Annotated in this window: 47 protein-coding genes and 1 tRNA gene (1 of these 48 running past the window's edge); 31 read left to right on the top strand and 17 right to left on the bottom strand. The window is 60.1% G+C overall.

The annotated features are described in order from the left end of the window. From PMW70_RS01575 to PMW70_RS01565, 3 genes are all read left to right on the top strand, one after another. On the top strand, positions 1–865 hold the final stretch of the coding sequence (locus PMW70_RS01575; RefSeq protein WP_271743689.1) for an ABC-F family ATP-binding cassette domain-containing protein. It extends 995 nt beyond the left edge of the window; only the last 865 of its 1860 coding nucleotides appear in the window; its start codon lies off the left edge, out of view; the stop codon is at positions 863–865. 6 nt (positions 866–871) lie between these two features. Then, positions 872–1642 (top strand): Cof-type HAD-IIB family hydrolase, encoded by a 771-nt coding sequence (locus PMW70_RS01570; protein ID WP_089572086.1) that lies wholly within the window; start codon positions 872–874, stop codon positions 1640–1642. Positions 1643–1830: 188 nt separating this feature from the next. Then, on the top strand, positions 1831–2220 hold the full coding sequence (locus PMW70_RS01565; protein ID WP_271743688.1) for a metal-dependent transcriptional regulator: 390 nt from the start codon (positions 1831–1833) through the stop codon (positions 2218–2220). Between the two features lie 281 nt (positions 2221–2501). Here PMW70_RS01565 and PMW70_RS01560 read toward each other — a convergent pair whose 3' ends face one another. The 5 genes from PMW70_RS01560 to PMW70_RS01540 all read right to left on the bottom strand — a co-directional run bounded on the left by PMW70_RS01560 (position 2502) and on the right by PMW70_RS01540 (position 8129). Next, complete coding sequence (locus PMW70_RS01560; protein WP_271743687.1) at positions 2502–4454, bottom strand: heavy metal translocating P-type ATPase; 1953 nt, start codon at positions 4452–4454, stop codon at positions 2502–2504. Between the two features lie 99 nt (positions 4455–4553). Further along, positions 4554–4772, bottom strand: coding sequence for a cation transporter (locus PMW70_RS01555; protein WP_271743686.1), 219 nt, complete (start codon positions 4770–4772; stop codon positions 4554–4556). Between the two features lie 63 nt (positions 4773–4835). Then, entirely contained in the window at positions 4836–5201 is a 366-nt protein-coding gene (locus tag PMW70_RS01550) for an ArsR/SmtB family transcription factor (RefSeq protein WP_055252065.1), read from the bottom strand. A 419-nt stretch (positions 5202–5620) separates the two neighbouring features. Further along, a complete protein-coding gene (locus PMW70_RS01545) occupies positions 5621–6811 on the bottom strand; it encodes a hypothetical protein (protein WP_271743685.1) in 1191 nt (396 codons plus the stop codon). 349 nt (positions 6812–7160) lie between these two features. Continuing rightward, positions 7161–8129 (bottom strand): 3'-5' exonuclease, encoded by a 969-nt coding sequence (locus PMW70_RS01540; RefSeq protein WP_055252061.1) that lies wholly within the window; start codon positions 8127–8129, stop codon positions 7161–7163. A 171-nt stretch (positions 8130–8300) separates the two neighbouring features. Here PMW70_RS01540 and PMW70_RS01535 point away from each other — a divergent pair, with 171 nt between their 5' ends. Next, positions 8301–9389, top strand: a complete 1089-nt coding sequence (locus PMW70_RS01535; protein ID WP_271743684.1) for a putative manganese transporter — start codon at positions 8301–8303, stop codon at positions 9387–9389. Positions 9390–9495: 106 nt separating this feature from the next. On the opposite strand, the gene PMW70_RS01530 is transcribed toward PMW70_RS01535, so the two are convergent. Both PMW70_RS01530 and PMW70_RS01525 read right to left on the bottom strand, forming a co-directional pair. Then, complete coding sequence (locus PMW70_RS01530) at positions 9496–9978, bottom strand: YaiI/YqxD family protein (protein ID WP_271743683.1); 483 nt, start codon at positions 9976–9978, stop codon at positions 9496–9498. Beyond that, complete coding sequence (locus tag PMW70_RS01525; protein WP_271743733.1) at positions 9979–10479, bottom strand: HdeD family acid-resistance protein; 501 nt, start codon at positions 10477–10479, stop codon at positions 9979–9981. A 337-nt stretch (positions 10480–10816) separates the two neighbouring features. On the opposite strand from PMW70_RS01525, the gene PMW70_RS01520 reads away from it, so the two are divergent. The 3 genes from PMW70_RS01520 to PMW70_RS01510 all read left to right on the top strand — a co-directional run bounded on the left by PMW70_RS01520 (position 10817) and on the right by PMW70_RS01510 (position 12767). Further along, positions 10817–11488 (top strand): nitroreductase family protein, encoded by a 672-nt coding sequence (locus PMW70_RS01520; RefSeq protein WP_271743682.1) that lies wholly within the window; start codon positions 10817–10819, stop codon positions 11486–11488. 83 nt (positions 11489–11571) lie between these two features. Continuing rightward, positions 11572–12114, top strand: a complete 543-nt coding sequence (locus PMW70_RS01515) for a histidine phosphatase family protein (protein WP_055252053.1) — start codon at positions 11572–11574, stop codon at positions 12112–12114. Between the two features lie 17 nt (positions 12115–12131). Next, positions 12132–12767: a histidine phosphatase family protein gene (locus PMW70_RS01510; RefSeq protein WP_271743681.1), complete on the top strand. Its 636-nt coding sequence runs from the start codon at positions 12132–12134 to the stop codon at positions 12765–12767. Positions 12768–12895: 128 nt separating this feature from the next. On the opposite strand, the gene PMW70_RS01505 is transcribed toward PMW70_RS01510, so the two are convergent. Together PMW70_RS01505 and PMW70_RS01500 are read right to left on the bottom strand one after the other, a co-directional pair. Continuing rightward, complete coding sequence (locus PMW70_RS01505; protein WP_089572066.1) at positions 12896–13579, bottom strand: DUF1015 family protein; 684 nt, start codon at positions 13577–13579, stop codon at positions 12896–12898. A gap of 39 nt (positions 13580–13618) precedes the next feature. Continuing rightward, complete coding sequence (locus tag PMW70_RS01500; RefSeq protein WP_271743680.1) at positions 13619–14839, bottom strand: M20 family metallopeptidase; 1221 nt, start codon at positions 14837–14839, stop codon at positions 13619–13621. Positions 14840–15236: 397 nt separating this feature from the next. Here PMW70_RS01500 and PMW70_RS01495 point away from each other — a divergent pair, with 397 nt between their 5' ends. Next, the gene (locus PMW70_RS01495; RefSeq protein ID WP_158571707.1) at positions 15237–16043 is read left to right on the top strand and encodes a hypothetical protein; all 807 of its coding nucleotides are present in this window, start codon (positions 15237–15239) and stop codon (positions 16041–16043) included. 346 nt (positions 16044–16389) lie between these two features. Here PMW70_RS01495 and PMW70_RS01490 read toward each other — a convergent pair whose 3' ends face one another. After that, positions 16390–17553: a phosphoglycerate dehydrogenase gene (locus PMW70_RS01490; RefSeq protein WP_055252043.1), complete on the bottom strand. Its 1164-nt coding sequence runs from the start codon at positions 17551–17553 to the stop codon at positions 16390–16392. Positions 17554–17625: 72 nt separating this feature from the next. Next, positions 17626–18750 carry a 3-phosphoserine/phosphohydroxythreonine transaminase gene (gene serC, locus PMW70_RS01485; protein WP_271743679.1) on the bottom strand — a complete coding sequence of 375 codons (1125 nt, stop codon included), beginning with the start codon at positions 18748–18750 and terminating at the stop codon, positions 17626–17628. Positions 18751–19395: 645 nt separating this feature from the next. Between serC and PMW70_RS01480 the strand changes: the two genes are divergently transcribed. From PMW70_RS01480 to PMW70_RS01430, 11 genes are all read left to right on the top strand, one after another. Continuing rightward, positions 19396–20046: a DUF1819 family protein gene (locus PMW70_RS01480; RefSeq protein WP_271743678.1), complete on the top strand. Its 651-nt coding sequence runs from the start codon at positions 19396–19398 to the stop codon at positions 20044–20046. A 1-nt stretch (position 20047) separates the two neighbouring features. Beyond that, a complete protein-coding gene (locus PMW70_RS01475; RefSeq protein WP_271743677.1) occupies positions 20048–20740 on the top strand; it encodes a DUF1788 domain-containing protein in 693 nt (230 codons plus the stop codon). Positions 20741–20818: 78 nt separating this feature from the next. After that, positions 20819–24481, top strand: coding sequence for a BREX system P-loop protein BrxC (gene brxC / locus PMW70_RS01470; RefSeq protein WP_271743676.1), 3663 nt, complete (start codon positions 20819–20821; stop codon positions 24479–24481). Between the two features lie 66 nt (positions 24482–24547). Continuing rightward, on the top strand, positions 24548–27046 hold the full coding sequence (gene pglX, locus PMW70_RS01465) for a BREX-1 system adenine-specific DNA-methyltransferase PglX (RefSeq protein ID WP_271743675.1): 2499 nt from the start codon (positions 24548–24550) through the stop codon (positions 27044–27046). Positions 27047–27055: 9 nt separating this feature from the next. Beyond that, complete coding sequence (locus PMW70_RS01460) at positions 27056–27757, top strand: hypothetical protein (RefSeq protein WP_271743674.1); 702 nt, start codon at positions 27056–27058, stop codon at positions 27755–27757. Between the two features lie 214 nt (positions 27758–27971). Then, positions 27972–28940, top strand: coding sequence for a BREX-1 system adenine-specific DNA-methyltransferase PglX (locus tag PMW70_RS01455; RefSeq protein ID WP_271743673.1), 969 nt, complete (start codon positions 27972–27974; stop codon positions 28938–28940). A gap of 23 nt (positions 28941–28963) precedes the next feature. Then, positions 28964–31672 carry a BREX-1 system phosphatase PglZ type A gene (pglZ, locus tag PMW70_RS01450; protein ID WP_271743672.1) on the top strand — a complete coding sequence of 903 codons (2709 nt, stop codon included), beginning with the start codon at positions 28964–28966 and terminating at the stop codon, positions 31670–31672. Positions 31673–31683: 11 nt separating this feature from the next. Next, entirely contained in the window at positions 31684–34014 is a 2331-nt protein-coding gene (brxL, locus tag PMW70_RS01445) for a protease Lon-related BREX system protein BrxL (RefSeq protein ID WP_271743671.1), read from the top strand. A gap of 93 nt (positions 34015–34107) precedes the next feature. Next, on the top strand, positions 34108–35460 hold the full coding sequence (locus PMW70_RS01440; protein ID WP_271743670.1) for a hypothetical protein: 1353 nt from the start codon (positions 34108–34110) through the stop codon (positions 35458–35460). A 27-nt stretch (positions 35461–35487) separates the two neighbouring features. Further along, positions 35488–35685 (top strand): hypothetical protein, encoded by a 198-nt coding sequence (locus PMW70_RS01435; protein WP_271743669.1) that lies wholly within the window; start codon positions 35488–35490, stop codon positions 35683–35685. A 155-nt stretch (positions 35686–35840) separates the two neighbouring features. Continuing rightward, entirely contained in the window at positions 35841–36515 is a 675-nt protein-coding gene (locus PMW70_RS01430; RefSeq protein ID WP_271743668.1) for a DUF3800 domain-containing protein, read from the top strand. Between the two features lie 645 nt (positions 36516–37160). On the opposite strand, the gene PMW70_RS01425 is transcribed toward PMW70_RS01430, so the two are convergent. Further along, on the bottom strand, positions 37161–38762 hold the full coding sequence (locus PMW70_RS01425; RefSeq protein WP_271743667.1) for a potassium/proton antiporter: 1602 nt from the start codon (positions 38760–38762) through the stop codon (positions 37161–37163). Between the two features lie 324 nt (positions 38763–39086). On the opposite strand from PMW70_RS01425, the gene PMW70_RS01420 reads away from it, so the two are divergent. Next, complete coding sequence (locus PMW70_RS01420; protein ID WP_271743666.1) at positions 39087–39926, top strand: metallophosphoesterase; 840 nt, start codon at positions 39087–39089, stop codon at positions 39924–39926. Positions 39927–40121: 195 nt separating this feature from the next. Here PMW70_RS01420 and PMW70_RS01415 read toward each other — a convergent pair whose 3' ends face one another. Next, entirely contained in the window at positions 40122–41696 is a 1575-nt protein-coding gene (locus PMW70_RS01415) for a lipopolysaccharide biosynthesis protein (RefSeq protein ID WP_271743665.1), read from the bottom strand. 351 nt (positions 41697–42047) lie between these two features. Between PMW70_RS01415 and pckA the strand changes: the two genes are divergently transcribed. From pckA to PMW70_RS01390, 5 genes are all read left to right on the top strand, one after another. Beyond that, complete coding sequence (gene pckA, locus PMW70_RS01410; RefSeq protein WP_271743664.1) at positions 42048–43718, top strand: phosphoenolpyruvate carboxykinase (ATP); 1671 nt, start codon at positions 42048–42050, stop codon at positions 43716–43718. Positions 43719–43942: 224 nt separating this feature from the next. Then, a complete protein-coding gene (locus tag PMW70_RS01405) occupies positions 43943–44662 on the top strand; it encodes a B3/B4 domain-containing protein (RefSeq protein WP_271743663.1) in 720 nt (239 codons plus the stop codon). Positions 44663–44835: 173 nt separating this feature from the next. Next, on the top strand, positions 44836–45285 hold the full coding sequence (locus tag PMW70_RS01400; protein ID WP_022093866.1) for a MarR family winged helix-turn-helix transcriptional regulator: 450 nt from the start codon (positions 44836–44838) through the stop codon (positions 45283–45285). Between the two features lie 119 nt (positions 45286–45404). Next, a complete protein-coding gene (locus PMW70_RS01395) occupies positions 45405–46259 on the top strand; it encodes a DegV family protein (protein ID WP_117641033.1) in 855 nt (284 codons plus the stop codon). A gap of 79 nt (positions 46260–46338) precedes the next feature. Further along, positions 46339–46659 (top strand): MGMT family protein, encoded by a 321-nt coding sequence (locus PMW70_RS01390; protein ID WP_089572047.1) that lies wholly within the window; start codon positions 46339–46341, stop codon positions 46657–46659. A gap of 384 nt (positions 46660–47043) precedes the next feature. Here PMW70_RS01390 and trpS read toward each other — a convergent pair whose 3' ends face one another. Together trpS and PMW70_RS01380 are read right to left on the bottom strand one after the other, a co-directional pair. After that, complete coding sequence (gene trpS, locus PMW70_RS01385) at positions 47044–48093, bottom strand: tryptophan--tRNA ligase (RefSeq protein WP_117716819.1); 1050 nt, start codon at positions 48091–48093, stop codon at positions 47044–47046. 161 nt (positions 48094–48254) lie between these two features. Continuing rightward, a complete protein-coding gene (locus tag PMW70_RS01380) occupies positions 48255–49454 on the bottom strand; it encodes an MraY family glycosyltransferase (protein ID WP_271743662.1) in 1200 nt (399 codons plus the stop codon). Between the two features lie 533 nt (positions 49455–49987). Between PMW70_RS01380 and PMW70_RS01375 the strand changes: the two genes are divergently transcribed. The 5 genes from PMW70_RS01375 (at position 49988) to proB (ending at position 54509) form a co-directional block, all read left to right on the top strand. Further along, positions 49988–50926, top strand: a complete 939-nt coding sequence (locus PMW70_RS01375; RefSeq protein ID WP_271743661.1) for a radical SAM protein — start codon at positions 49988–49990, stop codon at positions 50924–50926. A gap of 193 nt (positions 50927–51119) precedes the next feature. Beyond that, positions 51120–51192 (top strand) — tRNA-Ala (locus PMW70_RS01370). A gap of 64 nt (positions 51193–51256) precedes the next feature. After that, on the top strand, positions 51257–51715 hold the full coding sequence (locus PMW70_RS01365) for a hypothetical protein (protein WP_271743660.1): 459 nt from the start codon (positions 51257–51259) through the stop codon (positions 51713–51715). A gap of 81 nt (positions 51716–51796) precedes the next feature. Then, positions 51797–53302, top strand: a complete 1506-nt coding sequence (locus PMW70_RS01360; RefSeq protein ID WP_271743659.1) for a nicotinate phosphoribosyltransferase — start codon at positions 51797–51799, stop codon at positions 53300–53302. 79 nt (positions 53303–53381) lie between these two features. Further along, positions 53382–54509: a glutamate 5-kinase gene (proB, locus tag PMW70_RS01355; RefSeq protein WP_271743658.1), complete on the top strand. Its 1128-nt coding sequence runs from the start codon at positions 53382–53384 to the stop codon at positions 54507–54509. Between the two features lie 101 nt (positions 54510–54610). Here proB and PMW70_RS01350 read toward each other — a convergent pair whose 3' ends face one another. Next, a complete protein-coding gene (locus PMW70_RS01350) occupies positions 54611–56029 on the bottom strand; it encodes an alpha/beta fold hydrolase (RefSeq protein ID WP_271743657.1) in 1419 nt (472 codons plus the stop codon). Positions 56030–56141: 112 nt separating this feature from the next. On the opposite strand from PMW70_RS01350, the gene PMW70_RS01345 reads away from it, so the two are divergent. Next, positions 56142–57428: a glutamate-5-semialdehyde dehydrogenase gene (locus tag PMW70_RS01345; RefSeq protein ID WP_271743656.1), complete on the top strand. Its 1287-nt coding sequence runs from the start codon at positions 56142–56144 to the stop codon at positions 57426–57428. Between the two features lie 74 nt (positions 57429–57502). On the opposite strand, the gene PMW70_RS01340 is transcribed toward PMW70_RS01345, so the two are convergent. Beyond that, positions 57503–57661 (bottom strand): IS3 family transposase, encoded by a 159-nt coding sequence (locus PMW70_RS01340; protein ID WP_271743732.1) that lies wholly within the window; start codon positions 57659–57661, stop codon positions 57503–57505. Positions 57662–57671 lie beyond the last annotated feature (10 nt).

The following is a 57671-nucleotide window of genomic DNA, read 5'->3' as shown; positions in this document are numbered from 1 at the left end:
CTTGCTCGACGTGATTCAGGGCAAGATCGCGCCCCTGCGCGGCCGCGTGAAGATCGGCCAGACGGTGCGCTTTGGCGTGCTGTCGCAGCAGCTCGAGGAGCTCGAGCCCTACATGGGTGACACGATCCGCGAGGTTCTGAGCAACTATAAGAAGTATTATGTCATCGACGGCAAGGAGACCTCGCCCGAGAAGCTCTGCGAGCGCCTGGGCTTTACGACGCAGCAGCTCTGGAGCCGCATCGGCGATCTTTCGGGCGGCCAGCGCCGTCGCCTGTCGCTGCTGCTGACGATCCTGGACGAGCCCAACGTGCTTATCCTGGACGAGCCCGGCAACGACTTGGATACCGACATGCTGGCGATTGTCGAGGACCTGCTCGACGGCTGGCCGGGCACGCTGATCCTGGTGACGCACGACCGCTTCTTGATGGAGCGCGTGACCGACCAGCAGTGGGCGCTGCTTGACGGTCATCTGACGCATATGCCCGGCGGCGTCGACCAGTACCTGCGCCTGTGCAACGCTACTGCCGAGGGCGAGCCCGTGGGCGCGCCGAGCGCCAAGACCGGCACGTTCGACACCGGCGCCGCAGCGGTTGCAGCCGAAAAGCCCAAGTCGAGCGGCCAGCCCAACGGACTTTCCAATGCCGAGCGCCAGAAGCTCCGCCGCGAGGTGAGCTCGCTCGAGCGCAAGATGGAGACGCAGCGCGCCCGCGTGGAGGAGGCCGAGGCCGCCATGGCCCAGGTCGATCCCAGCAACTACACGGCGCTGGGCGAACAGCAGGCAAAGATCGACGAGGCCCATGCCGCCATGGACGAGCTGGAGATGGCGTGGCTCGAGGCGAGCGAAAAGCTCGAGGGCGAGGAGTAGGCGAGGATGATCAAGGCCGCGTTTTTCGATATCGACGGCACGTTGCTGAGCTTTAAGACCCATCGGATTCCGGCGTCGGCGCAGCAGGTGCTCGACAGCTTTCATGAGCAGGGGATTGCGTGCGTGATCGCCACGGGTCGCCCGACCTATCAGATGCCCGATTGGCTGTTCGATCTTGGTTGGGATGCGTACATCACGCTTTCGGGTCAGCACTGTTTTGATGCCAAGGGCGTTTACCGCAGCTGCCCGATCGATTCGGACGACGTCGCGGCGATTGTGGACCAGGTGGCGCAGGGGCGCTATGACTCGCTGTGTATGCAGGGCGAGAACTCGTTTGTGAACCGCCTGTCCGAGCGCGTGGTGACGGCCGGCAGCAACGCGGGGATTGTCTACCACGAGGAACCGTTTGAGCATGCCTTCGATGCGCCGGTCTACCAGTTCTGCGCCTTTGTGGACCCTGCCGACGAACATATCGTGACCGACGCGGTGTCGCATTCTCTCACTACGCGCTGGTGTGATTTGTTCTGCGACATTATCCCTGCCAACGGCGGTAAGGACCTGGGTGTCGCGGCGACGCTGGAACGCCTGGGTGTCGACGCGAGCGAGGCGATTGCCTTTGGCGACGGCGAGAACGACCTGTCGATGTTCTCGGCCGTGGGCACAAGTGTGGCCATGGGCAACGCGCAGGAGACCGTGAAAGCTGCAGCGACCTATGTGACGACCGCCGTGGATGACGACGGCATCTACAACGCCGCCAAGCACTTTGGGCTGATGTAACTGCGGGCCGGCACCCGGCGCCTGGGGACACTCCTTGCGGGGCGTCCCCATTTTGTTTTCGTCCCGCACGTTTTGTGAAACACAGCTAACTTTTAGGCAAAGTAGTAAGACATGGGCAACTTTTGCGGTAAAGTAAATCAAGCAAAAGTATCCAAAGGCTAACTAGAAGCCATCGCGAAAGGCGGCCCATGGCCCTGCGTGAATCCGGAGAAGACTATCTCGAATCGATCTACGTTCTATCGGAACGTCAGGGCATCGTGCGCTCGATCGACGTTGCCGAATACTTGGGCGTAACCAAAGCAAGCGTCTCTAAAGCCATGGCGGCCTTGGAGAGCACCGGCTACGTGGAGATGGGCAAACGCGACGTGCATCTGACGGAACGCGGTCTTGAGGTTGCCCGTCAAATGTGGGAGCGCCACTGCTTTTTCGTGGGGCTGCTGGAGGATGCGGGTGTTTCGGCTGAGGTCGCGTCGCAAGAGGGCTGCCACATGGAGCACTGCCTGAGCGAGGAAAGCTTTGAGAAGCTAAGGGCAATGCTGGGCCGGGACGGCACATCGGCCCCAACAATGACCGACTAACGTTCCCCCAGTAGCGCGCCGTTCGCGCAAAGCGCGAACCAGCGACCGGGACAGGAGGCCCTACCAACCAAGTCTAACTCAGCCAAGGAACCCCGCCAGCAAGCGATGCCCAAGAACCACCAGCAACGTCATCGCAGGCCGGGACCGGGCTTGGTTTTGAAAACATTCCGCAGACCAGAAGTGCCCCCGTTCGTAGCTCCGAAGGAGCAGAACGGGGGCACTTCATTAGTCGAGGACGTTTTCAAAACCAAGCCCGGTCCCGGCCGGAGGGACCACAGGCGCTACAGGTTCTTGACACCCATCGCGCGCATGGCGTTCAGGATGGCGATGATCGCCACGCCCACGTCGCCAAAGACGGCAAGCCACATATTGGCGATGCCCAGCGCTGCCAGCACAAGGATCAGCAGCTTAACGCCCAGCGCAAAGATGATGTTCTGCCAAACAATCGACATGGTCTTGCGTGCTACGCGGATCGCACGGGAGATGTTGGACGGTTTGTCATCCATGAGCACCACGTCGGCGGCCTCAATCGCAGCGTCGGATCCCATGGCGCCCATGGCAATGCCCACATCGGCGCGCGTAAGCACGGGCGCATCATTGATGCCGTCGCCCACAAAAGCGAGCTTGCCCTTGCCGCTTTCGGCCGCGAGCAGCGCTTCAACACGCTCGACTTTGTCGCCTGGCAGCAGCTGCGCGTGGAACTCGTCGAGACCCAACTGTTCGGCTACGGACGCAGCCACTTCCTCGCGGTCACCCGTGAGCATGACGGTGCGCTTGACGCCGGCGGCGTGCAGGTCGCGGATCGTCTGCTCGGCATCGGCCTTAACGGTGTCTGCAATCACGATGTGGCCGGCATACGCACCGTCCACGAGCACGTGGAGGATGGTACCGACGACCTCACAGTCCGGCGCTTCAACGCCGGCTGCGGCGAGCATCTTGGCGTTGCCGACGACGACGTGCTTGCCATCGATGGTCGCTGTCACGCCATGGCCCGCGTCGTTGGCGGAGTCGCTCACGCGCTTGGGGTCGACCTCGCCCTGGTAGGCGACACGCACGGACTGCGCGATGGGGTGATCGGAGAACGACTCCGCAAGGGCTGCGACCTCGAGCAACGACTGCTCGGTATAGCCAGCCTCGGGGTGCACCGCGACCACCGAGAACGTGCCGTTGGTGAGGGTGCCCGTCTTGTCAAAGACGACGGTGTCCACATCGGCGAGCGTCTCGAGGTAGTTAGAACCCTTGATGAGAACGCCCAGCTTGGAGGCACCGCCGATGCCGCCAAAGAAACTGAGCGGCACGCTGATCACCAACGCGCACGGGCAGCTGACGACCAGGAAGGTCAGGCCGCGCAGGATCCAGTCGGACCAGGCGCCGGTGACCAAGCCGCCGCCGAGCACGAGCACCGCGGCAGCGCCGGTGACGGCGGGCGTGTAGACGCGGGCGAAGCGCGTGATGAAGTTCTCGGTGCGTGCTTTCTTTTCGCTGGCATTCTCCACGAGCTCCAGAACGCGCGCGACGGTGGACTCGCCAAAGGGCTTGGTGGTGCGCACGTGGATGAGCCCCGTCATGTTGATGCAGCCGCTGATGATGTCGTCGCCGGACTTGGCGGGGCGGGGAACTGACTCGCCCGTGAGTGCGGCGGTGTCGAGCTGGGTTTCGCCCTCGACGATTACGCCGTCAATGGGCACGCGCTCGCCGGGCTTGACCACGATCACGGTGCCGACGGCGATGTCATCGGGAAAGACCTGTTCGAGTGTGCCGTCGGCTTGCTCGACGTTAGCGTAGTCGGGCGCGATGTCCATCATGGCACTGATCGACTTGCGGCTCTTGCCCACGGCATATGCCTGGAACAACTCGCCGACCTGGTAGAACAGCATGACGGCGGCGCCTTCGGCCATGTGCGGGTCGGTATCGGGGAAGAGCACCATGGCAAACGCGCCGATGGTCGCGACTGCCATAAGGAAACTCTCGTCGAAGGCCTTGCCGCGGCGGATGTTATTGAATGCCTTTTGCAGTACGTCGTAGCCGGCAATCAAAAACGGCACGAGGAACAGCGCGAAGCTGGCGTAGATGTTGCCGGGCTCCCCAAATGCGATAGTGAGGGCGCCGAGCTCGTCGAGGGCATAAACAACGGCAAAAATGCCCAGTGCTACCAGGATGCGGTTGCGCTTGTGCTCAAGGGACTCTTTCTTCTTGCGCTTCTTCTTTTTCTTTTTGGGATCGGCGGCTGCCATGATTCAAACCTCCCATTTGAGTGTATGAACACTTACTCATATAATTTCGCGAGCAAAGGCCGCGGCAAGCGCGGCCTTACAGGTCAACGTATGCGCGGGTTAGAGAATGATCTCGCAGTCCGGCTCGGCGTCGGCGGTGAACTCAACGACGCGGTCCAGGACCTCGTCGAACTCGGCGTCGTCGGCCTCGAGCGTCAGCTTCTGGGTCATAAAGTTGACCGAAACGGACTTGACGCCATCGAGCTTAGCCAGCTCGTCCTGAAGTTCATGCGCGCAGTTGGCGCAATCGATCTCGTCGAGCTTAAACTGCTTTTTCATGGTGGGTTCCTTTCCCTGTGTTAGCGGTCTGGGTGCCGGCCGCGCTGATACCGTGGTTGATTGCTATTCGCAGATATGGCTCATGCCCTGGTTGAGCATGGTATAGACATGATCGTCGGCGAGCGAGTAGAGAATGTTGCGGCCGTCGCGGCGGAACTTGACCAGGTGCGACTGCTTAAGCGTGCGCAGCTGGTGCGACACCGCAGACTGCGAGGTCGCGGTCGCTTCGGCGATGTCAGCCACGCAGAGCTCGCGACCCATGAGGGCATAGAGAATCTTGATGCGTGTGGTGTCGCTGAAGACCTTGAACAGGTCGGCCAGGTCGTACAACAGCTCCTCGTCGGGAAGGTCCTCGGGCGAGCAGGTGGTGGGGACGATCGGCTCGGTGGCCTCGATGCCAGTCTTTGTTTCATCAGCGTGGCTGCTCATTGCAACATCCTTTCATATGAACATGCGCTCATATAACTTACTTCCGATTATATGAGCGCATGTTCATATGTCAATGACGTTCAGGTAATTCGTCGCACAAAATGATGGGGAATAGTGGACGAGATTCCGGACTGAGCGGTTTTGATAGCCGATGCCGGGGTGGGTGCCCCCGCGCCGTGCAAAAATTGGAGTATTCTGCAACTATAGGGGGTCCGTTAATCTATTCCAGGCCAAATAAAGCCGCTCAAGAGTTATCCAAGGGCGGTAAACAGACAAGGTCTTCCTCAAATGTTGCCTAACGTTCCTGTTCGATAGCGTTTTTGTTTCTCATTTGGATTAACTTGTGGGTGCTGGAGGGCCGACCCTGCTGAATACTCGCAATTTTGCACATCGCTAGGGTACCCACCTTGTTAGCCGGTCTAGCTTCCGGCCCCGAAGATTCTGCCCTCGGGCGCGAGGCTGCTTATTTGGGCAAATGATGGGCTGTCGGATTCGACAGTCTGCATGTCATCGATTGCCGGAACTTCATTTATTGTCGGGTCATCCAGCGTGATACCTTCGAGTGTTGCTTTTTCGAGGTCGATTCGTTGACGATCTTCGGAATCCTGGCGAAGCTGCTTCTGAATTCGCTTTTTCTCTTCTATAAACCTTCTGAGCACAAACTGTCTCAGGTCCTCTTGCATGATTTGAAAGTCTTTTGGCAGACGCGAGGGGCGTATGCCCTCTTTCCGTTGGATCGCCTCCATGACCCTAACGAAAGCGCTGGCATGCATAAAGGAATAACGACTGACGGTGATGATTCCGTATCCCATGGACGCAAGCGCATTCTTGCGCTCCTCATCGATGGCGCGGTCTTCTTCCGCGTCATGATAAAACCCGTTGTATTCAATGTCTGTGCGAGATTTCTTTAGATACGCATCCATAAAGAACTTTTTGCGTCTCGTGAGATTCTTTGCGGCAGCGGTGACCTGCACCTCGTAATCGGTCTCAATTCCCTTAATACCAAGCCCTCCTTCGCTTTTGGGCAGCGTTAGCATCATGACAAAGGCCGTTTCCATAGGAGACCGGCATCCGTCGCGCACACATTGGATCGCCTTTCGGGCAAGGGCCAGACCGTCGCATCTGGTAATGGAATTAAAGAACTGTTTCAACCTCTCGGTCGAGGTGAGCGCGAAACGCTCGTTATAAGAGGTGGAAGAGCCGGTTCCAAGGGAGTAAACGCCGCACAATTCAAAGTAGTACTCCACCAGTTCGCGAAAAGGGAGATAGGTGGCGGCCTGAAGTGCGCAAAGCTCAACGCCAACAATGAAGATGCCATCTTTGAGCTCTATAAAGCGTGAGTTCGAGAATCGTTTTGACGAAACGTGGCATTGACAGTTCATTGCATAGCGCGCATTCCTGCGATCAAATACCATTACCTCGAGGCAATCATTTGCGTCAGGGGAAACATCGTGTTTGGTGAGCCATTCTGCGGCTGCGTCAAGGAGCGTTCCGGTGGGACATGATCCGTAAATCGCGGCAGGGTTACAGGGCTCGGTGTCTTTCGCAGACGCCGAATGCGCGGCCTGGTAGACCGCTTTTGCAGTGGTATGTGACAATACGATACTCATGGTATATATCGTGTCAGCTAATGCCGTGTTGATGGCGCTGAGTGGGAAAGTCGTTTTAGGGGCCTAACCAAATGCTGTCCAAAAGCTTGACGCAATTATGGGTTGGCACGCCTAAAATCAATGTTATCGCAGCTTAGCTATAGCATATAAAAACTCAATTGCTGCACATTTGATATCGATGCATCGCCATCCGACAACGAATTACGTGTCGGGAATTGGCCGAAATCGTTCAAAATGAGGGTTCAGAATTTGTGATGGCAGATCTATCTGTGGAACGTAGGGCGGCCCCGCTGCGGTGTTTCCCGCTGCGAGGCCGCTCGTGAGCAAGCAGTGTTTGTCGCAGGCGTTGCTATTTCGCGAATAGGTTCTTGAGGTTGAACTCGGCCTGTACCGTGCGGAGCATGAGGTCGGTGTCGTCCAGACCCAGATGCTGCTCGTTGGCGTCGGGCGCGAGGGTGCCGCGACGGCGTGCCCAGTTCTCGAGCGCGGCGGGGGCGGACTCGCGGGGGAGCGAGCGCACGTCGGCGTCCAGGCTGCGGCAGATCTGGCGCGAGTCGATGACGATGATCTTGCCGGCGCGGCGTGCCTCGGCGTAGCCGTCCAGGTGGATCTTGAACCAGCTGTCCTCAAAGGCGGCGTTGTGTGCCATGTACGGGTACTTCTTCATAAGCTTGAGCAGCTGCTTTTGCAGCTCTTTGTTCTCGCGGAACGGCTTTTTGCCGTCGATGTCGTCCCAGGTGATGTGGTGGATATTCGACAACGGCACATCCTCGCCGCGGTAGATGTCGGGCAGGCCGCAGTAGTGTGCCTCGGCGTCATGCGGGACGGCGTCGCTGGTGAGCTCCATGATCTCCCAGCCCACGTTGATGATATAGCCGCGCTCGGGTGCACGGCCGGTGGTCTCGATGTCGATACCGAGCACGGTGCCCTGGATGGGCTTGCGGGCGTAGGCCACGCCGAGCGCGTCGCGGTCGCCGCGGATTTCGCGCATAACGGACGCGGCGGTGCGCTTTTGCATCTTGCCGATGGCGGCGCAGGTGTCGGCATCGGACAGGCCGCGCGAGAGCGTCGCGGGCGTCACGTTGCGCAGACGCGCCTCGCCAATCTGGTCGCACAGGTCGCGGTTGCGGTCGGCCAGGTCGCGCACGGTGGCAAAGTCGAAGCCGGGGTCGCCCTCGGCGGTAAAGTACTCGGTCTCGAGCACCTTGAGGGCCTCCTCGCCCTTCTGGCGCTCGGACTCCATGGCGCCGTGGTCGCCGTAGATAAACATGGGGATAAACGGCTGGCGCTCGTATTCGAGTGCTTGCGATACGTTCATATGCTACTCCTTGGACGGGCCGCGTTGCGCGGCTCGGGGTTACTGAGTTGTGGCGAGATGATAGTTTACCATGGGCAACTATTGGCACCGCGCCCGGGACAACTACAATACCCTAGTTGACCGCTAGGACTTTTACAATGCTGCCGAAAGACACGAAAGGTTCCATCCGTCATGGATTTGCTGATTGATATTTTGCTCGACGCCGGCAAGGACACGCTGTCGCTGGTGCCGTTTTTGTTGGTGACGTATCTGGCCCTCGAGACCCTGGAACACGTCGCGGGTGACAGCGTTAACGGCGCCATCAAGCGCGCTGGTGCCGCGGGCCCCGTGGTTGGCTCGTTGCTGGGCATGGTGCCGCAGTGCGGCTTTTCGGCAATGGCGGCCACGCTGTACGCCGGTCGTGTCGTGACCTTGGGCACGTTGGTGGCGGTGTTTCTTTCGACCTCCGATGAGATGCTGCCGCTGTTGCTCGCCGAGCAGGTGCCCGTGCAGACCATGGCGATGCTTTTGGCTTCGAAGGCACTGATCGCGCTGGTTACGGGCTTTATCGTGGATGCCGCCATCCGCGGCCTGCGTCGTAACGCTCGCGCGCATGCGGCGATTCGCCGTACCGTGCTGGGAACCGCGGCCAACCCGGCCCATGTGAACTGTGCGCACGACGACCACACTGGCGGTGACATCATCGACGAGGTGGCCGAGGCGGGCGTGAGCGCCGACCACATCCACGAGCTGTGCGAGCGCGACCATTGCGGTTGTGATGAAGACGAAGACGAGCACGAACACGGACATGGCCACGATCACGGTCATGAGGGCGAATATGAACACCATGATGGTCACGGTCACTCCCATTCCCACGAAGGGACGCCTGTCCTGTCGATTATCCGCAGCGCCATCTTCCACACCGTGCAGGTATCGGTATTCATTTTCCTGGTGACGCTGATTCTGGTTGCCGTGCTCGAGACGTTCGGCGAGTCCGCAATCGAGCAGTTCCTGCGCGGCAACGAGACGCTTGCGGTCCTGGGCTCGGCACTCGTCGGCCTGATCCCCAACTGCTCGGCCAGCGTCGTCATCACGCAACTGTACCTGGAAGGCGCGCTGCAGCTGGCCCCGATGCTCGCCGGCACGCTCATTTCCGCCGGCGTGGGTTATCTGGTGCTGTTCCGCACCAACCGCAGCGCCCGCGAAAATGCCGTGTTCCTGATCATGATGTACGTCATCGGCGCTGGCTGGGGCCTCATCCTCTCCGCCGTTGGCCTTTAAGAAGATTATTGGGACATGTCTTACGATCTACTCCTGTGAACAGGGCATTCCCCGCCGCCAAAACAAAAAGGTAGATTTCCGGACATGTCCCAAAAATCTACCTTGGTTAGCGCAGCAGCTCGGTGAGGTTGCGTTTAAAGCGGGCGCGGTCTTCGCTGGTAAATGCCGCCGGCCCGCGAGTGCGTCCGCCGGCGCGGCGCACCTTCTTTTCCTCGTGGCGAATAAACAGCTGCATGTCGATGGTTGCTTTGTCGTAGACGCGCCCGCGCACACCGATAGCGGCGGCATCGCGCCCGAGCACCATGCTCGCCAAGCCAATGTCCTGCGTCACGACCACGTCATCCGCCTGCAGGCGTTCGACAATGGCAAAGTCGGCGCTGTCGGCGCCCACGCTCACGTCGAGCGTCGTGACCCAAAAGCCGCGTCGCGCGTGCTCGGCATCGCGCGGGTCATCGCGGCGAATGTGCCGTTCCAGGTTTTGCGTGCTGTTGCCGGCGATAACAACGGCGACGCCCGCCCGCCGCGCGCAGTCAATCGACTCGCGCGTGACCGGGCAGGCGTCTGCATCAATAAAGAGCGTTCGTGGCATCTAGTGCACCAGTTTGCCAAATTGAATAGCACGAACAATCAGCGTTACGCCAAACACCAGCAGCGCGGCGCCGCTAAAGATGACGAGCATCTTGGCCGACCACAGCGGATAGATAAACACGAACATGCCGGCGATGATGGAGAGTGCGCCGCTCAGGATGGCGAGGGCGCGGTTGGACGAAAGCTCGGACTCCAGAATGGACATGACACCTTCGACAATCCAGCCAAAGCCGGCCACGATAACCACCATCGTGGTGAGCGTCGCGGTCGAGAAGGCCTGGTTGCGCAGGATTATGACGCCGCCCAAGATAATGAGTAGGTTGGAGATGATGCTCGTCACGCGCCAGCCGGTGGGCAGCAGCGGCTCAAAAATGGCAGTGAACAGCCTGATGGCAGCGGTGATTACAAAGTAAAAACCCAGGACGGTCGTCAAAAAGACGAGGGACTTGGCGGGTGCAAAAAGCAGCGCGATACCAGCAATGAGTGCTAAGACGCCCGTGATGGCGTAGATTCAGCGTACGGCCTTGACGGCTTTGCCCGCCATGCTTTTCTCGTCAAATCCAAACTGGCTCGATTTTTGGTCATCGTTCTTAAAGATGCCCATAATGTCTCCTTTCCGTGCGGCGTAAGCCTTGATCGTTACAACCAGTATCGCTTAAAGGCGCTGGCGTATGGGTCGGGGAGGGCGAAACGTAACCCAAAGGTCCCGAATTGTTTCCGTTGTTCCCCACGTCGCGATTTTCTATTCAACAGGTGTAGAACATTGCAGCCCTGTTCGTTATTGCCTACGTTTTAGGTTAGATTTTCCTAAAGACAATTGGCTTGAATTGGGGGTCCCTATGAACGAAGCAGTTCCCGCAGCGCCGGTAAGCGCAGAATCGATGGCAAAGCAGGGCTGCGAAAAGCTCGGTCTGGAAGCGTTTGATGCGCTGGTCCGTCGTGCCCGTACGTGCCGTCGCTTTGACGAGTCCATGCGCGTGCCGCGCGAGTTTTTGCTCGAGCTGGCGGAACTGGCGCACCTGGCTCCCTGCGGTGCCAATGCTCAGCGTCTGCGTTTTCATGTGGTAAGCGGTGCAGAGGACTGCGCGCGTGTATTTGACGAGCTTGCATGGGCCGGTGCGCTCAAGGATTGGCCGGGTCCTGCCGAGGGCGAGCGCCCGACCGGCTACATCGCGATTCTGGCTGAGCGCGCCGTTCCGGGCAAGCCTGCCGCTCCCATTACCGAGGTCGACACGGGCATTGCCGCGCAGACGATGATGCTCGCCGCCCGCAGCGCTACGCCCGAGGTGGCAGCCTGCATGTTCAAGGCCTTTACGCCCCATGCGATCGATGCCATGGGGCTCGATAACGACAAGTATGAGCTCAAGCTGATCATGGCCTTTGGCGTTCCGGCCGAGATACAGGTGATCGATGCGATCGATTCCAACCCCGATGGCTCCATCAATTATTGGCGCGACGAGGCGCAGGTGCACCACGTACCCAAGCGTCCGCTTGCCGACGTGCTGCTGTAGTTGTGCGTCGTTGCGGTGCAATCCGGCGGCAAAATCACCACAAAGGCTCCTGTCCCCTTTGTGGTGGTACGAGGGGAGGGTGTGTGGCAGATCTGTATTTGGTGCGGCATGGGCAGACTGAGCTCAATGTGCAGAGCATTTTGCAGGGCTGGCACGATTCGCCGCTTACGGCGCGCGGGCGCGAGCAGGCGCTGACGGCGCGTACGGCGTTTGCGGCGCGTGGCGTGGCCTTTGATCATGTGTATTCCTCGCCGTTGGGCCGGGCGCGGCATACGGCCGAGCTTATCGTTGGCGAGGGCCGTTCCATTGAGCTGGTCGATGACCTGCGTGAGTGGCATTTTGGCTCGCTGGAGGGCACATCAAATCGCGAGATGCCGCCGCAGCCCTGGGGCGATTATCCGGTGGCCTTTGGCGGCGAGTCGGAAGTGCAGCTTCAGTCGCGCATGGTCGCGGCGCTGTCCCGCATCATGGCCAGGCCGCAGCACGACTGCGTGCTGGCGGTTTCCCACGGCTCAGCCTGCCAGGAGTTTCTTGAGTATGTGACTGGCGGGGGAGAGCTACCCGACAACGGTGCCGTGCTTCATTTTGGCTATTGCGACGGGGCGTTTTCGCTCTTGGGTTGGTAACGAACGAAAGGACCCCTATGAATAAAGATCTGTATCTGGTCCGTCATGGACAGACGATATTCAACCTTAAGCGCATTATTCAGGGCTGGAGCGACTCGCCGCTTACGCAGTTGGGTTGCGACCAGGCGGCGCGCGCCGGCATGTTTTTGCGCGCACGCGGCATTGAGCCCGACCACGTCTACACCTCTACGCTGCACCGCACCGAACAGACCATCGCCAACCTGTGGCCGGGCTTGGCGTACGAGCGCCTGGACGGTCTGCGCGAGTGGTTCTTTGGCGACTTTGAGGCCGAGCGCGTGATGCTTATGCCCGAGCGCCCGTGGCGCGATTTCTATCGTCAATTTGGCGGCGAGGGCCAGATCCAGGTGCGCGAGCGCATGGTGGCGACGCTGACCGAACTCATGCGACGCCCGGACCACGAGTGCGTCCTTGCGGTGAGCCACGGATCGGCCATCAAGGAGTTTTTGGATCACGTGAAGGGCACGGAGGCCGACGAGCGCGAGCGCGTGCCGGGCAACTGCTCGGTGCTGCATTTCGTGTTTGACGATACGACCGATACGTTTGAACTGGTTGAGATCTTTACGCAGGAAGACTACGCGCGCGAGCTGGGGCTTGAGCCGCTCGTGGCTGCCGCGGGTCCGCAGCGCGGGTAGTTTGGGCGTGGCGGTGCGGGTCGCCGACTTACTTCTCGACGCAAAAGGGGCGGAGATGCATGTACCTGCTGCATCTCCGCCCCCTGTTTGTTGAGCTGCCGATTTTTGTGCTGGGCGGTCTGGTCTTGCTAGAACCGCGCGACCTGGTGCGTGAGCAGACCTGTCGGAACTTGCGGCGCGGCGCCGCTGACCTGCGCGGCGGGGAAGAGCACGGCAACGGTAAAGTTGAACGGCTCCTTGCCGGTGTACGTTCCGGCGGCACGGGCCTCATCGGCCAGCAGCTGCGACGCCCCGGTCAGAGCGGCGGCGTAGGCGGGGTCGTCGGTCAGTGCCGGCTCCGGTGCTTGGTCGAGCATAGCGCGGATGGCCCCGACGGCGTCCTCGCGCTTGACCTCCCACGCGCGGTGCGTAATGCCCGCGGGGTCGGTGACGGCGTAGAGCGACGCGCCCTCTTTGGCGGCACCCAGGATGATATCCATGACGGGCGAGGCCTCGTAGGCGAGCGACACGGGGCGCGGCTGCACCTTGAGCTCGGCGATCGCGCGCGCGGCGGCGGCCACGTCGGCGCTGGCATCGCCCTTGCCGTCCGCAAGTACACTCGTCGGGCAGATCGCCACGACACCCGTCACGCGTCCCGGCTCGCCCGAGCATTCGTACACGTAATACGCCGCACCCGGGTCCTTGAGCATCAGGCCATCGGCAAGGGCTCCGCGCAGAGCATCGTTGCCGCTCAGGATGCTGCCCATTGCAGGCAGCGCCTCGAGTACGCGGTCCTGAGCCGGGCGGATGCAGGGAAACGGAAGTGCTTTCATGGGCGGTCCTAACGCACGAGTCGGTTTGTTCGCGGCTTATTATGCCCCAACTTGGCCGCTCGCGTCCCAGAGCACGTTATCGGCGAGCGCGATTAGCACCTGCTGACAACGAACGATATCGGCATGGGGCACATATTCGTTGGGCTTGTGTGCGAGCGCGAGCGACCCGGGACCGTAGCTCATGCAATTGCGGTTGCCTGTCTTGCCGGCAATGACGGCGGTGTCGGTGTAGCCGGTAAAGAAGCCGACGGTCGTGTCCGCGTCCGTCACGTCATCGGCGGCACGCTTGAGCGCTGCTAGAAGGGGAGAGTTCGGGTCGCGCTCGATGGCGGGGCGGTCGCCCGTCACGGTGTAGCTGCCATGGCAACCGGGAACGGCGGCTTCGGCGACGGCGATGGCCTGCTCTACCATGCGCGTCGCGGCGGCCGTATCGGTCGGCGGGGTCAGACGCATGTCGACCCAGACTTTGGCGCGGTCGGGCACGACATAGGGACGGTAGCCACCCTCGATCTGTCCAAACGTGATGGTCGATGGCCCCAGCTCCTCATGTAAAGGCAGCGTCGCAAACGTGCGACGAAGCGAGCACACGACCTCGGCTATGGCGGCGTCGGCGTCGGCGCCCTTCCAAGGCTGGCTTGCATGAGCCGTGACGCCGGCCATCTCGATCTCGAACCACGTACGCCCCTTGTGTGCCACCTGGATCTGTCCGTCGGTGGGTTCGGTGTCCAGCACCCATTCGCGCGAGCCGACCCAGCCAGCATCGATCGCGGCCTCTGAGCCGCGCATGAAGTCTTCCTCGTCGACCGAGCAGATGAGCGAAAAGCCGCGGCGTGGCAGCGCGCCATCCGCCGCCACGCGCTCGAGCGTATGGACCAGTGCGGCAATGGCGCAGGCCAGGCCACCCTTCATATCGCAGGCACCGCGGCCATAGAGTTTATCGTCGCGCACAACCGCCCCAAGCGGTGCGATGTCTGCGTCCCAGCCATCGCCCAAGGTGACGGTATCCATGTGGCAGATATAGATCAGCCGCGGCTCGTCGCTTTGGCCCGGCACGGTGACTTTAAGGTTGCGGCGCCCGGGCAGCACCTCGAGTTCCTCAACCTGCACGGCATGGAGCACCGGATGACTCAACCGCTCCAGCTGAGCCTCAACCAGCGCTTTGATATACCGCTCAATTTCATCCTCATACGCGCCCGGGTCTGAGCTGTCGATCCGCACGAGCTCCTGCGCAAGCCGCCAGGCAAAGTCCTCATCAACCATATGCAACCTCACAATCAGTCTGCTTTCCAAACCGATTGTAAGCCTCTTGAGAGATCCGCGGCGTGCGCGCAGCGGTATTTACCGTTCGCAGGCCGAGCCAGCGCGTTTGCCGTCCAGGCGGGTTTACAAACGACGCGGTGGGTACGTACCCTTCATGGACGACATGCTGTGCGACATATCTGCCTTTCGGTATCACCGGATACCTCCACAGGTCTTGGCAATAATGCCGGACCTGCCCGATTCTGCGGACGATCCGCGCAGGGAGCACCTATGTGAGCATCCGCTCGTCACACATTTCCTGGGCACCCCGTTACACGTGTTGGCGCAGGGCAGCTGCGGACGTAAGGGCGATCGCATTGTCAGGCATGTTTGGAACGGGGAGAGGCCGTTTGATTCCGTGCGGCAGACGGAGTTTGGCTTCGATGTTGCGTCCCCACTCTTTACCCTGCTGACCCTGGCTTCCTCGGTCTCAAACGAGCGTCTAATCATGTGCATGTATGAGATGTGCGGCACCTTTGCCGTGTGCAAGATTGCGCCTCAGGTAAAGTCGGCACTTGAGCAGGCATATGGGAGCCGATGGAGTGACGCACGGTCGGGCTGGGAAAACGTAAAGGATGTCTCGGGGAATCCAACGGACTTGTGGAAACGACCTCCCTTGATCGAGCTCTCTGAGCTTACAGAGTTCGTCGATAAGGTCCGGGGGCTCCGCGGCGCTAAATCGTTCATACGAGCCGCGAAATGCATTACGGGGGTGGCAGCATCGCCGCTCGAGGTCCAGGCTTCGATGCTGTTTGGCCTTACGAGGTTGCGCGGCGGCGAAGGGCTGCGCCTTACCAATAACGTTGAGATTCGTATGACGCGCAGCGCCCGCCTGATTTCGGGGCTTGATAGGCGCTATGCCGATATCCTGCTGGCAAATAAGGACGGCAGTCGAGAGTGTCTGGTTGAATGCCAAGGTAAAGCCATTCACGGATCCATTGAATCCAAGATCTCGGACTCCGATCGAACGACGGCCTTGCAAGCCATGGGATATCCCGTCGTTCTGATGACCTATGGTCAGCTGGCCGACTTCGATGCCTTCCGCGTGGTGATGGAGCTCATCATGTCCTATCTCGATGTGCCGCTGAAAGACAAGACGCCGCGGCAGCAGGAGCTCGAACGGCGGCTTCGTGAGGAGATTTTTATCGATTGGGCGGGAATGTAGCCGCGCAGGCGGAAAACGGTCGCGCGGACTAGAGTTTTGGTCGCAAAATACTTATATTTTGCCTTGGAAGGGCCTTAAAAATGCTACCTAGAATAAGTTGTTTCGGAAAATGGACAGTCAACTTACATTCGGCACATAGAGACCGATTTTTACCTACTAAAGTCCCTGATAAAGCTGTTTATCAAAGCGGGTGTGCTTAGCGACTTGAGCCTCACTATCGATTATCTGAAAAAACTTGTTCTGGGTATCATTTTAAAGTCGTCCGGAGCAACAAAATCGGCCCCCGTTTCGTGAAAACGGGGGCCGAATGGGCTTCGTGGTCTGTCTGGCAGGATTGGCGCCGGCGCTATTTAATCACGCGCACACGATACATCGACGGAATTTGCTTAAGTGCCTCGATCGTGCTGCCGTCCAGGTGCTCATCGGTGTCGAACATGGTGTAGGCGTTCTCGCCAGCGGACTCGTTGGTCATGCGCTGCACGTTGGCGTTGTCCTTGGCGAGAATGGCCGTGATCTGGCCGATCATGTTGGGCACGTTGGCATGCAGGCAGGCAATGCGGCTTGCGGCGCGCGCCTTGCCCATGCTGCAGGCGGGGTAGTTGACGCTGTGCGCGATGTTGCCGTTTTCCAGGTAATCCTTGAGCTCGCTGATGGCCATGTCGGCGCAGTTGGCCTCGGCCTCGCCGGTGCCGGCGCCCGAATGCGTGGTGATAAACGTGTTGGGCATCTTGACGGTCTTGGGCGTGGCAAAGTCGCAGCTAAACCAGCTGAGCTTGCCCGCGCGCAGGGCGGCGTCGACGGCGTCCTCGTCAATGATGGTCTCGCGCGCGTAGTTGATGAGCACGGCGTCCGGGGCCAGCAGGTCGATCTGCTCGGTGCTGATCATGCCGATGGTATCGGCCTTGCTGGGCACGTGCACGGTGAGGTAGTCGCAGCCGCGGCACAGATCCTCGAGCGTGCCCACGCGCTGCACCTCGCGGCTCAGCACCCACGCGTGCTCGACGGAAATGAACGGATCGTAGCCGTAAACGTCCATGCCCAGGTCGACACAGGCGTTGGCGACCTTGGAGCCTACGTTGCCCAGGCCGATGACGCCGATGCGCTTGCCCTTGAGCTCGCGGCCCACAAAGGCCTTCTTGGCTTTTTCGGCATCGACCTGGATCTCGGGGTCGTCGGCGTTGTCGCGCACCCAGTTCATCGACTGCACTACTCCGCGGCTCGAGAGCACCAGCATGCCCAGGACGAGCTCCTTGACGGCGTTGCTGTTGGCACCGGGGGAGTTAAAGACGACGACGCCCTTCTTGGCATATTCCTCGACGGGAATGTTGTTGACGCCGGCGCCGCAGCGGGCGATAGCGCGGATGCCCTCAGGCAGCTCGTAGCCGTGCAGGTCGGTCGAGCGCATCAGGATGGCGTCGGCCTCCTCGGCGGTGCCCACAAACTCGTAGCCCTCGCCAAACTCGACTTTGCCGTCTTTAGTGATGTCGTCGATGGTCTTAATCTTACGCATGGAAAAACTCCTTAGCAGGTTTTGATCTAAGCAGGGTGGTTTGAAGTGGCTGGTCGGCCCGCGCGTTGCGGGCTAGTTAGATCGCGGGCTCAAACTATGCTGCGCTTCGAAGTCCTTCATGTACGAGGCCAGCGCCTGCACGTCTTCCATGGTGACGGCGTTGTACACGCTGGCGCGCATGCCGCCCACCAGGCGATGGCCCTTGACGTTTTGAATCTGGTGCTCGGCCGCGCCTGCGACAAAGGCGGCGTCGAGGTCGGCATCGCCGGTGCGGAACGTGACGTTGGCGATGGAGCGGCTGTCGGCCTGCGTGGTGCCATGGAACAGTTCGCTTTGCTCGAGCAAGTCATAGAGCAGGTTGGCTTTGGCCCAGTTGCGCTCGGCCATGGCGGCAAGTCCGCCGGTCTGCTCAACCCAACGGAACACCTTGCCGCACACGTAGATGCCAAAGGTGTTGGGCGTGTTGAGCATTGAGCCCTTGGCGGCCTGGGTCTTAAGGTCCAGGTACTGCGGCGTCTGCGCAAAGGCGGGTCCGCCGGCGATGAGGTCGTCACGCACGATGACCACGGTCACGCCCGCGGCGCCGGCGTTTTTCTGCGCGCCGGCGTAAATAAGCCCGTAGCGCTCAATGTCGAGCGGCTGCGACAGGAAGCAACTCGAGACATCGGCGACCAGCGGCACATCGCCACAGTTGGGCAGCTCGTGGTACATGGTGCCAAAGATAGTGTTGTTCTGGCAGATGTAGACGTATTCGAGCCCGTCGCCCGCGGCCTCGGCGGCAATACGCGCGTTGATGTCGGCCATGTCGGGGATGCGGTCGAAGTTGGTGTCTTCGGAGCTCGCGAGCAGCACGGCCTCGCCGTACTTGGCGGCCTCCTTGTACGCCTTGTTGGCAAAGTTGCCGGTCACGACGTAGCCGGCGCGGCCGCGGCGCATGAGGTTCATGGGGATGCCCGCAAACTGCAGCGTGGCGCCGCCCTGCAAAAACAGGACGCGGTAGTTGTCGGGGATGCTCAGCAGACGGCGCAGGGTTGCCTCGGCGTCGTTGATAATCTGCTGGTACATGCTAGATCGATGGCTCATCTCGAGCACGGACATGCCGCAACCGCGGTAGTCCATCATCTCGTCGGCGATCTCGGCGAGCACGCTTGTAGGCAGCGCGGCCGGGCCAGCTGAGAAGTTGTGCACACGTGCCATCTTCTAGTTCCCCTCGTAGTCGTTTGAACGTTCGGGATACTTTAGCACAGTGGAGCGCCAGGCGCGACCGCATCACGGTAAAACTCGAGTGCGCCGCTATGATTTACAGGATGGTTACATGGGGGAGGGATCATCTCGGGGCTCGCATCCGATTCGCCTCGGCCTTCGCCTGTTTCCAGGGGCGCATTCGACCGTTGGCGATATCGTCGTAGCCACGCGTGATGGCACGTTGAATGTGATCTTCGTGTTCCTGAATGGTGGTTAGTGCGCGCGTCTGATCGGAAATAGGCTTTACGACAGGCATACGAAACTCCTTACATAGAAGCATATGTATAACTCTATGTTGAATATAGCGGAGGGTGGCATTGGGCGTGTGCGTGCCTGCATTCGTAAGCGCGGTTGTCTAGTAAGTGTGATTTGGGGCAATCTCGTCAAAGCTTCTGAGCTGCGAAAATAACCGTTAACCGGATTTAATTTTGTTGCTCAACATTTGACACTCTGGGCGTGGTAACTTTTTTACCAACAGGTATGATTATTGTCATGTGCGCCGCGCCTGCCTGCCGGGTTGCGGCGCACTTGTGACAGCCTTTGACACCCTTGGAGCGTGTACTGTGGATGTAACCACAAAAAGCGTTCGGGGGGGGGGTGCTCACCCGCGAGCAATTCCTCCCGCATGAGATGCGCATCGTCGCTGCCCTGCGTATACAGGGCGCAAGCGACGAGCAGGTCATTGTACGCGTAAAGAGCGAGAACCTCTTTCAATATCCCACGGAGCGCATGGTCGCCAACCGCGCAACCGTGTGCCTTCGCCGCCTCGACGCCATGGTGCCCACGGACGCCGCATGCGCCGCGCGCGGCATCGACCCCAATACCGCCGTCGAGGCCGCGTCATCCCTAACCAGCCTTATGGCATCTGGCACTCCCGCGCAGGCGGACCAGGCCATCTTCTACAGCATGATCTGCCGCTACGACATCGTGCGCGAGCTCGTGCTCGTCGAGGTAGGGGAGCGCCTGCAAAACTTTGATTATGCCTTTACGGCGGTTGACCTCAACGCCTTTATGACGCGCTTTACCACGGAGTATCCGGACGCCGCCCGCTGGACCGAGTCCACGGTCACGCGCATCAAAGGCTCGCTGCGCCAGACGCTCCGCCATGCCGGTCTTATCGGCGAGGGTCAGGGCCCGGAGTCCGAGCGCCTGTCACCACTCTTCCTCGATTCCGATGTCGAGCGAGCCTTGATTCAGCTGGGTGAGCAGTCGCTTATCGCGGCCCTTACCGGCAGGGCGGTGATGTAGCGTGGCTCCCGTCAACAGCGCCATCGACCCTGCTATCACCCCGGCGACGGACATCACCACCAATATCGGCATCCATTCCCGCCAGAGCGTCGTGGCGGCGCATGCCCGCTCCGAGCGCGCCCGCCAAGAATTTGAGCGCCGCGCGCAGCTCCTGCGTGAGTGCCTGTGCAGCGAGGACTTTTTGGCCAACAAGGGCATAGGTAACGAGATCGGCTTCCATACCTTCTGCTACGACCCTGCGCTGGAGTTTGAGGCGCGCGCGTTGTTTGACACCCTTTCACGCGATGCCGAGGCCGGCAAGCTCCCGTGCACGCTCAAGGTCGTAAACCTCTACGACGCCGTGCTGGCGATCCTCGAAAAGCGCCGTGTCCTCAAGGCCATTCCGCGCCAAGAGGAGCGCCGCGGCACCCAGCGTGTGCTTGAGGACGTGGCCAAATTTTGTTCGCCCGAGAAGATCGCCGCGTTCATCCTCGAGCAAACCGAACCTCATGCACCTGGCGACGTCATTCTTCTGACCGGTGCCGGCGAGGTCTATCCCTTTTTTCGTATTCACACCCTTCTCGACTGCATGCAAGTCGATTTTTCCGACCTGCCGGTGATCGCCGCCTATCCAGGCAGCTTCAACGGCTCTTCTTTCCAGCTCTTTAACCGTCTGCCGGCCGATAACTACTACCGCGCCATCGATATCGCGTAAGCACGGCTCCCCGCAGACAAGGCTCTGCCGCCGGTAACAACCCTTTGCCATAACGTTCCCAAACCCAAAGGAGCACCCATGGACAACACGATCATTCGCGATCTCTTTGCAAAAGACATCAACCGCTCCATCAACGGCGTGGTCAAGGTCCAGGATTCAAAAGACGAGTCCATCCGTCAGGAGCTTGACGAGTACGTGGTGACGCGCGAGCTGCAGGGGCACTTTGCCACGTTCTTCAAGGCCTACGGCGATGCCATCGATGCGCGCACCGACAAGATCGGCGTGTGGATCAGCGGCTTCTTTGGTTCCGGTAAATCGCACTTCCTCAAGATGCTGAGCTACCTGCTCGAGAATCGCCAGATCGGCGGTAAGAGTGCCATCCGCTACTTTGACGGCAAGATCGTCGACCCCATGGTCGCGGCCGCCATGGAGCGCGCCTGCTCGGTGCCCACGCAGGCCATCCTCTTTAACATCGATAGCAAGGCGGGCCAGTGGAAGCAGGGCGATACGGCTCCCACGGCGCTGCTTCGCGGCTTTGAGCGCATGTTCTACGAGGCGCGCGGCTTCTACGGCGAGGACCTCAAGCTTGCAAAGCTCGAGGACTACATCGATTCCCTGGGCAAGACCCAGGAGTTCCGCGAGGCCTTTGAGCGCGTCAACGGCGAGTCCTGGCTCCAGAGCCGCGACACCTACAGTTACTTTGAGGACGACGTCGTCGAGGTGCTGCAGAGCGTGCTCGGCATGAGCGAAAAGGCCGCATGGAACTGGCTCGAGGGTTCTGAGGACGAGGTTTTGGCCCCCGATGTCTTTGCCAAAAAGGTCAAGGATTACGTGGACGCTCAGGCAGCGGCTCACGGTGGCAACTTCCGTTTGCTCTTTATGGTCGATGAGGTGGGTCAGTTTATTACAAACGACCAGGACCCAAGCCTTATGCTGAGCCTTCAGACCATCGTCGAGGAGCTGGGTGCCGCCTGCGGTGGCCGCGTGTGGGTGATGGTCACGAGCCAGGAGGCCATCGACAACCTGAGTCTGCCCGTGGGCAACGACTTTTCAAAGATTCAAGGCCGCTTCAATACCCGCCTTTCGCTTTCCAGCTCCAGCGTGGACGAGGTCATCCAGCGCCGTGTGCTCGAGAAGACCGCGCCGGCGGCCGATATGCTTGCACGGGTCTACGAGCAAGACACCGCCGTGCTCAAAAACAACTTTACCTTTGAGGGTGGCTCGCGCTCCGACCTTGCCGGCTACGCCAACTCCAAGGATTTTGTGGCCAGCTACCCGTTTGTGGGCTATCAGTTTAAGCTCCTGCCCGACGTGATGACCGAGGTGCGCAAGCACGGTGTCAAGGCCAAGCACATGTCCACGGGCGAGCGCTCCATGCTGAGCGCATTTCAGGAGAGCGCTCAGGTCATCCAGCATGACCAGACCGGTGCGCTCGTGCCGTTCTGGCGCTTCTTCGACACTATCTCCAAAGACCTTGAGCACGGCATCAACCAGGTGGTCGACCGCGCGGTCCGTGCGGCCGAGAACGCGGAGGGCCTTGAACCCTACGACGTTCAGGTGCTCAAGCTCCTGTACCTGATTCGTTACATCGGCTACGCCAAGGCCACGGTCGAGAACATCTCCATCCTCATGATCGATAGCCTGGACGTGGACAAGCGCGCCCTCAAGGACCGCGTCAAGGAATCTCTCGCCCGTTTGGAGCGCGAGAACTACGTGTCACGCCAGGGCGATACCTATAGCTTCCTCACCGACGAGGAGCAGGAGATAGCGCAGGAGATCGCACGCACCCCGATCGACAACGCGCAGGTGATCGAGTCTATCAAAAAGCGCCTGTTCGACAGCATCTACACCGCGCGCAAGCTCAACCGCGGGGCCAACGACTTCCCGTTTGACCGCTATGTGGACGGCTCAATCCACGGTACCAGCATGGGCGGCATGGAGCTTTACGTGGCGACTATGGCGAGCGACCTGGGCCGTGCGGACGATACCGAGCTGGCCTTGGCTTCTTCGGGCAAAGCCATCGTGGCCTTGAGTGACGAGGCGGATTATTGGGAGACGCTCGTCAGCGCCGCCAAGATCCGCAAGTACGCCAAGACGCGAAATCTCCAGGAGCTTCAGCCGAGTACGCGCCAGATCGTCGAGTCCAAGATGCGCGAGGCGGCCTATAACGAGAAAGAGGCCGATACCCTTTTGGGCGAGGCCGTGCTCCATGCACGTTGCGCAGTCAACGGCCGCATGGTTGAGGTCCGCGCGGCCAAACCCGCCCAGGTCTTTGAGCAGGTGCTGGCGCAGCTGTGTGATGTGGTCTTTGAAAAGGCCGACTATATCGGCGCGCCGGTCACGAGCGATTCCGATATCCGCTCCACGCTGGCGGGCAACGTTCAAGCGGGGCTCGCTGGCATGGACGCGGGTAACACGCGTGCGCTCAAGGAGATCGAGGACTACCTCAAAGTGCAGCACCAGCGCCATCTGGATACCGCTATGGGCGATATCCAGCGCCAGTACCAGCAAAGGCCCTTTGGCTGGCGCGAGGTCGATATCGCAAATGTGGTGGCGCAGCTTGTGGTGGAGCAGCGCGCGCAGGTGCTGTTTGGCGGTCAGACGGTTCAAGCTAACGACAGCCGCATGGTGGCACTCCTGCGCAAGGATGCCGATAAGGCCCAGGTGCGCTTGCGCGTGCGCATGAACGACCGTTTGCTGAGCGGTGCGGGTGAGCTCATGCGCGACCTGTTTGATCTCAAGACCGTGCCCTCCAACGAGGATAAGCTCGTGGCCGAGCTCAAGGAGCGCCTTGAGGACTTGCGTGAGGTGTGCGTCGCCCTGGCACGCGACTACTACACGGGCATCAAGCCGGCCTACCCGTATCCCGGTGAGGGCGAGTGCGAGAAGATGCGCTCGGAGGTGGCCGACGTCCTTAAGGACCAGAACGAGGCCGAGGCGTTCTTGACCACGTTCACCAAGCATGAGGACCGCCTGCTCGATGCCAAGGAAGACTTTGACAAGGTGGTTGAGTTCTTCGGGTCCAACCAACGAACAGCGTTTGACCACGCCAAGGATTTCTTGAGCCGCACCGAGGGTATCGAGTATGCCTCCGATGACATTCCCGGCGCGGTGAAGAGCGTGGCAAAGGTGCGCGAGATCCTCAAAGATCCCAAGCCCTACGGCCATATTAAAGACCTGCAGCTGCTTATGGATCCCGTCGAGGACGACATGAAAAAGCTGCTGGGCATCCGCCGCAATGAGTTTTTGTGCCGAATCGAGAGCGATCTGCAAGACCTGCGGGCACAGGCTGAGAGTCAAAAGGGCTTTGTCAATCAAGCCAAGGATGCCATAGCGGACGCCGGCACCAAATATGAGTCGTTCAAAAACCGTGCCCACAGCGCTCAAAGTCTCAACGAACTGAGCGTTGTTGCAACTAACTGGGGCAACTGGCTCAGTGCGGCGGCCAACGAGATGTACGACGCTGTGGATGAGGCCCGCGTGCGTATGGACAACGAGCGCCGCACCACTGAGGTCACGAGTACGGGTGAGGTGGTTAAGAAGATCTCCGGCAAGGGCGTTGCGTCGTCAGCGCCTACGCCTGCGCCCGTGCCCCTGCGCAAGATCAAAACCGTGCGCCGCGCCGATCTGGCCAAGCCGAGTCGTCTCTTGTCCGTAGAGGACGTGGAGCGCTACGTGGACGACCTGCGCTCTCGCCTTATGCAGGAGCTCGCTGCAAACGACGAGATCCGTATCAACTAACCCGCGGAGCCACCGGTGCCAAAGCGCGCACCGGTGGCTTATGGCGTCTAGAAAGGCTCATCAACCATGAACGATTCTGCTCTTAAGAGCTTCTGCACCTGGGCCCGTACGGAGCTCATCAAAGGCGTGGAGGCGCAGATGGTGCGCTACGGCATCACCGAACCTGCACCCGCGCCCGTTGGGTCCGAGACCGTTAATGGCCTGCCCCTAAGTCCGGCTGAGATTGAGCAACGCGACGAACTTCTGCGCATGCAGGCAGAGGTGGGCCACGAGGCGCTGCGCGACCGTGCGGCCTACACCTGGTTCAACCGCATTGTAGCCATTCGCTTTATGGATGCACGCGGATGGCTCCCCAGCCGTATGCGCATGCTGAGTCGTGCGGACGGCAGCCATGGCAGCGAGGCCGTGGAGAACGCACTGGACGTGGAGATAGCGACGGCCGATGCCGATCGCATAGCCGAGCTCAAGATGGCGGGCTTGGATGAACCGCTGTGGCGCTACCTGTTTGTTGCTCAGTGCGAGGAGCTTGCCGATTGTCTGCCGGGCGTCTTTGAGCGCGTGGGTGGAGCCATGGAGCTGCTGTTGCCCCAGGGCCTCATGATGGCTGACAGTGTGGTGGGCAAACTCAACGCCGTCCTCACTGACGAGGACTGGCGCGAGGGCGTGACCGTTCTGGGCTGGATGTATCAGTACTACAACGCTGACGTTAAAGACGAGTTCTTCAAGTCCAAGCGCAAGGCAGCGGCGGCGGACATCGCGCCCGCCACGCAGCTCTTCACCCCCGAGTGGATCGTGCGCTATATGGTCGAGAACTCGCTCGGCCGTCTGTGGATGCTCAACAATCCGGGGAGTTCGCTACGCGAGCGCATGGAGTATTACATCGCGCCCGATGCTGAGCACGAGGACTTCATCCACATCTCGAGCCCCGAGGATATAACCCTCTGCGACCCCGCATGTGGCTCGGGCCATATCTTGGTCTACGCGTTTGAGCTGCTCTTTCATATGTACGAGGAGCGCGGCTATCGTGAGCGCGAGATTCCCGAGCTCATTCTCACTAAAAACCTTGCGGGCATGGAAATTGATTCGCGTGCGGCGCAGATCGCGGAGCTGGCGCTTGCCATGTGCGCCCGCGAGCACGACCGTCGCTTCTTTAGGCGCGGCGTCCGTGCCGACGTTACTGTGCTCTCGAGCATTCCGCTGGGGGAGGACGAGCTGCCGGGTAACAAGAAGCTCGCCGAGGAACTGAGCCATTTGGGCGAGATCGGCTCGCTATTCATTCCTTCAGAGGACGAGATCGACGAGCTCAAGGCTGCCGCCGCGAGCTGTTCTGACAACCTTTTTGCCGCTGCGACCAAAACTAAGCTCGAAAACGCTGCCGCCATCTGCGAGAAGCTGTCCCGTCGTTTTACCTGCACCGTGGCTAATCCTCCGTATATGGGCAGCAGCAGCTTTAACCCCTTCATGAGTAAATGGGTCAAGAAGAACTACTCCGACGTGAAGAGCGACCTTTGCACGTGTTTTATCGAGCGCGGATTCAGCCTTGCCAAGGACCGCGGCTACGCGGCCATGGTCACCATGCAGAGCTGGATGTTCCTGGGCAGCTTCGAGAAGATACGCGCCAAGGTTATCGACAACAAGACAATCGTTTCCATGGCCCATCTGGGCCCTCGCGCGTTTGATGCTATCGGCGGCGAGGTCGTCAACGTTACCGCCGACGTCATCTACAACGGCCGCGCGGCATACGAGGGCGCCTACGTGCGCCTTGTTGATATCAACGGCTCTGAGGCCAAGAGGCTCAAACTGGTCGAGGCCATCCAAAACCCCGCCTGCGGCTGGTTCTACCGCCGCGACGCCGACACCTTCAAACAAATCCCCGGCACCCCCATAGCCTACTGGGCCAGCGACGCCCTTCTCGGTGCCTTTGGTTCCTTGAGGAAGTTATGCTCTGTGGCAAAGACATCCAAAGGCATTATCACCGGTGATAACGATAAGTTCATTCGCTTGTGGTGGGAGATCAAAGCGTCTTCAATTTGCATGAATGCAAGAAATAGTTTTGAAGCCTTTTCGTCTGGAAAGGAATGGTTCCCATGTGCTAAAGGCGGTGGCTTTCGAAAATGGTCCGGAAATCAAGAGAGTGTCGTTAGATGGGGCGATAACGGGAAAGCTGTTAAGCAAAATTCAAGAGAGTCTGGTTGTCATTGTCAAGATTACAACGATGATTTTAAATTCATACCGTCTGTCTCTTGGACTTGCGTTACGAGCGGTGAACCCTCTTTTCGATATGTATCCGGCTGTCTCTCTGAGCATGCTGGGATGAGCTATTTCCCAATGAAAGCTGATCCATTTGTGCTTCTAGCTCTCTGTAATTCATCAGTCATATGTGAGTGTCTCTCGATTCTTTCTCCAACGTTGAACGTTAACGCTGGGGAGGTTGATTCTCTGCCTGTTGCTTCTTCTGACGATCTTTGCGCTGCCTCCATTAGTAAGGAATGCGTCAGCCTGTCCAGGTGTGATTTCGACTCGTTTGAGACATCTTGGGGCTTCAATCGGTCTCCGCTGGTTTAGGGGGTTTGTATGAGTTATTGGAATTGGCTTTTACCGTCAATAGGGCTTCTGCTCTTATTTGCCGCGCTTTGGCTGTTCATTTATTTTGATTCCATTCGCGCTGCGAAGAACAAAGTGCGGACTAAAAAACAATTAAATTATTTGATTAAGCAAAATTATGCCTCTGTTCTTATTTTTCTCATGCTCGCGCTTCCCGTTTTGCTTCAGCTTGTTTATTCAGCCGGCCCCTGTATTCCTGTAATTTCAGCAAGTGATGTTTTAACGTTCTGGGGCGTTGTTTTGGGACTCGCTTCTGGTTTCTATATCTGGCAGATTCAAAAAGATAAGGACAGGCAGGATGAAATGAATCGGTGCAAGCCTGTGTTTAACGTCTCGAGCTTCAGAAACGAAAATAAAGAACTCGCTGGTGTTCGTATTGATAGTAAATGCCTGGTCGCATTTGATGTCGTCAAAGTTTGCGGACTTGATAGAAAGCGCAGCGTTCAACCATTCGCTTCTGAAGTCTTTGAGTTATCGAAGGAGGATTTCGATGATTTCAAAGCGGAAACTACCAGTTCCAAATCAGGCGCTTCTTGGGGAAAAGGCACCTTTTTATCGTTTGAAGTTGTTGCCTCTGATGGGACTAATTGGGTATTAAATTACTCGTTTTCTCGTCCTGGTAAATATTGGACTTTATGTTCAACGCTTTTCTTTTCAAAAGATATCGAATAGTTGTTTGCTTTGCTCGATGCGACGCCCTTCGCGGCTTGACATCCGCGAATCTTAACGCTCTTTGGCCTTGGGTCGTTTGGCGCAATAACAATGTGTCCGTTAGCCGAGCTGTTTTAGGTTTATTGAAATCTAATGGAGAGAGTTTATTCATTAACTCTAAAAAGCCACGCGCATTCCCCTTCCGAAATTTCGACTAATAGAGAGGCGGTCTACGATGCCCACTTTACTTCAAGATAAATACGAGGCTCGCAAGGCCGAGGTCAATGCTCGCTTTGAGCAGCTTCGCGCCAACGAGGAAGAGCTCAACCGAATCTTTGCCAAGATCTACAACATGGAGGGCGAAGTGCCCATCGAGGTCGAGGATAAGTACGTCTCGGTGGCGCGCATCTTTGATACCGCCGACGAGATTCCCGAGAGCTATAAGGGCAACAAATACGTGCGCACTAAGCGCGACGAGATCACCTCGCTCATAAGCTATGCCGTGGGCTGCATGTTTGGCCGCTATTCGTTGGATGTGGACGGGCTGGTCCTGGCCGATCAGGGCGCCACGGTCGACGACTATCTGGCCAAGATGCCCGATCCCGATCACGTGACCTTTATGCCCGATGCCGACAACGTACTGCCCATCACCGACGACGAGTACTTTGACGATGACATCGTGCGCTACTTTATCGACTTTGTGCGCACCGTGTACGGCGAGGAGACGTTCGAGCAGAACCTGGCCTTTATTGCCGGGGCACTCGGCGGCAAGGGTACCTCGCGCGAGGTAATCCGCACCTACTTTTTGAAGGACTTCTTTAAGGACCACTGCCAGACCTATAAGAAACGCCCCATCTACTGGCTGTTCGACAGCGGCAAGAAGAACGGCTTCAAGTGCCTTGTTTACATGCATCGATATCAGCCCGACCTGTTGGCTCGCATCCGCACCGACTATGTGCATGAGCAGCAGGAGCGCTATCGTGCCCAGATCGGCTATGCCAACGATGCTCTTGCCAGTGCCGAGCGCGGCGAGCGCGTGCGTTTGGATAAGCGCGTCAAAAAGCTCAATGACCAGCTTAAAGAGACCATTGCCTACGAAGAGAAGCTGCACCACTTGGCAGACCAGATGATCAAGATTGACCTGGATGACGGCGTCAAGGTCAACTACGCCAAGTTTCAGGATGTGCTGGCAAAGATTAAGTAACTGCAATTACGGTAAGGATATTCATGCCCAAGATCGATGTAGAAGAACAGCTCAAGCTGCGTTTTTTGCAGCCGTTGCCCGCATGTATGCTGCGCCGTGTGGTGATTTGGCACGATGCGGACGGCGAGTTTGCCCATGAGTTTGAGCGATTGGCTGCCGAGGGTTTCGACGGCGCGGGGGCCGATGATGGCGTTATGCCCGCCCACGGTGACTTTGAGCGTCCGGTGCGGTTTGTTGGGGCCTGCGAGGGCCGCATGTTTGCCGTTAAGAAGCTTATCAACCGCGATGACCTTGCGAACGATATCTTGTTGTATCGCCGTTGTCCGCGCGGCAGGCTTGAGGGTGATTGGCTTGCCGATGTTGAGCTGTATGCCGATCAGTTCCAGGCTGACTATCTTTCACTTTTGGCCGATCAGCTGGGTATCGAGAATATTGACGCCGTGCGCGAGAGTCTGCGCGAGCACAAGACGTTCTTTGATGCCAAGACCCGCTGCGCTAAGTTTGCCGCGTGTGTTCCGCATGCCTCGGGCGCATCCGATATCGAACTCGGCATCCTTACGGTGATTTTTGGCGGTAAAGAGCCTGGCGACGCGCGGCCCGCGTTTGTGCTGCGCGGTTGCATGACCACGCTGCTGCATGAGGGCCCCGATGCACTGGCCGAGTTGGCGGACAATTACTGCGTGCGCGATGTCCTCTCTGCCTTCATTTTGCGTTGCTATGGGTTTGAGGGGCCGCTGTATGAGCGTGATTCGCTGCTTGCGCTGGCATCCCATGTGCTCATCACGGCGGCATCCACCGCGCTTCCCGAGGGGGCGCTCAAGGGACTCGAAAGCTATGTGGTTCCCGCATACGGCCCCTATTGCCTTGAGGCGGTGCGTGCGTGGGACCAGACTGCCGATGCTCAGGCGTCGAGCGAGGATTTATTTGAGATTTGCCGTTTGGTGGAGGATGCCCGCGGGCTCTTTACACGGTTTGAGGCCCTGTCGATCGATGTGCTGACCTCGCTTGATGTGTTCCCGTGCGTCAATGAGGCTGTGCTCTCGCAGCTGTTCTGCTCGTTTGCTCAGGGCGCGGACCGTGTTGCAGATGCGCGCGCCTTTGCGGCGCGTCGCTGCGACCTAAGCTGGTACCGCCGTGTCGAGAGCTACTTTGACCTGCTTGTCGCTGTGGCCGATATGTGCGCGTTTAGGCAGGCGCACGCGGGCGGGTTCCATCTGGCGCAGCCCCAGCAGGTGTGGGATGCCTACGCGTCCGATTGGTATGCCATGGACGCTGCCTATCGCCATATGTGCGCCGCGTATTTGCGGGCACGCTCCATCGAGTGCGATGTGCTCGAGGAGCCTGCCCGAGCCGTAGTGGACTGGGCGGAGAATCTCTACAGTAACTGGTTCTTGGCCGATGCCAATGCATGCTGGGCATCCGCTGCGCAAGGGGAGTGGGCCGATTGCGGCTATATCGAGGGTCCCGAACGACAGGATGAGTTCTACTGGCACGTGCTGCCCACCTTTGTGGGTTCTGCCAAAACGACGGTCGTTATCGTAGGCGACGCGCTGCGCTATGAGGTGGCCCGTGACGTCGCGGCGCTTCTCGAGCGCGAGCGCGGCGGTAACGTCAAGGTTTCTAGCATGCAGGCGGTCTTTCCCTCCATCACCGAGGTGGGCATGCCCGCGCTGCTGCCGCACCAAGCGCTTGAACTTGCAGCGGATGGCTCGCTTGTGTTGGCTGACGGCATGCCCACTGCGACGACTCCGCAGCGCGAGGCCGTACTTACCCACGTTGAGCCCACGGCCCGCGCTTTGCGCTCGAGCGCATACCTCAACATGGCGGGAACCGAGCGCAAGGCACTGCTCAAGGACTCCAAGCTCGTTTTTCTCTACCACAACAAGATTGATGCTACGGGCGAGAAGGCCGCTACGCAGGATGACGTCTTCGATGCCTGTGCGGACACCGTGGAGGAACTTGCCACGTTGGCGCGTCGCGTGTGCACCGACGCCCCGGGCGCGCGTGTTGTTATAACGGCGGACCACGGCTTTATCTACACGTGTCGGGAGCTCAGCGAGTGCCAGATGCTCGGCAAGCCAGACCTTCCCTTCCTTGACGCTCCTGTCATGCACGGCAAGCGTCATCTGGTGGTGCCCAACGAGGCCGTGGCCAAGCTTTCGGAAGAGGCATGCGAGGTGTTTGTTAATGTTGGCATGGGACGTTTGGGTGCCGGTTTTGAGGGATTTGCTCCGCGCGAGAACGTGCACTTCAAGCGTCCCGGCGGCACTAACAACTACGTCCACGGCGGCATGAGCCTGCAGGAGCTCTGCGTGCCCGTTATCGGATTTTGGCGTGCGCGCTCGGGTTCCAAGGACTTTGTCGATACGCGCGCGGCGACGCTGCGCGTACTGAGTGAGGGGCGTCGAGTGACCAACTCGCTCTTCTCGGTCAACTTGATCCAGGAAGAACCCGCCCAAGGCAAGGTCTTGCCGTGCGAGTACGAGCTGGTGTTTACCGATGCAAGCGGCAACGAGGTGAGCGATACGGTTAAGGCGCATGCCAACAAGACTTCTGTTAACTCGCAGGAGCGCGTTGTGCATGCCAAGTTTGCGTTGCGTGCGGCGGATGGATTCTCGGCCAAGGGTCCGTACTATCTGGTCTGCCGTGAGCGCGAGACGGGCAAGATCGTTTGGCGCGAGACGTACACCATCGCTGTTTCGTTTGCCCCTGTTGCTGACTTTGGTTTTTAGGAGTGTGCCCTATGTTTGATAGTCACGACGACGATCTGTGGGAAGTTCCCTCGATTGATGTGAATGTGCCGGTGGAGGCTGTGCCCGCGGTGGAGGCTGTGCCTGCCCCAGAGGCCGTGGCTGCTGCGCCCGCCGAGGCTGTGGCGCCTGCCGAGGACGAGCCCTCGACCGATGACTATGTCCAGGCCGTGGCCGAGGCTCCCGAGGACGACGGTTACGACATGGATGGACTGGACGGCAAGCTGCTCGAGCACTTTGGCGGCAAGATCGTGCGCAAGGACCTCACGGCCCTTATGAAGCGTGGTGCCAACGTGCCCACCTTTGTGCTGGAGTACCTGCTGGGCATGTACTGCTCAACCGATGACGAGGACGCCGTGGCGGAGGGCCTGGAGCGCATCCGCAAGATCCTCACCGATAACTACGTGCGTCCCGACGAGTCCGAGCGCATCAAGTCCAAGATTCGCGAGCTGGGTCGCTTTACCATTATCGATAAGGTGACGGCCAAGCTCGACGAATACAAAGACATCTACGTGGCGTCGTTTGCCAATCTGACTATTGAGCCGTTTGTGATGCCGGCCGAGTACGTGCGCGACTATTCCAAGATTCTCCAGGGTGGTATTTGGTGCATTATGAGCATCGAGTATCGTCGTCCCATGGAAGAGGAAGACGAGTTTGGCATGGAAGTCTTTGGCGACGATGCGCCGCGCCGCTCCAAGGCCAAGCGCAAAAAGCGCGGACCCGAGGACTCTCCGTTTAGCGTGGCGTCGCTCACGCCCATCCAGATGCCCAACCTGGACCTGGAGGCCATGATCGACGAGCGCCAGTATTTCTCGCGCGACGAGTGGCTCAACATGCTGCTGCGCTCTGCCGGCTATGAGCCCAGCGAGCTTTCGGAGAAGGAGCGCCTGCACTTTATCGAGCGCATGGTGCCGCTGATCGAGCGCAATTACAATCTGTGCGAGTTGGGTCCCCGTGGCACCGGCAAGAGCCATATCTACAAAGAGGTCTCGCCCTATGCCATCTTGCTTTCGGGCGGCCAGACCACTACGGCCAACCTGTTCGGCCGTATGAACTCCATGCGCGCCGATCGCGTGGGCCTGGTGGGCCATTGGGATTGCGTGACGTTCGACGAGGTCGCCGGCATGCGCTTTAAGGACACCAACGCCGTGCAGATCATGAAGGACTATATGGCGAGTGGCAGCTACGCGCGCGGCCGCGACCAGATTAACGCCGATGCCTCCATGGTTTTTGAGGGCAACATCAACGACACCGTGCAAAACGTCCTTAAGACCACGCACCTGTTTGATCCGTTCCCGCCGGAGTTTAACAACGATTCGGCCTTCTTCGACCGTATCCACTATTACCTGCCGGGCTGGGAGATTCCCAAGATGCGTTCGAGCCTGCTGACCGGGCATTACGGCTTAATCACCGACTGCCTGTCGGAGTTTTGCAAGGAGATGCGCCGCAAGGACTTTACGCATCATATCGACCGTTACTTCCGCTTTAACAGCGACTTTAACAAGCGAGACGAGATCGCCGTGCGCAAGACCTTTAGCGGCCTGGCCAAGCTGCTGTTCCCCGACGAGGCCATGGACAAGGACGACGTGCGCTGGTTGCTGGACTACGCCATCGAGGGCCGTCGCCGCGTAAAGGAGCAGCTCAAGATTATGGCGGGCGTTGAGTTTATCGACGTTAACCTGGGCTATATGGATGCCGACAACCCGCAGGACGTGCACGTGGTGCGCGTGCCCGAGCAGAGCGAGGACACGCTGATTCCCGACGGGCCGCTGTTGTCCGGCCATGTGTTTGGCGTGGGCAGATCGCAGGGCGGCGAGGTCGCCGTGTACAAGCTGGAGAACAAGGCCGTTGCTGGCGAGTGCAAGTTTAAGCACGAGGGCGTGGCCTTTAACAAGCCGGTGCGCGATACGCTGGAGGCCGCGTTCGACAACTTTGTGAACCTGGCGAACCGCGTGGCGCCGGGCATGCACATTGGCTCCAAGGATTATCTGCTGTTCTATAACGACCTGCAGAGCAAGGGCCTGTCCGAAGAAGTGTCGCTCGCCGAGTTTGTGGGCCTGTGCTCCGCGGCGTGCAACCGCCCGGTGATGTCCGCGCTGGCGGTTCCGGGAATCTTGCGCATGTCGGGCTCTATGGACGAGATCCGCGGGCTCGAGGACATTATGCGCGTGGCCAAAAACGCCGGCGCCAAGCGCGTGATTTTGCCGCTGAGCGCCATCGCGGGCCTGCAGAGCGTGCCGTCCGAGATTATCTCGGGCTTGAGCCCGGTGTTCTACATGGATGGCGACCCGGTTGATGCCGCGAAGAAGGCGCTAGATCTATAGGGATGCGAGCGTGTGGGCTTGCGTGCGCGAGGCGTTTGATGCGCACGTGAGCCCGCGGGCATGTTGGCGCGCTGCGCGTGAGGAGGCCTTGCCATGGCGGAAGAACGTTCTGTTGGCGAGCTGCTCGATGAGCTCTTTGGCTTTGAGTCGGTAGCCAAGCGTCAGACGGCGCTTGAGCAGTACGATCGCGGGGAGTTATTGCGCAAGGCGCGCTCCCGCGAGTTGTTGGGCGTGATCGAGGGTGTCGAGGCTGCCGAGCGTGCTGCGCGTGAGTCTGCCGTACGGGCCGTTGACGGGTATGTACGCCGCGTTGAATTTGAATCTCTTGCGCGCGCTCGCAAGCAGGTAGGCGTTGTGGGCCCGTTGCAGATGGAGCGGCGCTACGCTGCCTTTTTGCGTATGGAGGACAAGGCCGAGCTGTTGGCCCGCTTGGAGCAGACGCTTGCGTTTATCGAGGTAAAGCTGCGTGCCAATACGGCGGACAGGGTTCGTGCGGCATACGATGCTGCGGGGGCTTTGGTGTTGCAGGGCGCAGCGCGTCTGAGTGACGTGCGCGTTGTGGATGCCGTGCCTTTGGATGCCGACCTGCTGTGTACGCAGCTGGAGCAGTTGCGTTGTGCCGCCGATGCGACGGACCTTGCGGGCATGATCGCAGCGACGTTTGAGTCCGAGCTGAGCGCGACTGGCCCGCAGGGTGCTGACGCGTTTGCGAGCGATGTGGCTGGCGATGTGGCGCTTGAGTGCGAGCTTACTAATGTGCGCGGCGCTGCGCAGCGAGCGCGCTTGGCAGCCCAAGCGTATCGGGCCGAGCGCGCTGCCCGTGTTGCAGGGAGCACGGTGAAGCCGGTATCGTTGCCGGAGTCTGCTCGCGTTGCGTGCGGGACGGGGTGCGATGCCGGGGAGCTTTCCGAGTTGCTCGCTCAGGTAAAGAAGTCGTTTGAGACCTATAGGCGCGTTGTTGCCGACGGCGGGTTGTTCTGTGCCTTTGGTGCCGGTTCGCCGCATGGGATTTGCCGCGGCAGTAGTTATTTCGACTACGATGATCGACTTGACGAAGACGTATTGGTGGGCGAGTACGACGGTGCTACCAGGCACAATGTTCGGCGCGAAGTTGCGATTCCCGAGCTTGTGGACGAGGCTTCGGCCGACGGCGGCGACTCGCTCGAGGTTGCCGTGGCGCGCATGCGTGAGTTTAACGGACGGCGCTACGATGGTGTGCTGGACGAGGATCCTGCGCGCCATGTGAATGCGTTTTGGTATGGACTCAAAAAGCTCAGCCAGTATTGCGAGGCCGCTGTGCGTGTGGATGAGCGTGCCTGGGATTGCTTTATCGATAAAGTACAGTTTGCCTACGATGAGCCCGTGGGCCGTTTGGCCATGCAGATGGACGACAAGCAGGTGGCGGCTTTTGTTGCTGCTGTGGAAGTGCTTGACGCTGGTGAGTAGGGGTCTGATCCGGTAGGGGGTTTCACCATGAAGATCGATGTTGATGTTGACCAGCTGCGCGAGGGTTTGCTCGACCGTGCGGGGAGTGCAGCCGGCGTGGGCCTTCCGGCTGCCATGCTCGACGTAGTGGATATCGAGGACGAGTCGCCCCAAGAGCTGCTAGCCCGAGCCGAGCGCGAAGGCCTCGACCTCCGCGACTTTGCTGTCGATGGCGACGCTGAATGATGGTCACCTTTGCTATTGACGAACATATGTTTGTATCTTATACTCATGCTTGAATATACATCCAACTTCATGGTATAAATTAGGTGGTCATCTCTTAAGAGAGGGCTTCCAAGTGCCGGGGACGTTTTCCCCGGCTTTTTTATTAAGGATTGCCCATGCGAGAGCTGAGTATCTTTATTGATGAATCTGGAAGCGATGATCTTCGTGAAAAATACTATCTGGTTGCCTTTGTTTTTCATGAACAAAATATTCCCATCGCTGAGGGAATAGAGAAATATGAAAGGGCGGTAGCCGATAGCGGATTGCCGCTCCTTCCGTTCCATGCTTCTCCTCTCATGAATGGAAAAGATCAGTTCAAGGACTTGGACATCAGTGAGAGAAAAAGGCTGTTTTCACTATTTCGAGTTATGTTTCGACATCTGCCCATCTCGTACAAGGTGTTTGTATTCAAGACGCATCGGCATCGAACTCTCAAACAGATCGCTGATGCGATGCGGCGTGAAATCATCGATTTCATATTCGAAAATTTGAGTTGGTTTCAGCAGTTTGATGCTGTGAAGATTTACTACGACGGAGGACAGGGTTCGGTTTCGAGTGCGCTTCACAAGGCAATCGATTACGCTTTGGCTAAAAATGCAGTTATCTATAAGCCGACAACTTCATCGGATTACTATTTGGCTCAGGCTGCGGACTATATCTGTACCATTGAGTTCACGAGTCTGAAATATCAGGCGAATAAGCAGACTAATACTGACCAGAAGTTTTTTGGTGGTAGTACTGCGTTTAAAAAAGGCTTACTAAAAGAAATAAGAAAGAAGGCTGTCGTCTAATGGGCAGGCCTCGTATTGCATAAAAAATGCCGGAGGTAAGACCCCGGCTCTTGGAGGCCCCTCTATTCGAGGGTACCGACATCTTTATAACAGAAACCGCATGTCGGGTCTACACGAGACGTTTCGCTCGATTTCCTGTTGACCTAAAAACAAAAATGCCGGGGGGATCCCCCGGCCCTTGACTGCCCTCCATAAAGGAGCACAATCCATTTATACCATGGTTGCGATGCGAGCGGTGGCTCATTCGGTCTTCTTTTTCCTCAGCTTCTTGCTGAAGTTCTATTTAATGTGACAAAGGGACTGCCCCTTTGTCATATGGGGCGACGGGGTGTTTGTGCCCACGGCTGTGCGAAAATGCATGATAAACCGTCGCAACGGAGTCCAACGACGTCGCGGCGGTTCTATTATGGCCACCCGCCGGCTAAGTGAGTAGGCTTTTTTGGAAATGCTGAGCACCCGAAGTCTTTTCTTCAACAAACCCGCAGGTCACAGACTTGTGCTTTGGTGACGTGGTCGGCGATTCGACAAAAGCCTACTCACTTAGTCTTGAGAGACACTAACCGTCCTCAACGAGACCCCTGTCGGGGCGATTGATGCTCAAATGTAGCCAATTCGGGATGTGTCTCTTTTAGCTACCCCCGCCCGCTACGACGCCAGCGTGGCGATGACGGCTTCGTCGCCGGCGTATATGAGGGTGTTGCCGTCGGGGATGATCGTTTGACCATCGCGCTTGAGCATCACGACGATAAACGGGTGCTTGCCTTGCGGCACGTCGCGCAGGCGCTGTCCAGCTAAGCGACCGTGGGGAGTCACGGTGACCTCGCGCAGCGTAACCTCGGCACGTTCCTCAAACGTCGGCGCGGCCATAACCAGAAGGTCGCCTTCCTCGATGACGGTATCGCCGTTGGGCAGCACCGGGTGCGCACCGTCGCGCAGCACCAGGACCACCAGCATGTCCGTGACGCTGCCAATATCGGCAAGCGAGCGCCCGGCAAACGGATGGCCCGCGCCCACCTTGAGCTTGACGAATGACATACCGTCCTCGTCGCGGTAGTCGTTAAACGTGCGGCGCACGTCGCCTTCTGCATCGATCATATCGAGTTTCTTCGCCACCGCCGGCAGCAGCGAGCCCTGCACCACAATGCTCGACACAGCAATCACAAACACCAGGTCAAACAGGTCGTGACCGCCGGGGACACCGGCCACCACGGCAAAGAGGCTAAACACGACCGAAGCCGCGCCGCGCAGGCCCGCCCAGCTTACGAGCGCGACCTGGCGGGGGTTCGTCTTAAAGGGCGCTAGCAGCAGGCCGACGGCGATGGGGCGGCTCACAAAGAGCATAAACGCCATGAGCGCCAGGCCCGGCAGCAGCATTTGCGGCAGGCGGGCGGGCGTCACGAGCAGGCCGAGCAAAAAGAAGATGGTCATCTCGGCCATCTCGGTGAGGGTGTCGAAGAAGTGCGCCATCTCGACCTTGCCGGTGATGTCGCTCGCGCCTAGCACGATGCCGGCAAGGTACACGGCCAAAAAGCCGTTGCCGCCCAGATAGCTCGGCAGCGCGTAGGCGACGATTGCCACGGCGAACAAGAAGATGGTCTGCGCACCCTCAGCCGTTGCGTGCGCGCGCTCAATCAGGCGGCTGGATGTCCAGCCGATGACAAGGCCCAGGCCCACACCCAGGATGATTTGCTTTGCCAGCAGTATGGGAATGTTGATGTCGCCGCCAGCTGCGAGGGTGGCGAGTACCGCGGTGAGCATGTAGGCGACGGGATCGTTGGAGCCCGATTCGACCTCGAGCAGCGAGTCGGTGCCGCCCTTTAGCGACAGGTTGTGCTCGCGCAGCACGCTAAAGACGCTGGCCGCGTCGGTGGATGCCACGACTGATCCCAGCAGCAGGCCGCCGATCCAGTCGAAGCCCAGTACAAAATGCGCGAACGCACCGGTGACGCCGGCGGTGATGACGACGCCGAGCGTGCTCAGTAGCACCGCGGGCACGGCGACGGGTTTGGCACGGTCGATGTTGGTGTTAAAGCCGCCGTAGAACATGATGAACAGCAGCGCTGTGCTGCAGACGGTTTCGGTGAGCGCGTAGTCGCTAAAGTCGATGTGCGCCGGACCGTTGACGCCCAGTAGCATGCCGAGTGCGATAAAGATGAGCAGGGTGGGGAAGGGGAGCTTTTTGCCGACGGGTTTGATGGTCAGGCACAGAATAATGACGAGGCCGATAAAGAGAAGTATCTGGTTCATGGATGGTGTCCGCTCCTGGGTGGTTGGCGTGGCACGGTCAGTTATCTGCGGTTATTTGTACCCAAAGATGGTGGGTTTATGGGCCTGGATTGCGGGCATGCGCATTTTCGACACGAGGCTGCGATGCGAGCGTCGCTGGTCGGGGCGCTGGGCCAGACGGCGTGGCGTGAGCGGTGCGGGTTGACAGGCGTGCGCTGGCGACCGTTGACGGTATGCAACCCTTCCCAGCTTTATTGCAACGGAGTACAATGGGTAACGTTTAAGTTCAACTTGAAGTTTTAGTTGCGGCTCCGGGCTTCGGCCGCAAGTAAAGAGAGGCGTTCCATGGCGATCTATGTGACATCTGATGCTCACGGGCACGTGCGTGCGCTTGACGAGGCCCTGTCCAAGATTTCGCTGGCGTCCGACGACACGCTGTACGTGCTGGGTGACATGATCGATCGCGGACCCGATCCGGTTGGCGTTATTAAGCTCGTGCGCTCGCTGCCCAACGCGCGCGTGCTCAAGGGTAATCACGAGCAGATCATGCTCGACGCCATCATTGGCCAGGATCCGCTCGATGCCGAGACATGGGATATCAACGGCGGTTGGACTACCCGCCAGCAGCTCAACGATATGGTATTTGAGGCGTACGAGGAGCTCGTACGTTGGATGGCGACGCTGCCGCTCTATGCGGTGGCCGAGACTGACGAGCGTCCGTACCTGCTGGTACATGCCGGCATCCAGACCGAGGCGGCGCGGGCGTTTTTGCTTGAACATGGGGTTGATTGTGCCGATGGCGCGGGGGCAGTGGATGCCGATCGCGAGCTACTGCAGCAGATGCTTGCCGTGCAGTCGTCCGATGACCTGTTGTGGATTCGCCATGGCTATTGGGATGCGCCGACGGGGTTGCTTTCCGCCGAGGGCAAGGGTCCGGTCGTGGTGAGCGGCCACACGCCAACGGTGTCGCTCGGGCGTTATTGCGAGGTCGGCGGCCTGGCGGGGCTCGATGAGGAGTCGGGCCGCGGGCAGATCGTGCGCCTGGGCGGCGAGGACACCGCCGGCGTGCCCGACCGCATCGACATCGACTGCGCCGCCGCCACCGGCTCCGAGTTCGGCCGCGTCGGCATCCTGCGCCTGGATGATGGTGCAGAGTTCTACGCAAATATCAAGCCTGGAGAATAACCTTGTTCCGCCGTTCTACCGAACGGCGGTCACGTTGACGCTGCGCAGCCCCGAAGCACCCCATCTTGTCGCTCAAACCGTCGCTCGCGTACAGAAGTACGCGTAGCTCCTCTTTCACGCCAACCTGGGGCACTTCGAGACTGCTCGCTGTCGGTGCCAAAACATCGACGTTTCTTTTCTTCAAATTGATTCGAATTAGGCTCCGTACGGGTTCCGATCGCGTTCGATGCGCTGGCGGATGTGGGCGTACTCGATAATCAGTAGCACCAGGAGTAGGGCCATGATGGCTAGGTAGCTCACCACAGCGCCCATCAGACCCAGCAGCTTAATCAGGATCACCGGGAGCACCACGCTTACGGCAAAGCAGATCAGGTAGATCTTGGTGACGTCTCCAGCGTGGCGCAACACCGTGATGATGGCGTAGATAAAGTCGATTGCCGCGGTGACTCCGCCGGCGACAACCATTAGCAGTGCCAATGTGCGGTAGCGCTCAAAGTTGAGGCCGTACATAAAGCTCATGAGGGGAATGCCGGGGCCTGCCATAAATGCGGCGCACGCTCCGGTAATGACCACGATCAGTGCCATAACGGCAACAATAATCAGGTCAAAGCGGCGACGCTTGCGCGGATTCGCCCAAATGCTCGACAGACGCAAAAGCTGCGGTTTATAGATAAATCCGATGCTCAGCAAAATAGCCTGCGCCGGAAAGAACAGTGCATTAAAGTACAGCTGATATTTGTAGGCCAGCGTGCCTTCCATCACGAACTTGGGCATGCTCTCGATTAGGTTGAACAGGAACAGCGCACCAAAGAGCGGGGCGCACTGGATAAACAGGTGGCCAGCCTCGCGCAGGCTCACGCGGCGCGATTTTTCGGTTTCGAGCAGGGCGAGCGGGGCGGTGACCAGCACGAGCGAGGCAATCGCGGTAACACCCATGGCCATAGCCGCGATGGGCATGCTGCGCGTGAGGAACAGCGCCACGCTAAAGACTGCGATGACGCCGGCGGAACGCAGCGTTTGGCTCATGCCGGCCAAATAGAGCTTGTCGGCCTGCTGCAGGCGGCCCTCGTACACGTCGGCGATGCCATCGATTACCTTATAGAGGTAGACGCCCAGGCCGATCGTCGCCATCTGCGCATCGTAGCCGCGGGCGCTGCTGTACATGAGGCCGCATGCCAGCGCGAGCGCTCCGCAGAGCCAGCGGTTGAGCTGGTAGGAGGCGAAGGAGGTTTTTTCGTCGATGTCCGAGACCTGAAAGTTGCGCACGCCGTAGTTGCACGCGATCATGATGAGCGTGCCGGTGACAAAGGCGATGGAGAACTTGCCGGCTTCCTCGGCGCCAACAAGCTGCGTGGACACAATGGTGAGCAGGGGAAACGTGAAACCCCATACGGCGGTGCCCAGGGTATTCCAAAGGTAGTCGAGACGGGTGGCGTGATCTTCGTACTCGGCTTCTTGCGTGGAGAAGCCGCCGCCGTAGACAGCGCCGAGCAGGCGGTTCCACCATGCGTTAACCATGCGGTGGATGGGGCCGGGTTGGCGATCGCGCTCGCGGCGACGGCGTGTGGCCTGGCTGCTGTCGGGACCGCCGGCGTTACGCTGGCTTAGCTCTTGGATTCGTGCGAGCTCCTCGGCGGTGTGCGATGCGGGGAACAGGCCGTTCTCGATGCGTCCGCCTTGCCCGTGCGCCCCGCCCGATACGGTGGGGTCGGTGACGCCGTTGCGGTGGGCGATGGTGCGGCGGATGCTATCGAGGGGCGTGATGCTCAAGACGATTCCTTTCTATTGCTGTGCTCTAGTATAGCCGCGGTGGTATCGACTCGTGTTTTTGACCAGGTTGTTCAATAATTTCGGCGGCGCCATTCAGTAGCCGGCACTTTGGGAACGTCCCTAAGTGCCGGCATCTAGGGGCACTCCTTGGTTGATGCCTGTTCAAGAGTGTCCCCAACAGCTAGTCATTCAAGAACGTCCCCAATGACTAGGCCGCTTGCGTGCGATTTTTGACCGTTGGGCGGGCGCTTCGCCCTTGCCGCAAAAACGTTTTTGCATATCGGGTACAACGGGCTTTACGTGAGTAAAGTGCGCGCCGCGTCCACGTGTCGCGTTTTTAAAGGAGGCCCCATGCCTGGTGTTACCCCTGCAGAAGTTCTATCCAACTTTGGCATTACGCTGGTCGAAGATCCCGCCGAGAACCAACCCCGCCTGCTGGTCGACCTGCCGGCAGCCGAGCTCGTCGAGCATGCGATTCGCCGCGAAGAGGGCCGTATGGCCTCCAACGGCGCACTCGTGATCGAGACGGGGGAGCGTACCGGACGTTCGCCCAACGACCGCTTTATCGTTGACACCCCCGATGTCCACGACAAGATTGCCCGGGGCGCCGTCAACCGCCCGCTGTCCGTCGAAAGCTACGAGGTCATCAAAGCCGGCATCGTCGACTATCTCAACGAGCGCGATGTGTTCGTCACCCGCGGCATGGCCGGCGCCGACCGCAACCACACGCGCCGTCTGCTTGTCGCCTGCGAGCGTGCCAGCCAGGCGCTCTTCATTAAGCAGATGCTCGCCCGCCCGCTCGCCCGCGAAATCGCGCGCACCGGCGAGCCGGATTTCTGCGTGCTCGCCGCGCCGGGCTACCAGTGCGATCCCGCCATCAAGGGCCTCAACTCCAGCGCCGCCGTGGTCATCAACTTCCAGGAGCGCGTGATTCTGGTCGCCGGCACCGGCTACTCCGGCGAGATCAAAAAGTCCATTTTCAGCGTTATGAACTATCTGCTGCCCGTCGAAGACGATGTGCTGCCCATGCACTGCTCGGCCAGCATGGACCCCGTCACGCACGAGACCGCCGTGTTCTTTGGCCTTTCGGGCACGGGCAAGACCACGCTTTCGGCCAACCCCACGCGCCTGCTGATCGGTGACGACGAGCATGGCTGGTCCGACATGGGCATCTTTAACATCGAGGGCGGCTGCTACGCCAAGTGCGAGGGGCTGGACGCGTTCCACGAGCCCGAGATCTTCAACGCCGTTCGCTTTGGCGCCATTTGCGAAAACGTGGTGCTCGATGAGAGCCGCAAGCCTAACTACGATGACGTCTCGATCACGCACAATACGCGCGTGGCCTATCCGGTAGAGCACATCCCCAACGCATGGACCAAGGGCATGGGCACCACCCCGAGCGTCGTGCTGTTTTTGACCTGCGACGCTTTTGGCGTGCTGCCGCCCATCTCGCGCCTGACGGCCGACGCCGCCATGTACCACTTTGTGACGGGCTTTACCGCCAAGATTCCCGGCACCGAGGTCGGCGTCACCGAGCCCACGCCCACGTTCTCTTCGCTGTTCGGCGAGCCGTTTATGCCGCTCGATCCCATGGTCTACGCCAAGATGCTCGGCGAGCGCATCGCCGACGGCCGCACGCGCGTGTATCTGGTCAACACCGGCTGGATCGGCGGCGGCTACGGCGTGGGTCATCGCATTGAGCTGGCCTACACGCGCGCCCTGGTCGCGCGCGCCCTCGACGGCACCATCGAGGACAGCGAGTTCGTGCACGACGAAATCTTTAACGTCGACATTCCCACCACGTGCCATGGCGTGCCCGACGGCATTTTGGTGCCGCGCCAGTATTGGCAGAGCACCGCTCGCTACGACGAGGCCGCGCACAATCTTGCCGTGATGTTCGAGGAGAATTTCGAGAAGAAGTACTCGCACCTGCCCGAGTCCGTCAAGGCCGCCGGCCCGCACGCTCAGGTGCCCGCCGACGCCCGTCATCGCGGCCGCGGCCTGCTGGGACTCCGACACTAGCGTTGCTTCAGACCCAAAACCACCATAAAGGGGACAGGCACCTTTGTGGTGGTTTTACTCGCGCGGATGACTCGGGTTACAATACGCCTGACATATTGCCCCCTTCTCCGGATGGGGGCAGCGTAAGCGCTCTTGTGGCGGCACCGTAGGACTTTGAAGGTGGCCGTCGTAAGGGCGCTTTTTGTTTAGGCGCTCGCGTGGGGCGAATCGTGAAGGGAGCACGTATGAAGGGCTTTGTTGCCGAGAATTCGTTTTGGGAGCTGTTTCCGCAGGCGGCTATCGGCGTTGTGGTCGTAAAGGGCATGAAGCCCGCGGCCCAGATACCCCAGGAGGACGTGGATGCGATTGCCGCGCTGCTTGACCGCGCCAATATCGACGCGGAGCGCCATCTGACCAGCGATACTATCAGCGAGAACGCACCGGTCAAGGCATGGCGTGACGCGTACCGTCTGTTCAAGACCAAAAAGGGCGCGCGTTGCTCAATCGAGAACCTGCTCAAACGCGTGCTCAAAGGCAAGCCGGTGGGCCACATTACGTCCGCGGTGGACATCTACAACACGGTGTCGCTGACCTACGCGCTGCCCGTGGGAGGCGAGGATTTGCATGCGATCGAGGGTGACCTTCGCTTGAAGGTGACCGACGGTGGCGATGCGTTCCTGCCTCTTGGCGAGGAAGCGGACGACCCGACGCTGCCCGGCGAGCTCGCCTATATCGACGATGCAGGCGCCGTGTGCCGCTGCTGGAACTGGCGCGACGGCGTTCGAACGGCGCTGTCCGATGATTCGGCCGATGCGTTCCTGACGATTGAGTGCGTGGAGCCCGAGCGGATGGGGGATTGCCAGGCCGCGATCGATCGCTTAGCGGAGCTGCTCGAGCGCTATCTGGGAGCGACGGTTGTCGTTAAGACGCTTGTGACTCGCGACAATCCCTGCGTGGAGCTGTAGCGGCGCCTGCGGATCATGTTCGCCGGTCAAAACCGCCACAAAGGCGCCTATCCCCTTTGTGGTGGTTTTTATGTTGATGGGTTAACAAATGGGATATTTGGGTACAGGTGTTACCTTGTGCGGCTAAGATGTTTACCCGTAAGCATTATGCAAGCGAAAGGCGGTCGTCTCCCATGCAGCAGAACGACGAGACACGTTTCGAGGACTTTGTCGGACTGATCAGCGGGCTCTACAAGGAGATCCAGCGTATCAAGACGTCCGAAGGCGCAAGGCTGGGCCTCAAGGGCTCCGACGTTATGTGCCTGTACTATCTTGAGCGCAGCAAGGACGGCCTGACTGGCGCCGACCTCGCCCGCATGGCCGGCGTTACCCGTGCCGCCGTTTCGCGCACACTGGCACATCTGGAGGAGGGCGGCTACGTCGAGGTTGACGACTCGGGTGATGCGGCCGTCAAGTATCGTGCTCCGGTGCGCCTGACTGCCCTGGGCGGCGAGAGCATGAGCGAGGCCGATCGCATCATTCGCGAGGTGCTCGATACCACCGGCAAGGCCATGGGCGTGGAGCAGCGCGAGCAGATGTATGCATCGCTGCGCACGATCCTCAACACCCTGCGCGAGATCTAGAGCCGCGCTGGCGCTAGCTTTCAGCCAAGAACTGCATCGTCCCGTTTGAGCGCGTACGCCGTGCCGGGACATTGCTGTCAAAATTCCCTGCGCGAGACCTGCGCAAGAAAGGATTCGTTATGTCCGTCCGCATTATTACCGATTCCGCAAGCGATATGTCGCCGGCGGAGCACCCCGCTCTGCGTGTTCTGCCGCTGTCCGTCACCTTTGGCACCGATGTGTATATGGATGGCGTCGACATCGATCACCAGCGCTTTTACGAGATGCTTGTGGAGCGCGACGAGCTGCCCAAGACCGGTCAGGTCAACCCGTACGCCTTTTCGCAGGCGATTGCCGAAGCGCGTGAGGCCGGCGATGAGGCCGTGATTATTACCGTGGGCGCCAAGCTCTCGGGCACCAACCAGAGTGCTCGTACGGCACTTGCCGAGGCGCCGGGCGGCGACATGTTCGTCGTGGACAGCAATAACGTGACCTTGGGCGAGCGCGTGCTGGTCGAGTATGCGCTGCGCCTGGTGGACGAGGGCCAGGGCGCGGCTCAGGTTGCGGCGGCTGTCGAGGCCGTGCGCGACCGCGTGGTCGTCATCGGCCTGCTCGAGACGTTGGAGTACCTGGTGCGCGGCGGTCGCCTGTCTGCTGCGGCCGGTGCCGTGGGTACGCTGCTCAACGTAAAGCCCGTGGTGGCTGCCGAGGACGGTCTGATCGTGCAGCTGGGCAAGGCGCGCGGTTCCAAGAACGGACGTAACCTGCTCAACCAGAAGGTCGAAAAGGCGGGCGGCATCGACTTTTCCATGCCGCTGGCGCTCGGCTATACGGGCCTTTCGGATGCGGTGCTCAAGAAGTATATCGAGGACAGCGCGGCACTGTGGGCTGGCCACACCGAGGGCGAACTGCCCGTTCACACCATCGGCGCCACCATCGGCACCCATGTAGGCCCCGGCGCCGTAGCCGTAGCCTTCTTCCAACCCGTTAACTAGCCCACCTGCCAAAACCACCACAAAGGGGACAGGCGCCTTTGTGGTGGTTTATGCTATTCCGGGTGGAAGGGAGCGAGCAATGGCGTCTGAGGGCTTTTTTGAGCGGGTGTACGAGGTGGTCGAGCAGATTCCCGAGGGGATGGTCGCCACGTATGGTCAGGTGGCGCTGCTTGCTGGACGTCCACGAAGTGCGCGGTACGTGGGGTATGCCCTGCATGGCAATCCGCGCCCCGGCGAGATTCCCTGTCACCGCGTGGTGTTTGCCGATGGCCGCATATGCGATGGTTTTGCTTTTGGCGGTCCCGATGCTCAACGTGAGCTTTTGCTAGGGGAGGGTGTGGCGTTTAAGGACGACATGCACGTCGACTTGGCCGCCTGTCGCTGGCCTGCAGGGCTCTAGCGGCTCTGCCGTGGTTAAAACCACCACAAAGGTGCCTGTCCCCTTTGTGGTGGTTTAGTTTACTGGGGCTAACTTATGGAGAAGCTATGGCGGGCGATATTGATGCAGCAAAGTAAACCACGGTGAACTATATTGGTTTCAGCAACGGAGCAGGCAATAGGCGATGAAAAAGCCTGCCCTGTTGAGTTTGATTCGCATTCCTCCCCTCTGTGCGATTCAACGGTGTACTTCGGGAACAGGCCCGCTGGCAACTAACTGCCAGCGGGCCTGTTCCTGTTTGTCGAGGGAGTGCAATGGGCAGAGCCGAACCGGTCGGGCACCAAAAAAGGCGGACGCCGTAGCGCCCGCCCTATAGCAATCGAAAGTTCTAGCCAGCAGATCGATCTAGTACACCATGCCCATGGCGTCCTGAACCTCGGCCAGGGTCTGCTCGGCAATCTCGTTGGCGCGACGGTTGCCCTCGTGCAGCACGTCCTTCACATAGTCCAGATCGTTCTCATAGCGCTGACGACGCTCGCGGATCGGCGCGAAGTACTCGTTGACGGCCTCGGTCACGTACTTCTTGAGCTGGCCGGAGCCGCCCATGCCAATCTCCTCGGCAATCTCGACCTCGGAACGGCCAGTGCAGATGGCGGCGGTTGAAAGCAGGCCGGACACGCCGGGGCGGTTCTCGGGATCGAACGTGATCATGCGCTCAGAGTCGGTCTGGCTCTTCTTGATGCGTTTGGCCGTCTCCTCGGCGGTCATCGAAATATTGATGGCGTTGCCGTAGCTCTTGCTCATCTTGCGACCGTCCAGGCCGGGCAGCAGCGGGGTCTCGGACAGCAGCGCGTCGACCTCGGGAAATACCTTGCCGTAGCGGTTGTTAAAGCGGCGGGCGATGGTGCGGGTGAGCTCGATGTGCGGCAGCTGGTCGCGACCGACCGGCACCACATTGCCCTTGCAGAACAGGATGTCGCAGGCCTGGTGCACCGGGTAGGTGAGCAGAAGACCGGTAAGCTCGTGGCCCGAGGCCTCCATCTCGGCCTTGACGGTGGGGTTGCGTGCCAGCTCGGCCTCGGAGACCAGCGACAGGAACGGCAGCATGAGCTGGTTGGCGGCGGGCACGGCGGAGTGCGCGTAGATCATGGTCTTGTCGGGGTCGATGCCGCAGGCGAGGTAGTCCATGACCATGTTGTACACGTTGTCCTGGATGTGCTCGGTCGTGTCGCGGTCAGTGATGACTTGGTAGTCGGCGATGAGCACGTTGGTCTTGGCGCCCATGTTCTGCAGCTCCACGCGGCCCTTGAGGGTGCCAAAGTAGTGGCCAAGGTGCAAGCGTCCGGTGGGGCGGTCGCCGGTAAGCATGGTGAACTTTTCGGGCGTCTTGGTCAGGCCCTCGCGAATGGCGTTGCTCTTTTGCAGCGCGACTTCGTAGCTATTCTCGTTTGGCATGATTGCTCCTAACGTATGTTCATGGGTCAAGATGATAACGCGTTTATTGGAGGGGCGGGTCGTAAGTAGGCGAGGGGCGGGAGAGCGGCGGCTTGTGCGATGGGTGCGGCGTGGCTGCACGTTTGGCCGGCGGCGCCTGGGCGCATCCTCGGCAGCTTACCCTAGCGCCTGTGGTGGCGCTCCTCCTTGCGTTCTTCTGCCGCCTGCTCCTCTTGCTTAAAGGCGGGATCGTCGGGGGTGACGAGCTCGTCCTCGTGCGTGCGTTTGTTGTAATGGTGACGCAACACGGGCTCAAACAGATGTAGATGCTTGGCAAAGGCCGCCGAGCCAATGGCGAGCACGGTAAAGATGAGCACGCGCATGGGCACCTCGACCTGGTTGATCGCGGCGGCGCTGGCCGAAAGCATGATGCACCAGGCGTAGATGAGGAGCACTGCCTGCTTTTGGTTGTAGCCCTCTTGGATCAGGCGGTGGTGGATGTGGCCCTTGTCGGCTTGCCCGATGCTAATGTGGGCGCGCTTGCGGCGCACGATGGCGCTAAACGTGTCGATGATGGGCACGCCGGCAACGATGAGCGGGATGATAAGCGAGGTGAGCGCGGCGGTGCGGCTCACGTTGAGCAACGAGATGGAGCCCAGCGCAAAGCCCAGAAGCAGCGACCCCGAGTCGCCCAAGAAGATGCTTGCGGGGTTGAAGTTGTAGCGCAAAAAGGCCAGACAGGCGCCAAAGAGCGCAATGGAGAGCGCGGCGGCGTCGATGCGGCCCGAGAGAACGGCCATCGAAAACATGGTGAACGACGCGATACCGCAGATGCCCGTGGCCAAGCCGTCGAGGCCGTCGATGAGGTTAATGATGTTGGTGAATGCCACCAGATAGATCACGGTGATGGGGTAGGCGAGCCATCCGAGCATGATTTCGCCGGGGGCAAACGGGTTGACGATGACGCCGATCCGCAAGCCGCCGATACAGGCGATGAGCGCGGCGAGTACCTGACCGGCTAGTTTTTGTTTGGGCTTGAGCTGATAGACGTCGTCGATAGCGCCGGTCGCAAAGATGACGGTAAAGGAGAGCGCCAGCATGGGATAGCTAATGTGAAGGCGCGGGTGCGGCACCAGGGCGGGCGGCCAGCCTAGGTGCCAGGTGCCTAGTATTTGCACAATGCAGGCCACGACGAGGCCCAAAAACACCGCCGTTCCGCCCAAACGCGGGATGGGCTTGGTGTTGATGCGGCGCTTGGAAGGATAGTCGACGGCGTCGAGCTTAATTGCCAAGCGCTTGACCAGGGGCACCGTGAGGAAGGTCGTGATAAAGGCCGCCGCTGCCACGCATAGATACGGTATGTAGCTCGGGGATGAAGCCATGAATCTAAAAACCGCCAAGCGTCGAAGGAAAAGGTCAAAGGTTGCTACGCAAAAAGGCATAGCTGACCCATGATACTCGACCGAGGGGGTGCGGAGGTTTGCACCGTGCGATTATCACGCGCTTACCAGATATTGGGATGTTGGTGGGGATTCTGCTGGATGCCGCTGAGCGTCCATGTGGGGTCTGCAGCGGCGGTATTCAGAAAAATCGGCAAAAGAAAACCACCCCCCACGTTACGAAAATGAACCCACCTAAAACAGGTGGGTGCCCTCATCGACTGTTCCAGCGTCCTTAACAACGAAGGATACCTGTACTAGGTACGACTGTGTGGGCTCCCTAAATAAACGCGACGGTTCACCCAGTTGCTCCGCGGGGGGCGGAATACCTACATCATAAAGCGGCACTTTGTCGATTCCAGTCTTGACATTATAAAAATCGTGTCGGACGATTACGGCGCCTTGGGCTCGAGCCGTCTGTGCGGTTGGTCCCTTTACGTTTGAGCTGCTGAATCATTGTTTTGGAGCATGTTTTTATGCCGACGTCGTTGACCGAACTTTTTTCGCCCGCCTGCCATTTGTGTCCGCGCCGTTGCGGTGCGGCGCGCGACGAGGGCGCGCGTGGCGTGTGCGGCGCCGACAACACGCTTAAGGTCGCCCGCGCGGCGCTCCATATGTGGGAGGAGCCGCCCATTTCGGGCGAGGCCGGCTCGGGTACGATTTTCTTTAGCGGCTGTTCGCTCAAATGTATCTATTGTCAGAACCACGAGATCTCAACGGGCAATTTCGGTCTTGAGATTTCGCCCGAGCGTTTGGTCGAGATTATGCTGGAGCTGCAGGACCAGGGCGCCAATAACATCAACCTGGTGACGGCGACGCACTATGCGCACCTGTTGCCTGCCGCGATTGCCGCGGCACGGACGCGCGGGTTGGTCATCCCAATTGTCTACAACACGAGTGGTTACGAGCGCGCGAGTGCCGTGGCGGCGCTGGGCGACCTGGTCGACGTGTGGCTTACGGACTTTAAATATGCCGATGCCGGGCTTGCGCAGTCGCTTTCTCATATTAAGGACTACCCGCGCGTGGCCGTGTCGGGTCTGGCCCAGATGGCGCGCGAGATTGAGCGCCGCGGGGGAGAGCTGGTAGACGAGGACGGGCTCATGAGGCGCGGCATAATCGTGCGTCATCTGGTGCTGCCGGGGCATGCGGACGATTCGTGCCGCGTGTTGGACCTGGTGTGGCAGACGGTGGGCGACGTGCCGATCTCGGTCATGAACCAGTACACGCCCAATGCCCTCATGCGCGAACAAGGCGGCGACCTGGCGCGCGCCGTGACGCGCGAGGAGTACGAGCAGGTGCTCGACCATGCCGACGACCTGGGCTTTACGACGATGTTTTGGCAAGAAGGCGGCGCGGTAGACGAGAGCTTCACCCCGGCCTTCGACACCACCGGCGTCCTCACCAGCGCAGAGTAGCGCGTTCGCCGATGATTTTTCTGGGACGGGATTAAAAAATCATTCGGTACACAATGTTTTTTTAATCCCCGTCCCAGAAAAATCATCGAGAGGATCGCCTGCTCGAAAAGTTGTCAAAATAGCCGCGCCCCAAAAAGACTGATTATTGGGCGTTGACAGTTGGCGAGCCGTAGGTAAAATATCGACTTGTCCTGGGGACGTAGCTCAGTTGGGAGAGCGCTGCCGTCGCATGGCAGAGGCCGAGGGTTCGACTCCCTTCGTCTCCACCCTTGGATTTGATAAGCCGCTGACATTGTGTCGGCGGCTTTTTTTAAAAGAAAGGGCTGTACCATGGCCGAGCTTGAGTCCCAACCACTGTCTGCCGAGGAACGCGCCGAGTTGGAAGAGCTCCGCGCCGAGAAAGCTCGTCGCGAGGCCCAGGAAGAGGCACGCCGCGAGCGTGAGGAGTTGGCCGCCCTGCGTGCCGAGCGCGAGAAGGCCGAGGAGGCCGCTGCGAAGGTTGCATCCGAGCCCAAGCCCGCGCCCGCACCCAAGCCCGCTGCTGCGAAGCCTGCACCTGCCGCGCCCAAACCTCAGCCTAAAAAGGCCGCTCGTTCCAAGTCCGTCGATCCCAAGCCGAGCCGTGACGAGATGAGCTTTGCCCAGCGCATGGTTACCTCCAAGGAGCCTGCGGGTGAGAACGAGATCCCCGGTATGGCGCCGGCTCAAAAAATCATCATTGTCCTTGCCCTCATCGCGTTTGTCATCTTTATGGGCTACACGATCCTGACCAGCATGGGCCTGCTTTAGCCTGTTCGCGCTGGGCCCCATGCCCGCACGCCCGCCTCGCCAACCCTCAACCTCTGCACAACGCATCCGAAAGGTCGCCCCATGGCTTTGACCGACATCTCGCATCCCACCGACATTGCAATGCTCACTGATCTGTACGAACTCACTATGGCCCAGGGCCTGTGGGAGAGCGGCAAGGCCAATGAGCAGGGTTGCTTTACGGCGTTTTACCGCGACCATCCCTTCGGCAGCGCGTATGCCGTCATGTGCGGCACCGCCGAGCTGCCCGAGCTTGTCGAGAACCTGCGCTTTACGCCCGAGGACATCGACTATCTAGCTTCGCTCCAGGCTCCGGCCGGCGGCTCGATGTTTAAGCCCGCATTCCTCGACTACCTGCGCAACTTCCGCGCGCATGTGAACATTGACGCCGTGCCCGAGGGCGAGCTCGTCTTTCCGCGCGAGCCCATGGTGCGCGTCACCGGCCCCGCGCTGGAGTGCCAGCTGCTCGAAACGGCGTTGCTCAACATTGTCGGCTTCCAGACGCTTGTCGCTACCAAGACGGCGCGCGTGGTGCTGGCGGCGGACGGCCGTCCCGTTGCCGAGTTTGGCCTGCGCCGCGCCCAGGGTCCCGATGGCGGGCTGGCCGTCGCGCGCGCGAGCTACGTTGCCGGCTGCTCCTCTACATCCAATGTGCTCGCCGGCCGCCGCTACGGTATTCCCGTCTTTGGCACTCATGCGCACAGCTGGGTGATGAGCTTCGATTCCGAGCTCGAGGCATTCCGGGCTTTTGCTAAGTCGAGTCCCAAGAACTGCACGCTGCTCATCGACACCTACGACGTACGTGAGGGCTGCGAGCATGCCATTACGGTTGCCAAGGAGATGGAGGCGGTGGGCGAGCGTCTGTCGGCTATTCGCATCGACTCCGGCGACCTCGCCAAGCTCTCCAAGTATGTTCGTGGCCGTTTTGATGCCGAGGGCCTGCCCTATGTGGGGATCTCGGTTTCTAACGATCTGGATGAGTACACGATTCAGTCGCTGCTCGACCAGGGCGCGCCCATCGACAGCTTTGGCGTGGGTACCAAGCTTGCGACCTGCTATGACCAGCCGGCGCTGGGCGGCGTGTACAAGCTTTCCGCCCGCCGTGCGAGCGAGGCAGATCCATGGACGCCGGTGGTCAAGCTCTCCGAGCAGCCCTACAAGCGCACGATCCCGGGTGTGCAACGCGTGCGCCGTTATTATGACGGCTTTGGCGGCCCGGTCTGCGACATGATCTACGACGAGGACCATCTGGCGGGGGAGGGCACCGCGCGCGGCAATACCCTCGTGGCCGTGAATGATGCCGCCCTGGTGACCGACGTGTCCGAACTTGAGTATCGCGAGCTGCTGGTGCCGATCGTGCGCGATGGCAGTGCGGTGGCTCCGCGTGAGAGCATCCAGGACGCGCGCGAGCGCTGTGCTTGGGCGCTCGACCATCTGGACGCAGCTTTCAAGCGCTTCCTGTACCCGCAGACCTATGTGGTGGGTATGGAGCAGGGCCTGGCTCAGGTGCGCGACGAGCTCGTGCGCAAGAACATGGCCGCGGCCTCTGCCTTTCCCTGGGCTCACTAATTCCTTGGGCGGTAGGGGCGAGTCACGCTTCCCTTGCCGCCGGCTCGGCCGTTCGCTGAACAGTTGATTGGTTTGACGTATGACGACTTCTTATAAAACGATGGTGGTAAAGATCGGTTCGTCCACGGTGGTGGGCGCCGACGGCAAGGTCAACCGCGCCTTTATCGGCGGGCTTGCCGACCAGGCCGCAGCGCTGCGCGAGCTTGGCTGGCGCCTGATCGTGGTGAGCTCGGGCGCCATTGCCTGCGGCTATCCCGTGCTGGGCTTCGACCGTAAGCCGGTCGGCGACCTGCCGAGCTTGCAGGCCTGCGCCTCGGCCGGTCAGTGCATCATCTCGTCGGCCTACGACGAGGAGTTCCATGCGCGCGACCTGCTCACCTCGCTCGTGCTGCTCACGCGTCACGACACGGCGCGCCGCACGTCCTACCTGCACGCGCGCGACGCCCTGCTTCGCCTTGTGGAGCTGGGTGTGGTGCCGGTCGTCAACGAGAACGATACCGTCACCGTCGATGAGATCAAGTTTGGCGACAACGACACGCTGGCGGCGCTTGTGAGCTGCCTGGTTTCTGCCGATCTGTGCGTGACGCTCTCGGACATCGATGGTCTCTATACTGCCAATCCGCATGAAGACCCCACGGCCGAGTTTGTTCCTGTCGTGCATAAGATCGATGCCAAGATTATTGCCTCGGCGGGCGATTCTTCCACATCGGTGGGCACGGGCGGCATGATTACCAAGATCCGCGCGAGCCGCATCCTGATGACGGCGGGCATTCAGAGCGTGATTTGCGCGGGCGAGGAGCCCGATGCGCTCGTGCGTCTCGCCCGCGGCGAGAGCGTGGGCACGCTGTTCGATCCGCCGGCGGAGCGTCTGGACATCGCACCCCGCAAGCTGTGGATCGCGCTGGGCGACAAGGCACATGGCTCGGTGACGGTCGATGATGGTGCTGCGAAGGCGCTGGTCAGCCGTGGCTCTTCCCTGCTTGCGGTGGGTATTCGCGAGGTCGATGGCCAGTTTGCCGAGGGCGATGTGCTCGACGTGTGCGACCCGAGCGGCATGGTTGTCGCCCGTGGTATCGCTGAGGCCGATTCGGACGTGCTGGAGCTTGCAGCCGGCCGCCGCCAGGACCAGATTGCCAGCAACCGCCTGCTCGCAGACCTGGCCGAGAAGCCCGCGATCCATAGGGACAACTTGATAGTGTTTGCATAAAGAGAGGCAGCGCTGCGGCTCGTTTTGCCAGCAGTGCTGCCTCTCCTTTTCCGGCACTTGGGGACGTTCCTTATGTGCCGGCACTTTGGGACACTCCTTTGCTAGAAGATCTGGCGCAGGTCTCCGCGGTTGAGGGCTTCGTCGAAGAGGTGCTTGAACACCACGCTGCCGTGCAAGCCGTCGTGCTCGAACTCGTTGGTCACCCAGGCATGCGAGTTGCCCACGCGGCTGAGCGTATCGAGCTGCATGCCCGAGTCCACGTACATGTCATCGAAGTACACCGCGGCCTGCAGGGGCACCTCGTTGCACGCCAGGCGCTGCGGGTCGTAGATCTTGTCCCAGCTTGTGTCTTCCATCAGCAGGTCCATGGCGGGCTTAAATGGCTTAAGCTCGGGCATCTGCTCAAACATCCACGGGAACATGGCCTCGCCGGTAAACATGAGCGGGCGCGCAAGCGTGTCGAACTCGGCGCGATGGGCCTCCTCCTCTGCTGCGGCCCAGCGAATGGGCATGGTGTCGCCGTCGGTGTAGATGAACTCCTGAAGCGTCCAGTACAGCGGATTCGTGCGCGTGTTGGTGCGCTCGAAGGCGCGCATCAAAAAGCTGTCAGATACCGAGGCGCCGCAGGTCAGCGTGCCGTCGCCGTCAACAAAAGCGTGATCGATAATCCAATGCATGCGCTCAAAGCTCGGCTTCATGCCAAAGTCGCTGCCCATGAGCTGTAGGCGCTCGACCGTCATCGGCGAGCCGTCGGGCAGCACGGGCTTCTGAGCCTCGAGCGCATCGGCAAGAGCCGCCACGCGCTCGACGTCGGCGGGGTAGCGGTCGTAATACTGCTGTGTCTTGGCAGCCATGCGCGGGAAGGTGTGCGCGTAGACCTCGCTTGCGCTCGCCGGCACGTGGGGGATGCCGCCGCAGGTAAAGCTTGCCGCCACGCCCTCGGGGAAGAGCGACAGATAGCTCAACGTCAAAAAGCCGCCGTAGCTCTGCCCGAGTGTGACCCAGGGCTTGCCGCCAAAGCCCACCAGGCGCAGGTACTCAAAATCGCGCACGATGGAGCTGGCGACGTGGCGCTTGAGGAAGTCCGCCTGCGAGCGTGCTGTATCGGCGCCGGCAGTCGTCGCGCGCTCGCCCAGTGCCTTGATCGTGCGTCCGTCCACGCAGCTACTGCGTCCGGTGCCGCGCTGGTCGGGAAGGACCACGCGGAAGTGCTTGACGGCCTCCTCGATCCAGCCGTCGCTTGTGGGCGACAGCGGACGCGGGCTCTCGCCGCCGGGGCCGCCCTGCAAAAACAGGAGCAGCGGCAGATCGTCGTTGATGCGGTCGGGCGCGCAAACCACGCGGTAGAAGAGCTTGATGCTCTCGGGCGCGCCGGCGATGGGTGCCGGCATAGCGCCGCGGCGCATGGTGCTGCCGACGGCCAAAAGCATCGGCTCCAGGCCGCGCCAGTCAAGGGGGACGTCGATGCTGTGGTCCTCGACATACAGGCCGGGGACGTGGTACGAAGTGATGAGCGCCATGTGATGCTTCCGTTCGTTGCGGTGTTTCGGGTTGACCAATTCTACCGCCGCAGGTGAGGTCATGCGCAAATCGGCTACCATGGTTGCAAACTTCTAGGAGAAAGGGCCGCCCATGTCGGTCGATATAGCCACGTATGTCCACGATCTTGCCGTTGCCGCCAAGGCAGCGTCGGCCTCGCTTGCCACGGCGAGCGACGAGCAGCGCCAGGAGGCCGTGCGCGCCATGGCCGCAGCACTGCGCGATGGCGTCGATTCCATCGTCGCCGCCAACGAGCTCGATATGTCCGCCGCGCGCGATGCGGGGACCTCGGCGGGGCTCCTCGACCGCCTGCTGCTGACGCCCGAGCGTGTTGAGGGCATGGCCGCCGGCCTGGAGAAGCTCGCTGAGCTGCCCGATCCCGTGGGCTGCGTGCTCGATCACCGCGTGCTTGCAAGCGGTGTGGACCTGACCCGCGTGAGTGTGCCGCTGGGTCTGGTTGCCATGGTCTACGAGGCGCGCCCCAACGTGACGGCCGACGCCGCTGGCATCTGCATCCGCACCGGCAACGCCTGCATCCTGCGCGGTGGTTCGCTGGCCTATCACTCGTGCGCCATGATTGCCGAACTGCTGGCCGATGCGCTTGAGGCCCAGGGTTTCCCGCGCGAGGCCATCTCGATGATCGAGTCCACCGACCGCGAGGCCACCGGCGAGCTCATGAAGCTCCGCGGCATTGTCGATGTGCTCATTCCGCGTGGCGGCGCGGGCCTGATCCAGCGCTGCGTGCGCGAGTCGCTCGTTCCGGTGATCGAGACGGGCACGGGCAACTGCCACATCTACGTCCATGAATCCGCCGACTTCGATAAAGCGCTCAATATTATCGTCAACGCTAAGACGCAGCGCGTGGGCGTGTGCAATGCCGCCGAGTCGCTGCTGGTCGACCGTGCCGTGGCCAATGTGTTTTTGCCTGCGGTTGTTGCCGTGCTGCACGACCACGGCGTGCTCATTCACGGCGACGAGGCCACGTGCGCCGCGTGCGCCGATGCCGGGCTTGCCGAGGGCGATGACTACGTTGCCGCGACTGAGGAGGACTGGGGTCGCGAGTACCTGGCGCTCGAGATGAGCGTGAAGGTCGTGGCAAACGAGGACGAGGCCATCGCACACATCAATCGCTACGGCACGATGCACTCCGAGGCCATCGTTGCCGAGGATACGGATGCTTGCGAGCGCTTCCTGGACGCGGTCGATGCCTCGGCCGTGTACGCCAACGCCAGCACGCGCTTTACCGACGGCGGCGAGTTTGGCCTGGGCGCCGAGATCGGCATCTCGACCCAAAAGCTCCACGCCCGTGGCCCCTTTGCCGCCGAGGCCCTCACCACCTACAAATACAAGCTCCGAGGCACCGGCCAGGTCCGCCCCTAACGCCCGCGCAAACAAAAACCACCACAAAGGTGCCTGTGAACTGCGCCCCGAAACTTGGACTGAATAAATAGCGACTACGCCGCAAGGGCCCGGTCCCGGAACTCCTCCGGCGTCAGGCCCTTCAATCTTACCTGCCTGCGCCGCGTGTTCCAATGGGCTATGTACTCCTCCAGGTCGCGCTTGAAGTCCCCGAAGCTGCCCCACTCCCTGCCGCGGTAGAACTCGTCCTTCACGTGGCCGAAG

The sequence above is a fragment of the Collinsella aerofaciens genome, from assembly GCF_028209625.1.
Taxonomy (GTDB): Bacteria; Actinomycetota; Coriobacteriia; order Coriobacteriales; family Coriobacteriaceae; genus Collinsella; species Collinsella aerofaciens_AM.
The sequence above is the reverse complement of the archived record's forward strand: the minus strand, read 5'-3'. Positions and strand labels throughout refer to the sequence as shown.

Excerpts from the sequence above, each read along its gene's own strand:
- PMW70_RS01520 (WP_271743682.1), top strand. The coding sequence starts at position 10,817 with ATGAACGAAGCAGTTCCCGCAGCGCCGGTAAGCGCAGAATCGATGGCA.
- PMW70_RS01380 (WP_271743662.1), bottom strand. The coding sequence starts at position 49,454 with ATGGCTTCATCCCCGAGCTACATACCGTATCTATGCGTGGCAGCGGCG.
- PMW70_RS01540 (WP_055252061.1), bottom strand. The coding sequence starts at position 8,129 with ATGAACGTATCGCAAGCACTCGAATACGAGCGCCAGCCGTTTATCCCC.
- PMW70_RS01425 (WP_271743667.1), bottom strand. The coding sequence starts at position 38,762 with ATGAACCAGATACTTCTCTTTATCGGCCTCGTCATTATTCTGTGCCTG.
- proB (WP_271743658.1), top strand. The coding sequence starts at position 53,382 with ATGACGACTTCTTATAAAACGATGGTGGTAAAGATCGGTTCGTCCACG.
- brxL (WP_271743671.1), top strand. The coding sequence starts at position 31,684 with ATGTTTGATAGTCACGACGACGATCTGTGGGAAGTTCCCTCGATTGAT.
- pglX (WP_271743675.1), top strand. The coding sequence starts at position 24,548 with ATGAACGATTCTGCTCTTAAGAGCTTCTGCACCTGGGCCCGTACGGAG.
- PMW70_RS01365 (WP_271743660.1), top strand. The coding sequence starts at position 51,257 with ATGGCCGAGCTTGAGTCCCAACCACTGTCTGCCGAGGAACGCGCCGAG.
- PMW70_RS01405 (WP_271743663.1), top strand. The coding sequence starts at position 43,943 with ATGAAGGGCTTTGTTGCCGAGAATTCGTTTTGGGAGCTGTTTCCGCAG.
- PMW70_RS01545 (WP_271743685.1), bottom strand. The coding sequence starts at position 6,811 with ATGAGTATCGTATTGTCACATACCACTGCAAAAGCGGTCTACCAGGCC.
- PMW70_RS01490 (WP_055252043.1), bottom strand. The coding sequence starts at position 17,553 with ATGCGTAAGATTAAGACCATCGACGACATCACTAAAGACGGCAAAGTC.
- pglZ (WP_271743672.1), top strand. The coding sequence starts at position 28,964 with ATGCCCAAGATCGATGTAGAAGAACAGCTCAAGCTGCGTTTTTTGCAG.
- PMW70_RS01440 (WP_271743670.1), top strand. The coding sequence starts at position 34,108 with ATGGCGGAAGAACGTTCTGTTGGCGAGCTGCTCGATGAGCTCTTTGGC.
- PMW70_RS01565 (WP_271743688.1), top strand. The coding sequence starts at position 1,831 with ATGGCCCTGCGTGAATCCGGAGAAGACTATCTCGAATCGATCTACGTT.
- PMW70_RS01390 (WP_089572047.1), top strand. The coding sequence starts at position 46,339 with ATGGCGTCTGAGGGCTTTTTTGAGCGGGTGTACGAGGTGGTCGAGCAG.
- PMW70_RS01510 (WP_271743681.1), top strand. The coding sequence starts at position 12,132 with ATGAATAAAGATCTGTATCTGGTCCGTCATGGACAGACGATATTCAAC.
- PMW70_RS01535 (WP_271743684.1), top strand. The coding sequence starts at position 8,301 with ATGGATTTGCTGATTGATATTTTGCTCGACGCCGGCAAGGACACGCTG.
- PMW70_RS01435 (WP_271743669.1), top strand. The coding sequence starts at position 35,488 with ATGAAGATCGATGTTGATGTTGACCAGCTGCGCGAGGGTTTGCTCGAC.
- PMW70_RS01570 (WP_089572086.1), top strand. The coding sequence starts at position 872 with ATGATCAAGGCCGCGTTTTTCGATATCGACGGCACGTTGCTGAGCTTT.
- PMW70_RS01430 (WP_271743668.1), top strand. The coding sequence starts at position 35,841 with ATGCGAGAGCTGAGTATCTTTATTGATGAATCTGGAAGCGATGATCTT.
- PMW70_RS01345 (WP_271743656.1), top strand. The coding sequence starts at position 56,142 with ATGTCGGTCGATATAGCCACGTATGTCCACGATCTTGCCGTTGCCGCC.
- PMW70_RS01420 (WP_271743666.1), top strand. The coding sequence starts at position 39,087 with ATGGCGATCTATGTGACATCTGATGCTCACGGGCACGTGCGTGCGCTT.
- PMW70_RS01460 (WP_271743674.1), top strand. The coding sequence starts at position 27,056 with ATGAGTTATTGGAATTGGCTTTTACCGTCAATAGGGCTTCTGCTCTTA.
- PMW70_RS01550 (WP_055252065.1), bottom strand. The coding sequence starts at position 5,201 with ATGAGCAGCCACGCTGATGAAACAAAGACTGGCATCGAGGCCACCGAG.
- trpS (WP_117716819.1), bottom strand. The coding sequence starts at position 48,093 with ATGCCAAACGAGAATAGCTACGAAGTCGCGCTGCAAAAGAGCAACGCC.
- PMW70_RS01350 (WP_271743657.1), bottom strand. The coding sequence starts at position 56,029 with ATGGCGCTCATCACTTCGTACCACGTCCCCGGCCTGTATGTCGAGGAC.
- PMW70_RS01400 (WP_022093866.1), top strand. The coding sequence starts at position 44,836 with ATGCAGCAGAACGACGAGACACGTTTCGAGGACTTTGTCGGACTGATC.
- PMW70_RS01455 (WP_271743673.1), top strand. The coding sequence starts at position 27,972 with ATGCCCACTTTACTTCAAGATAAATACGAGGCTCGCAAGGCCGAGGTC.
- serC (WP_271743679.1), bottom strand. The coding sequence starts at position 18,750 with ATGGCACGTGTGCACAACTTCTCAGCTGGCCCGGCCGCGCTGCCTACA.
- PMW70_RS01500 (WP_271743680.1), bottom strand. The coding sequence starts at position 14,839 with ATGGTTGATGAGGACTTTGCCTGGCGGCTTGCGCAGGAGCTCGTGCGG.
- PMW70_RS01375 (WP_271743661.1), top strand. The coding sequence starts at position 49,988 with ATGCCGACGTCGTTGACCGAACTTTTTTCGCCCGCCTGCCATTTGTGT.
- PMW70_RS01505 (WP_089572066.1), bottom strand. The coding sequence starts at position 13,579 with ATGAAAGCACTTCCGTTTCCCTGCATCCGCCCGGCTCAGGACCGCGTA.
- PMW70_RS01560 (WP_271743687.1), bottom strand. The coding sequence starts at position 4,454 with ATGGCAGCCGCCGATCCCAAAAAGAAAAAGAAGAAGCGCAAGAAGAAA.
- pckA (WP_271743664.1), top strand. The coding sequence starts at position 42,048 with ATGCCTGGTGTTACCCCTGCAGAAGTTCTATCCAACTTTGGCATTACG.
- PMW70_RS01530 (WP_271743683.1), bottom strand. The coding sequence starts at position 9,978 with ATGCCACGAACGCTCTTTATTGATGCAGACGCCTGCCCGGTCACGCGC.
- brxC (WP_271743676.1), top strand. The coding sequence starts at position 20,819 with ATGGACAACACGATCATTCGCGATCTCTTTGCAAAAGACATCAACCGC.
- PMW70_RS01360 (WP_271743659.1), top strand. The coding sequence starts at position 51,797 with ATGGCTTTGACCGACATCTCGCATCCCACCGACATTGCAATGCTCACT.
- PMW70_RS01555 (WP_271743686.1), bottom strand. The coding sequence starts at position 4,772 with ATGAAAAAGCAGTTTAAGCTCGACGAGATCGATTGCGCCAACTGCGCG.
- PMW70_RS01395 (WP_117641033.1), top strand. The coding sequence starts at position 45,405 with ATGTCCGTCCGCATTATTACCGATTCCGCAAGCGATATGTCGCCGGCG.